Consider the following 56,227-nt stretch of genomic DNA (forward strand, 5'->3'; position numbering starts at 1 on the left):
CCGGGTTGCACGGTGAACATGCCATCCGCCGTGGTCTCGCCGACTTCAATGCCCAAGGTCTTGACCAAGTGCATCAAAGCGCCCTGCCCGTTGCGCAATTGGCAAGGCAGATTGGTACACACGTTGATCTTGAACTTGCCAACCGGTTGCTGGTTGTACATGTTGTAGAAGGTGGTCACTTCGTGCACTGCCATAGGGGCCATGCAGAGCAACTCAGCAATCACGCGCTCGCTATCAGCGCTGACATAACCCTGCTCTTGCTGGGCAATCGCCAAACAAGCCATGACGGCAGATTGCTTCTGGTCGTCTGGGTATTTGGCAACCTCATGCGTAAAGCGCTCGAGGGCTTGGGCCGACAGCGGTGCGCCGTGGTGGGTGTTTACAGAACTCATCGGTCAATTTCCCCGAACACAATGTCCATGGTGCCAATCACCGCGACGGTGTCAGCAATCATGTGGCCACGCGCCATTTCATCCATGGCTGCCAGATGGGCAAAACCAGGAGCGCGAATCTTCATACGGTAAGGCTTGTTGGCACCATCGCTCACGAGATAGATACCAAACTCACCCTTGGGATGCTCGACGGCAGCATAAGCTTCGCCTTCGGGCACATGGAAACCTTCGGTGAAAAGTTTGAAATGGTGGATCAACTCCTCCATGTTCGACTTCATACCTTCGCGGCTTGGCGCGGCCACTTTGTGGTTGTCAGTGATAACAGGGCCTGGGTTGACGCGCAACCAGTCCACGCACTGTTTGATGATGCGGTTGGACTGACGCATTTCTTCGACGCGCACCAAATAGCGGTCGTAGCAGTCGCCGGTTTTACCCACAGGAATATCGAAGTCCATGCGGTCATAAACGTCATAAGGCTGGTGCTTGCGCAAGTCCCAGGCAATGCCTGAGCCACGCAACATCGCGCCTGAGAAACCGAGGTTTTTTGCGCGCTCTGGCGTGACCACGCCGATACCCACGGTACGTTGTTTCCAAATGCGGTTGTCAGTCAGGAGCGTTTCATACTCGTCGACCAATTTAGGGAAACGCTGCGTGAAATCGTCAATGAAGTCGAGCAACGAGCCTGAACGACCTTCGTTCAAACGCGCCACCGATTTGGCATTGCGCACTTTGCTAGCCTTGTATTGAGGCATGCTGTCTGGCAAATCGCGGTACACGCCGCCTGGACGAAAGTAAGCCGCGTGCATACGTGCACCCGACACCGCCTCGTACATATCGAACAAATCTTCGCGCTCGCGGAAGCAGTAAATCAAGATGTTCATCGCACCGCAGTCGAAACCATGGCAACCCAACCACAACAAGTGGTTGAGCAAACGGGTGATTTCGGAATACATCACGCGGATGTATTGCGCACGCTCTGGCACTTCAATGCCCATCATTTTTTCGATGGCCAAGCAGTAGGCGTGCTCGTTACACATCATGGACACGTAGTCGAGGCGGTCCATGTAGGGCAAGGATTGGATGTAGGTTTTGCTCTCGGCCAACTTTTCAGTGGCACGGTGCAACAAGCCGATGTGTGGATCGGCACGTTGGACCACTTCGCCGTCGAGTTCCAAAACCAAACGCAGCACGCCATGTGCAGCAGGATGTTGAGGGCCCAAATTCAGGGTGTAGTTCTTGATATCAGCCATGGTCAGTGCGTACCGCCGTAGTTGTCTTCACGAATGATGCGCGGTGTGATTTCGCGCGGCTCGATGGTGACGGGTTGGTACACCACACGTTTTTGCTCGGCGTCGTAACGCATTTCCACGTGACCCGAGGTTGGAAAATCTTTACGGAAGGGGTGACCTACAAAGCCGTAGTCGGTCAACAAACGACGCAAGTCGAGGTGACCTTCAAACACGATGCCGAACAAGTCAAACGCTTCACGTTCGAACCAGTTGGCAGAGTTCCACAAATCGTTGACCGAAGCGACCACAGGCACGTCTTCGCTCACAGCAAACACGCGCACACGCAGACGCCAGTTATGACTGACCGACAACAAATGATTTATCACGGCATAGCGCGGACCATCGGTGAATTTGGAATGTGCACCGTCTTTGTAGCTGGAGTAATCCAAACCACACAGATCCATCAACTGTTCAAAACCGAGTCGCGAGTCGTCGCGCAAGGTTTGGCACACATCGTGGTAATCGGCTGCAGAGACCGTCAAGGTCAATTCACCCAAAGCGGATTCGAGGAGCTTGACTTTGCTGCCCAGCACATCGTGCAAGGCCGCTTCAAGCGTTTGAATGGAATGGCTCATTTGTCTTTCCTACGCAATGTGCAATTAGCGTGCGATGGTGTTTTCGCGACGAATCTTGCTTTGCAGCTGCAAGATGCCGTACATCAAGGCCTCAGCCGTGGGGGGGCAACCTGGCACGTACACGTCTACTGGCACCACGCGGTCGCAACCGCGCACCACCGAGTAGCTGTAGTGGTAGTAACCGCCACCATTGGCGCATGAGCCCATGGACAACACCCAACGTGGCTCAGACATCTGGTCGTACACCTTACGCAAAGCGGGGGCCATCTTGTTGCACAAGGTGCCAGCCACAATCATCAAATCAGACTGACGTGGACTTGGACGGAACAACATGCCAAAACGGTCGATGTCATAGCGCGCTGCACCCGCATGCATCATTTCGACCGCACAACAAGCCAAGCCGAATGTCATAGGCCACAACGAGCCTGTTTTGGCCCAATTCACCACCGAGTCGTAGGACGTGGTGATGAAGCCTTCTTTGAAAACGCCTTCAAGTGACATAGTTCTTCCTTTTGGGTTATTCCCAATCGATGGCACCCTTGATCCACATGTAGGCAAAGCCTGCAACGAGGATGGCAAGGAAAATCATCATGTCGATGAAGCCGATGAAACCAATTTCCTTGAGCGCGACAGCCCAAGGGAACAAAAATGCGATTTCCAAATCGAACAAGATGAAGAGGATGGCGATCAAGTAGTAGCGCACATCAAACTTCATGCGGGCATCTTCAAACGCTTCGAAGCCGCATTCGTAGGGAGAGTTTTTAGCCGGATCTGGGCGGCGTGGGCCCAAGAAAAAGCCGATCGCTTGAGGAGCAACCCCCACGCCAAGGCCCACAAGGATAAATAAGAGGACGGGAAGGTATTGTTCTAAGCTCATCTCAATCTCGCTGTATGACTATCTGGTTTTTAGTCTGCGAAGTCTGCCGTAACTGGTTGACACCAGAGTTACAGCAGACTTTTTGGATGGTGCCGTCGGCGAGACTCGAACTCGCACAGCTTTCGCCACTACCACCTCAAGATAGCGTGTCTACCAATTTCACCACGACGGCTTTGGGTTGTTTGTTCTACAAAAGCGAAGAGGAATAACGCTCCTTGAACAGCCTCAGAGTTTACCCTGAAAAGGGCCCCAATCGCTCTGAAGCGTGAAGGTTTTGCGATTACTTTGTGGGAATTTGCGCTGCACCCGAGGCTGGCTCTTCGGCTACAGAGGCAGGCGCCAACACAGCGCCTTCAAGCACGCTACCAGAGCTGACAGGACGCAGATTGCCGAAGTAGGCCAAGGCCAATGTGCAGACAAAGAAAACAGCAGCCAACACACCCGTGGTGCGCGACATGAAGTTGGCACCACCGCTGGCACCAAACAAACTACCCGAACTGCCGCTACCAAAGGCCGCACCCATGTCCGCACCTTTGCCGTGCTGAACCAAGATCAAACCAATCATGCCCAAAGCAGCCAACAACTGAACCACTTGAACGATATTCAAAATCAAACTCATAAAAACTCCGAAAAAATAATTACTTTCAACGCGCTGCAGCCGCGATGATGGTTAAGAAATCTGCCGCCTTGAGGGCTGCGCCACCAATGAGGCCACCGTCAATGTCTGGCTGCGCCAGCAATTCAACCGCATTCGCCGCATTCATGCTGCCACCGTACAAGATGTGCACACGCTCTGAGTGCTCGGTCGCTGCTTGCAACTGACCACGCAACACCGCATGCACCGCTTGCGCTTGCGCTGGCGAGGCCGTTTGGCCCGTACCAATAGCCCAGACTGGCTCATAAGCCACCACGATTTCGCTGATGCAATGGCCGTTGGTGTGAATCACAGCAGCCAATTGTCGCTTGACCACCTCTTCGGTTTTCCCTGCCTCACGCTCAGCCAAGGTTTCACCCACACACACGATAGGCGTGATACCGGCCGACAAGGCATGTTGCGCTTTGTGCGCCACTTGCTCATCGGTTTCACCGTGGTACTGACGACGCTCTGAATGACCGACGATGGCATACCGCACTGCAAAGTCTTTCAACATCGCAGCAGAAATTTCGCCGGTATAAGCGCCCTGTTCGTGCGCCGACACATCTTGCGAACCCAAGGCTACGCCTGAGCCCTTGACGAGCTGCTGCACTTGCGACAAATACGCCGCAGGCACACAGACCGCCACTTGCGCGTGTCTACCGCCCAAGGCTTGCGCCAAGCCCTGTTGCACTTCGTGCACCAGGGCTTCGTTGGCAGCCAAGCTGCCATTCATCTTCCAATTGCCTGCAATAAGTTTTTGCTTCATCACTTACTCCAAGTCAAAACAATCTTGCCAATGTGCTGATTGGACTCCATCAAACGGTGCGCGTTCGCTGCACCGTCGGCTGAAGCCGCATCAAACGTGGCATGAATCACAGGCTTGATAAGCCCGGACTCAATCAATGGCCACACATGCTCATGCAAATTGCGCGCAATCGCCGCTTTGAATGCCACAGGTCTTGGACGCAAAGTCGAGCCCGTGATGTGCAAACGACGACGCAGCACCTTGCTTGCATCAAAGCTGGCCTTAGTGCCACCTTGCAAAGCAATGATGACCAAGCGGCCATCTTCGGCCAAACAATCCACCTCACGCGCCACATAGTCGCCAGCAACCATGTCGAGCACCACATCCACACCTTTGCCGTTGGTCAGGCGCATAGCCTCGGCGGCAAAGTCATGGGTTTTGTAGTTGATGGCGTGATCTGCGCCCAGCACCAAACAAGCTGCACATTTGGCGTCACTGCCCGCAGTCACGATGACGGTTGCGCCCATGGCCTTGGCCATTTGAATCGCCGTCACGCCAATACCGCTAGAGCCGCCTTGCACCAGCAATGTCTCGCCCGTTTGCAAGTGCGCACGGTCAAACACATTGCTCCACACGGTAAAAAATGTCTCGGGCAACGAAGCTGCCTCGACATCACTCAACCCTGCGGGCACTGGCAAACACTGAGCCACTGGCGCCACACAGTACTGTGCATAGCCACCACCGGCTACCAAGGCACACACACGGTCACCCACCTTCAGGCCCGCAGCAGCCAAAGCCGCTGCATCACCTGACTCGATGACACCTGCCACCTCGAGGCCAGGCACATCCGATGCGCCAGCAGGCACGGGGTAGTTACCGATTCGCTGCAACACGTCAGGGCGATTCACGCCACTGGCGCTGACACGAATCAGCAACTCACCCTCACCCGCCTGGGGCACAGGCCGTTGGCCAACGCGCAGCACCTCGGGGGCGCCAGGCGTGGTGATTTCAACGATGTGCATCATGTGCGCAACCGCCTCTCAAGCCCAATTAGGCTTGAGGAGCTGCGTCGTGTGCGTGGTCAGCTTGAGGACGATCCATCAACGCTTTCATCGACAACTTCACGCGACCTTTTTCGTCTGTCTCGAGCACTTTCACGCGCACGATTTGACCTTCGCTGAGGTAGTCAGTGACCTTCTCGACACGCTCGTGTGCGATCTGGCTGATGTGCAACAAACCGTCTTTGCCTGGCAACAAGTTGACCAAAGCACCGAAGTCCAAAATCTTGGTAATCGGGCCTTCGTAGATCTTGCCAATTTCGACTTCAGCGGTGATTTGTTCGATGCGTTTTTTAGCCTCTTCAGCCTTTGACGCATCGGTCGCGGCGATGGTGATCGTGCCGTCTTCTTCGATGTTGATCTGGCAACCGGTTTCTTCGGTCAACGCACGGATGGTGGCGCCGCCTTTACCGATCACGTCACGGATCTTCTCTGGGTTGATCTTCATCGTGAACAACTTCGGTGCAAAGTCAGACACTTCGGTTTTGGCTTCGCCCATGGCGGCTTGCATCTTGTCCAAGATGTGCATGCGTGCTTCTTTGGCTTGAGCCAATGCCACTTGCATGATTTCTTTGGTGATGCCTTGGATCTTGATGTCCATTTGCAAAGCAGTAATACCGTTGGTTGTACCGGCCACTTTGAAGTCCATATCGCCCAAGTGATCTTCGTCACCCAAGATGTCGGTCAACACAGCAAAACGGTTGCCGTCTTTGATCAGGCCCATGGCGATACCGGCCACGTGTGCTTTCATGGGCACGCCTGCGTCCATCATGGACAAGCAGCCACCGCAGACCGAAGCCATCGATGAAGAACCGTTGGATTCGGTGATTTCAGACACCACGCGCATGGTGTATGGGAACTCTTCTTTGGTTGGCAACACAGCTACCAAAGCACGCTTGGCCAAACGGCCGTGGCCGATTTCGCGGCGCTTGGTTGAACCCATGCGGCCCACTTCGCCAGTAGCGAAGGGAGGCATGTTGTAGTGCATCATGAAACGGTCTTCGTACTCCCCGGCCAATGCGTCGATGCGTTGTGCATCGCGCTCTGTACCCAAAGTGGTGACCACCAAAGCTTGGGTTTCGCCGCGTGTGAACAAGGCAGAACCGTGGGTGCGTGGCAACACGCTGTTGCGAATTTCGATGGGGCGCACCGTGCGTGTGTCACGGCCATCGATACGTGGCTCGCCTGCCAAGATTTGGCTGCGAACGATGTGGGCTTCGACGTCGAACAACATGTTTTCGACTTTGACCGAATCAAACTCAACGCCGTCGGCCTTGAGGGCTTCCATCACAGCAGCGTAGGCTTGGCGGCAAGCCAAAGTGCGTGATTGCTTGTTGCGGATTTGGTAGGCAGCGCGCAGTTTTTCTTCGGCGTGTGCTTGAACCTTGGCGATCAGTGGCTCGTCCTTGGCAGGTGCTGACCAATCCCAAGCTGGTTTGCCAGCGTCACGCACCAAGTCGTGGATGGCGTTGATCGCGATGTTGCCTTGCTCGTGGCCAAACACCACAGCACCCAACATGATTTCTTCTGACAGCTGTTGGGCTTCAGATTCCACCATCAACACAGCCGCTTCGGTACCAGCGACCACGAGGTCCATCTGGCTGTCTTTGCGTTGTGTTTGGCCTGGGTTCAAGACGTATTCGCCGTTGATGTAACCCACGCGCGCGGCACCAATGGGGCCATTGAAAGGAATACCAGAAATGCTCAACGCAGCAGACACAGCGATCAGAGCAGCAATGTCAGCATCGACTTCTGGGTTCAACGACACGGTGTGAATCACCACGTGCACGTCGTTGTAGAAACCCTCTGGAAACAAAGGACGGATGGGGCGGTCGATCAGACGGCTGGTCAATGTCTCGTGCTCGCTAGGCTTGGCTTCGCGCTTGAAGAAGCTGCCGGGGATCTTGCCTGCAGCGTATGTTTTCTCGATGTAGTCAACGGTCAAGGGGAAGAAGTCTTGGCCAGCTTTGGCGATCTTCGAACCCACGACAGTGGCCAACACCACGGTGTCGTCCATGTTGACGAGCACAGCGCCGCCAGCTTGGCGAGCAACTTCACCGGTTTCCATGGTGACCGTGTGTTGGCCCCATTGGAATGTCTTGGTAACTTTGTTGAAAATTGACATGTGTTTTCCTTATGAAATTTGGCATGACACAGTGCAGCACACGATGCCATTCCAGAAAAGTTGGGGCTTTTTTGGAATGACACAGCTTTCGAATCTGCGCCTTGATGTCTACCGTTTGTAAAAAATGAGTTGTTAAAAGTGCAAAACGCCTGAGCTTCTTGAAAACTCAGGCGTTTGTCGCTAGAAATTTAACGATTACTTGCGCAGGCCAAGTTTGGCGATCAGAGCAGCGTAACGGTCAAAGTTTTTAGACTTGAGGTAGTCGAGCAATTTGCGACGACGGCTCACCATGCGCAACAAACCGCGACGACCGTGGTGGTCTTTGGCGTGTTGTTTGAAGTGAGGTGTGAGTTCGTTGATACGAGCGGTCAACAAAGCCACTTGGACTTCGGGACTACCTGTATCGCCTGCGGCACGTGCGTTGTCTTTGACGACTTCGGCAATTTTTGCTGTCAACATGGTTTTTTCCTTAAATATTTGACTTGCGTTGCACCGTGGAAGTTGGTGCAACGTGCTTTGCTTACCCCGAAAGATAAAGCCCGCAGAGTATAGCAGGCGCCGTCGCCTTGGGCTAAGAGGCTTAAATCAGACCAACTCAGCCAGCGGCCAGCGCGGCTTGACATCAAAGCTGTAGCGCGGTTGGGCTTGGGCCATGCCGCCCTCACCGCTTTGCAGCCGCATGGCGGCTGCCATGGCAATCATGGCGCCGTTGTCGGTGCACAAATGCAGCTCGGGGTAATGCACCCGCACGCCTTGACGCTTGCAGCCAGCGTTGAGCTGCTCGCGCAAATGCCGATTGGCCCCCACCCCGCCGGCCACCACCAAGCGTTTCAGGCCGGTTTCGCGCAGCGCGGTGAGCGACTTCTTCAGCAGCACCTCAACGATGGCTGCCTCGGTAGAGGCTGCCAGATCGGCATTTCGGGCTTCTAAATCATCGCCCAGCTTTTTGGCTTGGGTCATCACCGCCGTTTTAAGACCAGCAAATGAGAAATCTAAATTACCGCTGTGCAACAAAGGACGCGGCAGCTTGAAGGCTGCAGGGTCGCCCTGCTCGGCGAGTTTTGACAGCGCAGGGCCACCGGGGTAGCCCAAGCCCATGAGTTTGGCTGATTTGTCAAACGCCTCACCCGCTGCGTCGTCAATGGTTTCGCCCAGTAATTCGTAGCGCCCCACGCCATCCACGCGCATCAGCTGCGTGTGGCCGCCAGACACCAACAAAGCCACAAAGGGAAACTCAGGCGGATCTTCGCTCAAAAATGGCGACAACAAATGGCCTTCTAAGTGATGCACGCCCAGCACAGGCTTGTTCAAAGCCGCCCCCAATGCACAGGCTACGCCCGCACCCACCAGTAAAGCGCCCGCCAAGCCGGGGCCTCGGGTGTAAGCCACCACATCGACGTCTTGCAGAGTTTGCTTGGCCTCGGCCATCACCTCACGCGCCAGCGGAATGACACGGCGAATGTGGTCGCGACTGGCCAACTCAGGCACCACGCCGCCATAGGCCACATGCATGGCCACTTGGCTGTAAAGGGCGTGCGATAGCAGCGTGGGCAAGGTTTGGCCATCTGAACGGACCAAAGCCACACCAGTTTCATCGCAAGAAGATTCAATACCAAGGATCAACATAAGCGGCAGAGTTTATGCGCTCTGCGACTGACCCCGCCTTCACACACCACTAGCGCAATTGCTGCGCATCGGCCATCCCTGACTCTAGCGCTTGTCGATGTTCAAACAGTTCGGGCACGAGTTGATGCATCATGACCAAGGGGCCTACAGATGCTCTGCTCTTCGTAGACTGCGTGTAAATCGGTGAAGCGAATACAAGGGTTGCGAGGGCTACGGCGATTTGTTTGTAAGCAATATTAAAACTCCGCTGCATCAACGAAGCATGACCGCGGTACAACCTTAAACCAGCCGGTTGTGATGCAGGAAATAAGCTGCCCTGACTCAAAGAAGCGTTGGGATTGGGATTAGCACTGAGATTAGTACTTGTGCCTGCGTGATCGCTGGCCGCGGTCTTGGCATGCGTGTTTGTGGTCGCTGGTGTGGCACCCTCTGCTTGCACCAAGTTGGAAGCAAACACCCCGCCTCCCATCCGGGCAAATGAGGCATCCACCAGCAGACGATTGATGCCTGATGTTTCTTCTGGGATCGGCACAAAATCATCGGTGATTTTTTGTGCGCGACCGATTGCAAGAAAGCTCAAATTTGAGCGCTCAAAGTGGTCTAATTTTTTATGGACCTGGCCGACCACTTCATGGATGTTTTGCGCACGGACTTCAGGATCGATGGTCTCTCTGTGCTCGCCGATTGCTTCCACATCCAGCTGTTGTCTGTTCGCATCTGCGCCATCGCCTTCAATCAGTTGTTTATTTTGGGAAAGTGCTGAACCCTCAATTTTTTGTCGGTTGAGGTCTTCGGCTGCGACGTCAATGGTTTGAAGGTTCAACCCATCCGTCGCGTTGCTCTCAACTTTCGCAATATTGGCCTGCCCATTGAAGTCCTTATTTAGGTTTTGTCTGTTCTCCATCATTTGGCGCGAAATGAACTGGCTCATCTCTAGCTCTGCCGCGCTGGCCCCTAAAAATCCTTCTTTCACCGCATCGCGCAATTCATCGGCTGCTTTGGCCAGCTTCGGATCGCTGAGCTTGTTGTCAAACACCTCGCCCTCAGCTTCGTCATTGCCGGTCATTCGATCGTGCTTGACGCGGTTTTTAAAATCATTCGTGCTGAAAGGCTTGACGTTCTTCGTTTCTATGACTTGATGGAAACGCGCGAACGTGGCTTCGTTGAAATCAAACGCGCGCAGCATAGACATGAACAACTTGTCTTCAATGCTCGCAACATCACCATCTGCCAACATAGAGTCGCACACATTGGTCAGGATAAAAAGCTTTTGCTCTGGCTGAAGAGCGGCGGATGCTTCGTCCAAAAATGCATTCATCTTGACCGATCGCACATAAGTCAAAGCTGCTTTTTGCAAGCCCTCAAACTCGCCCAAGACCGTTTCCAATTGGCCCACTTCCTGCGCACCGATTGAGCCATCGGATGTGAGCATGTAAAGCAACGCACACGCCAAAGCCAAATGTGGCGTCATGGGCTGGCGTTCGTCACGCACCCCTGTGTAGCGCCCCAAAACAGACTTGTCGTTTTTGAGCGCCAAGATTTTGAAGAAGGGCTCGAACTGCTTGTCAGTAACGCCAAAGGCTTGCTTCAAACGTGAAAACTGTGCCAGCTCAGCAGAGTCCGCTTGGCCATCGGACAACAAGGCATCACACACATTGGCCAAGATGCACCACTTGTCCTTCATGCTCAGCAGTTCAGGGGCGTCCATCAAAAACCCATCAAACGACAGGGTTTGCACATAGTGAACGCCATAACGAAGCACCTCGGCATCTCCCCCCAATACCGATTGGAGGTGGCTGCTTTCTGCTGCGTCTAATTCACCATCAGACGCCACCATGTAAAGCAAGGCACACGCAAGCGTCAGGTAGGGTGTAAGGTGAATTTTTTCGCCACCCACGTCCGCCATCCCGGCCTCATACTTGAGGTCGTTGAGCAAATTGACTTGAAGTGCGTTGGTGGCCATGTGGCCACGTTATTCACACCACAAATGAGATGGGTGACAACTCCGTCATAGATGTTGAAAGTGACGCACTTGTCACGCAGTCAAGCCTAAACAGAGGCGTTCATGGGCGCTGTGAGGGTCACAAGCACCGTGTTTTTGTCTGTCGCGGTCAACGACAAAGTGGCCTGATGCAATTTGGCGATTTCTAAACAAATGCTCAGCCCAAGGCCCAAGCCATCGACGCTTCGGGCGTGTGCAGCATCACCACGGTAAAACCGCTCAAACGCATGCTCGCTCAAATTGGATGGCAATGACACCACGGGGTTTTCTATCGTCAAGGTCAACATGCCTTGCGCCTGCGTCAACGCCACATGAATCCAACCCTTGGGCTGGTTGTAGTTCACCGCGTTGATATAGAGGTTGTGAATGAGCTGACTCACCAAAGTTTTATCGCAGTGCCACACCACACCACGGGCAACATGGCTGGTAATTTGAAGACTAGGGTTAAACGTCTGCGCACTTTTGATGACTTGAGACAACAATTCACTGAGCTCAACATCGGCTAAATTTTGAATCAAGCTGTTGGCATCGGCCCGCGATAACAAGAGCAGCTTTTCTGTGATTTCAATCAGGCGTTCCACCTCATCGCCCATGTTTCTCACGCGAATTTGCTGCTCGCTACCAACAGGCAGTTCATGTAGCAAGCGCTCGGCACTGCCGCGCAAAATCGTCAGTGGCGTGCGTAACTCGTGCGAAGCATCAGCAGTGAACCGTCGTGCTTTGGTAAAACTGTCGTTCAACCGACGCCGCAAGTCTTCAAACACACTGACCAGCTTTTCAAACTCTCGGTAAGGCGCCTCTAAAACAATCGATGCATGCAAATTGGAAGCATCCAGCTTCGAGATGCTGGACTCTATGGCCAGGACCGGCTTCATCAGAACGCGCGTCATGTAAAGGTTCAACAATAAAACCATCAGAATGACCACGGGCAAAACACGAGCCAAGTTACGGTCGCGAAGCTCCCACATCTGATCAACGATGGTGTCTGCGTTGCTTTGCTTGATCCAAAGCTCTAAGCCATCTCGTTTTTGTGCAAACCGCACAGCCAACCAAGGCTCACCTGCAAGTTGGCCTGTGGAGAACTGAAGTTTTTCTTGCGTGACTACATTGCTGCTGCGCCAAAAATCTGCGGTAGCGGCGGTGTTGCACACATCCGTCTGCAGCAAGTCTGGTGCTTCTTGTGACTTTTGGCAGAACACATAAAAATCAGCCACATTGCTCAACAAGCTGCCAGGTTCAAGTGCCTTGAAACAAGCCAAAAACTGTTGACGATCCGCAAAATCATTTGCACATGTGTTGAGAGCGACGCCCATGTCGTGATGAATCTTCTCTCGCAGCTGATCCGTCAAAAAATATTGCGCCAGTATGCGGTTCGCACCAATGATGACAAAAATCATCACGAACATTTGAATGAATAAAGTGACCTTGAATGACTTGCGCATCCCTTAATCCTCCACTCGCAACCGATATCCCACACCCCGAACCGACTCAATCGGCGACCCTTGCTCCCCAGGACCTCTGGCAAGCTTTCGCTTAATACGCAGCACACAGACATCGACCACATTGGTCTCTGGATCAAAGCCGATGTCCCACACGTGTTTGAGAATTTGTTGCCGCGAAAAAATATGCCCTGGTGAACGTGCCAAAAAAGCCAACAAGCTGAATTCACGTTGACTCATCAGCGCTGTGGTGCCAAACCATTGCACCTTGCGACTCACCACATCCAAGCTCAAATGGTTCACCGAAATTTGCTGAATTTGCTCTGGTGTTTTGCGGTGCAGCAAGGCTTTGATGCGTGCCACCAGTTCTTCCACAAAAAACGGCTTGGGCAAATAGTCATCCGCCCCTTTGTCAAAGCCCATCAAACGATCGGGCAAATCTACCTTGGCGCTCAAAATGATGACCGGCACTGTGTTTCCCGTTGCACGCGCTTGCTGCAACACCTCAAAGCCATTGAGCTTGGGCAGCATCAGATCCAAAATCACCAAATCGTGTGTGGATTCAAGAATCGAGGCCAAGCCTTTTGCACCATCGTCCGCATGCGTCACCTCGTAACCCGCCAAGGCCAAGCCCTTGATGACGAATTCCGCGATCTTTGGCTCATCTTCAATTAGCAAAATTTTCAATTTGAGCCACCTTTGTGTTTTATGCCATTTCATTTTCAATGGGCTGATCGCCCCATGACAACACAAAAAATGACATATGCGTCATCAAGCTGTGAGTGACCATCTTGTCACTCATTTTTAGAGCGGGTGCGCCGATCCTTAGATCATCGCTCACTGTCGAAAGTTTTTATGTCCTCGCCACTCTCTCTGCCAACGATTGCCCCTGCGCATCAGGATGATGCAGTGAGCAAGCTGACACAAAGCAAACTCAAAACACAGACCAGCCCTGCACCCACCATCGAACCTAACTATTCGAGCAATACGGTGACACTGTCTTTCGCATTTGACATCGCCACCCAATCATTGAATGTGGTGATGACAGACAAAATCTCAGGCGAAGTAGTTAGAAAGATGTCGTACACGCGCCTGCCCACGGACGTGCATCAATCCAACAAACTCCATGGGCTTTTGTTGGACCAGCTCGCCTAAGACATTGGCGGGCCTGATTGGCCTTATAGCTATAAGTTATCTAGGCTGCGAGACAATCGCAGCATGAGTATCAGCCACTACATCAAAGACATCGGACGCGGACGTGATGGCGCGCGCGCCTTGGATCGCGCCAAAGCAGCCGACCTGATGGGTCAAATTTTGGATGGCCATGTGAGCGACTTAGAGTTAGGCGCTTTTTGCATTGCCATGCGCATCAAGGGTGAAACCGACCAAGAGATGGCGGGTTTTCTAGATGCCGCACATGCTCGCCTTCAACACATCAGCGCTTGCGGCCCTGTCGTGGTGCTGCCCAGCTACAACGGTGCACGCAAACTGCCAGTGCTCACCCCCTTGCTGGCCCACCTGCTGGCCCGCGAGGGTTTGGCCGTGGTCATGCACGGCACAGCAACCGAATCCAGCCGCATCACCAGCCAAGAGGTGCTGAGCGCCATGGGCGTGTCAGCCTTAGCCCAAGCAGGTGCGGTGCAAGCCGGTGAAGTGGTGTTTACCCCCACCGAAGTGCTGTGCCCCGGCTTGAAACGCTTGCTCGATGTGCGCCGCGTGGTCGGCCTGCGCAACCCCGCTCACAGCTTGGTCAAGCTGATGAACCCCACCACCGCAGCCGATGCCCTTTTAGTGAGCAGCTACACCCACCCAGAATACGCCGTCTCGATGGCTGCCACGTTTGAGCTGACCGGCGCACGCGCCCTGCTGCTGCGCGGCACCGAAGGCGAAGTGGTGGCCGATGCTCGCCGCACACCGCAGATGGACGCCTTTGTACACGGCACGCGCACACCCTTGGTGGAGACCCAAGCGGGCTCACTCGTCAAACTGCCCGAGCTCCCCACCGACATAGACGCAGCCACCACCGCGCGCTACACACAAGCCGTACTGAGTGTCGAACTGCCCGTGCCAACCCCACTGGCTGCGCAAGTGCAAGCGGCGCTAAAAGCCTTGAGCCTTTGACCATGACGAATCCACTTCAACCCCACGTCACCTTGGTCGGCGCCGGCCCAGGCGACCCTGAGTTACTCACACTCAAAGCCGTCAAAGCCATTGACTCGGCCACCGTGCTGTTGGTCGATGACTTGGTGAGCGATGCCATCACCGCCCACGCTGCACCCACCGCACGCATCATCCATGTCGGCAAGCGCGGCGGCTGCAAATCAACCCCACAAGCCTTCATTGAAAAGCTCATGGCGCAAGAAGCGCTGGCTGGCGAAACCGTGGTGCGCCTCAAAGGTGGCGACCCCTTCATCTTTGGCCGAGGTGGTGAAGAGGTCGAACACCTGCAATCGCAAGGCATTGCTGTCACAGTCATCAACGGCATCACCTCTGGCTTGGCTGGGGTCACATCACTCGGCATTCCCCTCACCCACCGCGAACACGCGCATGGCGTGGTGTTCATCACCGGCCATGCAAAACAAGGCACGGCAAATGGTTTGGACTGGGTGGCACTCGGCCAAACCGCACAACAAGCCAAACTCACACTGGTGATTTACATGGGCGTGAGCGGTGCGGCGCATCTGCAAGATGCGCTGCTGCAAAGCATGCGCCCCCATACGCCCGTGGCGGTGATTCACCAAGTCAGCCTGCCCACACAGCGCCATGTGGTGTGCGAGCTGCAACAGCTGCACGACACCATCGTGCGTGAAGAATTGGCCAGCCCATCGGTCATCGTGATTGGTGATGTGTTCAAAGGCATGCTGGCCGTGCAAAGCGGCGCTGAATTACAAGTCTTTGCAGGCTAAGTGCTCAGCGCCAAAGCGCAGCACCACTAAACTCGTCGCATGAAAACTTTTGACGTTGTGATCGTGGGCGCCGGTGCCGCCGGTTTGTTTTGCGCAGGCGTGGCCGCACAACAAGGTTTGCAAGTGCTGGTGCTCGACCACAGCGAAAAGGTGGCCGAAAAAATTCGCATCTCAGGCGGTGGACGCAGCAACTTCACCAACCGCGAAATCGATGTGCGCGCACCCCACAAACACTTCTTGGGCGACAACCCGCAGTTTTGCCGCAGCGCCCTGTCGCGCTACACGCCACAAGACTTTGTGGCGCTCATGCAAAAGCACAACATCCCATTTCACGAAAAACACAAAGGCCAGCTGTTTTGCGACCGCTCAGCAGAAGACCTGATTCAAATGCTGCTGGCCGAATGCAACGGCTCAGCCAATGGCGGCAGCGTCACCCGTTGGCAGCCGTGCAGCCTTAAAGCCATTCGCTACTCAGATGCCGCGCCTGAGGCACAACGTTACGAGGTCGACACGAGCCAAGGCACCGTGCACGCAACGGCAGTGGTCATTGCCACGGGCGGTTTGTCCATCCCCAAAATTGGCGCCACCGACATTGGTTATCGACTGGCCAAGCAATTCAACCTACGCATGGTCGAACCACGTCCAGGCCTTGTGCCACTGACGTTTGATGACAAAGCTTGGGCGCCATATGCACAACTCTCTGGCCTCTCACTGCCCGTGCGCATTGAGACAGGCGGCAAGAAAACCCTGCAAAGCTTTGACGAAGATTTGCTCTTCACCCACCGTGGTTTGTCGGGCCCGGGTGTGCTGCAAATTTCTAGCTACTGGCAAGCAGGCACTGACTTGCGCATCAACCTCGCCCCCGAGGTGGACTTGGCCGAAGCCTTGATGACCGCCAAGCAGCAGTCTAAAAAACTCATTGCCAATGAGCTCAACGCTTGGGTGCCCTCGCGCTTGGCCGACACTTGGGCTAGCCAAGACGCAGCGTGGCAACGGCCCGTGATTGAGGCCAGCGACAAAGCACTGAACCTTTTGGCGCAGCGACTGAGCGCATGGCCCCTCACCCCCACAGGCACCGAGGGCTACAAAAAAGCCGAAGTCACCGTGGGCGGCGTCGATACGCGGGATTTGTCGCAGCAAACCATGGAATCCAAGCAGCCCGGCCTGTATTTCATTGGCGAAGTGGTGGACATCACGGGCTGGCTGGGCGGCTATAACTTCCAATGGGCTTGGTCCAGCGCCCACGCATGCGCAAAAGCCTTGGGTGCTCGTTTGAAACCGGTGGTTTAGTCGCTATAATTTCGGTCTTTGCTGGCAAACCCCCAACGGCCTGATCAACTTAATGTTGGGGAACACCGCAGGCATGGCGCTCAGGCACGATCTTCCTAGGCACCCTCTGACTGCAAATAATTGGAAATTTTGGTAATGACCACCATCCGTGTAAAAGAAAACGAACCGTTTGACGTCGCTCTGCGTCGCTTCAAGCGCACCATTGAAAAATTGGGTCTGTTGACCGACTTGCGCGCTCGCGAGTTTTACGAGAAGCCAACCGCTGAACGTAAACGCAAAAAAGCAGCAGCCGTGAAACGCAACTACAAGCGCATCCGCAGCATGCAGTTGCCCAAGAAGCTGTACTAATCAGCCTCTGCCCCAAAAAAGCTCGCTAGGGACGCCTCAGCGGGCTTTTTTTTCGAATTACTTTTCTCCGTAGGAATGCACCATGAGCCTCAAAGCACACATCACCGAAGACATGAAAACCGCCATGCGCGCCAAAGACAGCGTGCGCTTGGGCACCATCCGCTTGCTGCAAGCCGCGATGAAACAAAAAGAAGTCGACGAGCGCGTTGAGCTGGACGACGTCATGGTGATCGCCATCGTGGACAAGCTGATCAAGCAACGCAAAGACTCTGTGGCGGCCTATGTGTCCGCTCAGCGCCAAGACTTGGCTGACATCGAAAGCGCTGAGATCAAAGTGCTCGAGGTGTATCTGCCTCAGCGTTTGAGCGCAGAAGAAATCACAGCGGCTGTGAAGGCCATCGTGGCTGAAGTGGGTGCCACTGGTGCTGGCGACATGGGCAAGGTCATGGGCGCTGTGAAGGCGCAGTTGGCTGGCAAGGCAGATATGGGACTGGTGTCTGCTGCTGTCAAGGCTGCGTTGGCGGGTTGATTTTCGCTGAGGGGTGGGGTTGTTGGGTAACTCCCCTTCTCTCACTGTTGACGGTGCTAGGCCCCACTACCCTAGGCTCCTCTTCGCTGCGCTCAGAATGTCGCTACGGGTTGCGGGGCCTAGCACCGTCAACAGCAGCCTTGTGCTGCGAACTTCTTCAAGCCAGAAAAGTACTTTCAAAGTAACAGCTTTGAGCGCAGCGATAAAGTTTATGCAGAGCGCCTGAAGCGAATGCGGTGTGGCGTGACTGCCCGTAGCGACATTCTGAGCGCAGCGAAGAGGAGCCTAGGGCAGTGACGCCACACCGCATTCGCGCAGAGACAAAGTACAAAGCCAAAACGCAACGATCAAAGAAGATCAGCTACCCGCCACCTTCATGCGATTGATCAACACAGAACCAATCGTCTTGGCACCCATGTTGTAAACGTCTGCACCAATGGCTTCAATGCCTTGGAACATGTCTTTCATATTGCCCGCGATGGTGATCTCTTGCACGGGGTAAGCAATGCGCCCATTCTCCACCCAAAAGCCGCTGGCACCGCGTGAGTAGTCGCCAGTCACGTAGTTCACGCCTTGGCCCATCAGCTCAATCACAAACAAACCGGTGCCTAGTTTTTTCAACATGGCGTCGAGGTCATCTGAGCTTTGCGTCAGGCGTGAGGACATGACCAAGTTGTGCGAGCCGCCCGAGTTACCCGTGGTGGGCATACCCAATTTGCGGGCGGTGTAGCTGCTCAGGAAATAACCTTCCACGCGACCTGCGTCCACCACACGACGTGCGCGAGTGGTCACGCCTTCGTCGTCAAACGGCGAGCTGCCCTTGCCGCGCATGACAAAAGGATCTTCTGAAATATCGATGTGTTTGGGAAACACGGTTGTACCCAATGAATCGAGCAAGAAGGTGCTCTTGCGGTACAGCGCACCACCGCTGACGGCTTGCACAAAACCACCCAACAGGCCTGCGGCCACGGGGGATTCAAACAAAACAGGACATTCGACGGTGGCAATCTTGCGTGACTTCAAACGGCTCAAGGCACGCTCAGCGGCGTAGCGGCCGACCGACTCAGGTGAAGCCAGCTCATCGGCGCTGCGCATGGAGCTGTACCACGCGTCGCGTTGCATACCGTCGCCCTTACCGGCAATAGGCGCCACCGAAATGGTGTGGCGAGAGCTGGCGTAGCCACCTCGGAAACCGTGGGTGTGGGCACTGAAAAAATGACTTTGCTGTGCTGACACCGCAGCACCTTCACTGTTGGTGATGCGCTTGTCAGTTTGCATGGCTGCGGCTTCGCAACGCAAGGCGAGGGTGGCCGCGTCGGCACTGGTGATAGGCCAAGGGTGGAACAAATCCAAATCGGGATGGTGCGTGGCGATGTCTTTTTCATCGGGCAAGCCAGCCACGGGATCTTCGGCTGTGAAGCGGGCAATGTCATAAGCCGCTTGCACAGTGCGCTCAATCGCGGCTTGTGAAAAGTCGGAAGTGCTGGCGTTGCCGCGGCGATGGCCTAAGTACACCGTCACACCCAGCGATTTGTCGCGATTGCGCTCCACGTTTTCTAACTCGCCTTTGCGCACCGACACGCTCAGACCGCAGCCTTCAGAGGCATCGGCCCCCGCATCGGTGGCCCCTAGCTTTTTAGCGTGCTTCAAGGCCGCATCGACCAGAGACGCAAAGTGTTCGCGGCTGTAGCTGAAACCTTGGGCAGGCGTGTGGGAAGAGGCTTGGGTTTTAGAGGCTTTGGTCATATCGGCGGCTATGATACTGGTCACTGAGTTTGCCCTTTGCGTTAAAAGGCAAACCGACCTATTAAAGCTCCCCATTTATGTCACGTAAACCCAAAAAAGGTTACTTTGTCCGCGGCCAGTTTGTGGCTGAAGGCAGCGAACTCGACCTCGAACTCAAAGCCGAACTCAAAGGCACCGAAGGCCTGAGCCGCACCGACCGCAAAAAAGACAGCGATGACCGCCAAGACTTAGGCGTCGACTTGCTTACCCTGCGCAACGAACTGATCGTGCGCCTGAATACCCAAGGCCACATGACCGACCAGCTGCGCGAAGCACTGGCCGAAGCACGTCGCATCACCAACTTTGAAGGCAAGCGCCGTCAAATGCAGTACGTGGGCAAACTCATGCGCAAGCTCAGCGAGGAATCGATTGCAGCGGTGAAAGACGCGCTCAACGAGCAACGCATGGGCAGCACCAAAGACACCTTAGCCCTGCACTTAGCCGAAAGCTGGCGTGACCGCCTGCTGGCCGAAGACACCGCCGTGCAAGAGTGGATGAACGAGCACCCCAGCACCGACAGCCAACAGCTGCGCGCCCTGGTGCGACAAGCCCGCAAAGACGATGTGACGTCCAAAGCCGATATTGCCAAGGGCTTGTTACCGCGTCAGAGCCGTTCGTACCGCGAGATTTTCCAACTCATCAAAGAACAGATGAACTTGGCTGAAGACGCAGCGCACACGCCCGAAGAAGACGAAGATTCATACAAGCCATAAGACCAGCCATGACCGACAGCACCTTAGCCAGCCCCGATGCCCGTTGCGACACCATCAAGGTCGGCATCGTGTCCATCAGTGATCGCGCCTCCAGCGGCACCTACGAAGACAAAGGCTTGCCCGCCCTGCGCGATTGGTTGGGTCATGCTTTGTACAACCCAATTGACTATGTTGAACGCCTCATTCCCGACGAGCAAGCCACCATCAGCCAAACGCTGATTGAGTTGGTGGATGCGGGTTGCAACTTGCTGCTCACCACCGGTGGCACAGGCCCCGCCAAGCGCGATGTCACACCCGAAGCCACGCTGGCCGTGGCCCACAAAGAAATGCCTGGGTTTGGCGAGCAAATGCGCCAAGTGAGTTTGAAGTTTGTGCCCACCGCCATCCTGTCACGCCAAGTGGCGGTGATTCGAGATGCATGTTTGATCATCAACTTGCCAGGTCAGCCCAAATCCATCCAAGAAACTTTGGGTGGTTTGAAAGATGCTGATGGCAAGCAAATTGTTGATGGTGTGTTTGCAGCCGTGCCCTACTGCATCGACTTGATTGGCGGCCCGTACATGGAAACGCGCGATGAGTTTTGCAAAGGCTGGCGTCCTAAAACGGCGTTGAAATCAAAGCGCGTTTAGAGCCGATCTGCGCCAATCTTTTGCACCACGGGCTGATCGCCCGACATGTCGAAGTAAATGCCATCGAAAAACAACTTCACCATGGGCAAGTCTTTGCCTGGGGCGCTGCGACTAGGTGTGTATTGCAGCACTTCAAACACATAGTGGTTGAGGGTGTCCACAAACTTATCGAAGTGCGGCATGTCCACGTCAAACATGGGCTTTACCCAAATCTTCCATTGGCCGGCCATGATCGGATCTTCAAACACTTTCACATCGCACACGGTGTCGCTCAGTAGCAAGCCGTATTGCTCGACGTTAAACGTGAACTGACCGTCAAACGCACCGTCAGCATTCAGCGTTGCAAACAAGCGCTTGGGATACACGTTCAAAAACCGCATCGTCAATCCAACAGTTGGTTGATACGCGCCGCCTCAAAGTGCTCTTGGCGAGCGGCATCGGTAGGCACGCAATCGGGTTTAGCTTGCCCCGTAGACAGCTGCTCAATGGCTTTCCACAACAAAGCAATTTGGTGTTCTTGTGACGTGGCGTTGTCGATCAAGCCACGCATGGCTTGGCTCACAGGGTCGTCGTTTTGCGTCACGCCGTAGGCTGAGAAGCCCATCTTCGAAGCGGCTTCTTCACGCTTGGCGTCGGTTTCTGCTTGGATGATGCGTGCAGGGTTGCCCACGGCAGTGGCGCCAGCAGGCACGGGCTTGGTCACCACGGCGTTGCTGCCAACTTTGGCGCCGTCGCCCACCGTGAAGCCACCCAACACTTTGGCGCCTGCGCCAATCACCACATCCTTGCCCAGCGTGGGGTGGCGTTTTTCGCCTTTGTAAAGAGAGGTGCCACCCAAGGTCACGCCTTGGTAAATGGTGCAGCCGTCGCCAATCTCAGCGGTTTCGCCCACCACCACGCCCATGGCGTGGTCGAAAAATACGCGGTCGCCAATCTTGGCTGCGGGGTGAATTTCAATGCCGGTGAACCAGCGCGAGAGGTGCGAAACGAAGCGACCCAACCACTTGAGCCCCAAATTCCAGCAGCCGTGCGCCAAGCGGTGCAGCAGCACCGCGTGCAAACCGGGGTAGCAAGTCAGCACTTCCCAGCGGCTTCGAGCAGCGGGGTCGCGGTCCAAAATGCATTGAACGTCAGAGCGTAGGCGTGAAAACATAGTGGCTTGATTATCGTTGCCTCAATGGCTATTTTTAATCTTGCTTTTGGCCCGCAGCTTTGGCAACTTGCGACATGGTTTTGGCGATGCCACGCAAGATGTGAATTTCCTCTTGCGTCACTTGGGCGCGGTTGAACAGCTGGTTCAAACGGGGCATGAGCTTCTTAGGCGCTTCTGGGTCTAAAAAACCAATGTCGGTGAGCGACTGTTGCCAGTGGTCTAGCAAGCCTGCGAGTTGTTGGGCATCGGCCAAAGGGGTGGGCTCTTGCGCTGCTGACTTATCAACTACCGCCATATCAACAGCGGGCAACATGGTTGCCAAGCCACCCAGAGCTTGCCGCCAGTCATAAGCCAACACCTGCACCGCCGCACCCAAGTTCAACGAGCCAAACTTCGGATCGGTCGGGATGCTCAAGCATGTGTGGCAGCGGTACACATCTTCGTTGCGCATGCCAAAGCGCTCTGATCCAAACAAAAAGCCCACGCCAAAGTCGGCGTTCTGTTTGTGCTCCGCAGCCAAGCCCGCAAAGTGCGGGCGCGGCTCAAGCGTAGGCGGGCCAAAGTCGCGGGGCGTCATGGCGGTGGCGCACAGGTGGTGCAGGCCATCAATCGCTTCATCCAAGGTGGCGACCACACGGGCATTGGCCAGCACGTCAAGGGCTCCACTGGAACGCTGAATGGTTTCTTCGCGACGCAGCACGTTGTTCCAACGAGGCGCAACCAGCACCAAATCGGTGAACCCCATCACCTTCATGGCGCGGGCTGCTGAGCCCACATTACCGGCGTGGCTGGTGTTTATTAGGATGAAGCGGGTTTTCATGGGTGTTTTGTCAGTCTTAGCGCGTAAAATCTGCGCCATTGTCGCCGCCCGCATCGCCAGGCGTTTCTTTTCGGCCCGCTCGGGTCAGCTCTTCACAAAATCTATGTTGTCCTCTTCTTCTATACACCCCATGCTCAACGTGGCCATCAAGGCCGCACGCGCCGCCGGCGCCATCATCAACCGCGCCGCGCTCGACGTGGAAGCTGTACGCATTTCTCAGAAGCAAGTGAACGACTTTGTGACCGAAGTTGACCAAAACAGCGAACGCATCATCATCGAAACCCTACTCACCGCCTACCCCGACCACGGCATCTTGGCCGAAGAGTCAGGCAGCACGCACGGCAACCATCACGCAGACCACATCTGGATCATCGACCCGCTCGATGGCACCACCAACTTCATCCACGGCTTCCCCTACTACTGCGTGAGCATTGCTTTGCAAGTGCAAGGCCGCTTAGAGCAAGCCGTCATTTACGACCCCACCCGCAACGACCTGTTCACAGCCACCAAAGGCCGTGGCGCCTACATGAACGACCGCCGTATGCGCGTGAGCAAGCGCACACGCTTGGAAGAATGTTTGCTGGCCACAGGCTTTCCCTTCCGTCCCGGTGACGACTTCAACAAATACCTCAGCCTGATGGGCGACATCATGCAGCGCACCGCTGGCCTGCGCCGCCCAGGTGCTGCCGCGCTTGATTTGGCCTATGTCGCCGCAGGTTTCAGCGATGGCTTTTTTGAACTCGGCTTGAAGCCTTGGGACATGGCTGCAGGCGCATTGCTGATCACCGAAGCCGGTGGTTTGGTGAGCAACTTCACAGGCGAAGGCCCTTATCTTGAGCACGAAGAGTGCTTGGCCGCCCCACCCCGCATTTATGCGCAACTGGTGCCGCTCACGCAAAAGTACTCCAAATTCGCAGGTGCTGACGACAAGCGTGCGGCCAGCACAGCAGCCAAGACCTTGAGCATCTCACGCCAAGCGCCAGACGCGCCGCTGTAACTCATTCAACACTTTCTGGCAGGCACTGCGATGCGTGATTTGTCTGGGCACACCCCCATGATGCAGCAGTACTTGGGGCTCAAAGCTGACCACCCCGAGACGCTGTTGTTCTATCGCATGGGTGACTTTTATGAGTTGTTCTTTGCGGACGCTGAAAAGGTCACGCGCCTGCTCGACATCACGCTCACGCAACGCGGCCAATCCAACGGCGAGCCTGTGGTGATGGCAGGTGTGCCATTTCATTCACTCGAAACCTACCTCTCACGCCTGATCAAGCTCGGCGAATCCGTGGCGATTTGCGAGCAAGTGGGCGATGTGGGCGCCAGCAAAGGCCCCGTCGAGCGCAAAGTGGTGCGTGTGGTCACGCCGGGCACGCTGACCGACAGCGCCTTACTCAGCGACAAAACCGAAGCCTATGTGCTGGCGATTCACCAAAGCGACCGCCATGGTTGCGGCTTGGCGTGGCTCAGCGTCACACAAGGTTTAGTGCATTTGGCCGAGTGCGACACGGCAGAGTTGCCCAACTGGATTGCACGCGTAGCCCCCAGCGAAATCATCTACAGCGCCGAGGTCAGCCCTGCGTTTGAACAACAGCTGAAAAACTTCTGCAGCCATTTGGGCCTGCCCGCCCAAGTGCGCCCCGCGTTTCAGTTTGATGCCGCTTTGGGTGGCCGCAAGTTGCTGGAGCATTTGCAAGCGGCATCGCTCAATGCGTGGAACGCGCAAGACGTGGTGCAAGCCCACGCTGCTGCCGCTGCACTGCTGGCCTACGCTGAACACACCCAAGGTCGCGCCCTCACCCACGTGCACGGCGTGTACGTGGCGCGCAACGATGCGTTGATCGACCTGCCGCTCACCACCCGCCGCAACCTTGAGCTGACCCAAACACTGCGCGGCGAAGACTCGCCCACCCTGTTCTCGTTGCTCGACAGCTGCATGACGGGCATGGGCAGCCGCCAGCTAAAACACTGGCTGCTCTCGCCCGAACGCGATCGCACACAAGCCGAGCACCGTTTGGCCGCCATCGAAGCGCTGCAAGACAACCGCACGCAAAGCTACAAAGTGCTGCGCGACGCCCTCAAAGGCTCGGGCGATGTGCAGCGGATCAGCGCACGCGTGTCGCTGCGCCAAGTGCGTCCGCGTGAATTGGTATCGTTGGGCCAAGCGCTGCAAAAGGCGCTGCGCATTCAGCCGCTCATTCCCACCTTCTCGGCCTCGGCAAAGAGGGAGACAGAGCACTCTGCTGCGTGTCCCCCGCTGGCTTCGCCAGCTCCTCCTTTACCTCCGCAGAGCGCTCTGTCTCCCTCTTTGCTGGTGCAGATCGCCCAACATATGTGCGTACCGCCCGAATGCGGTGCATTGCTAGAACGCGCTTTGCTGCCCGAGCCCGCCGTCTTGGTGCGCGATGGTGGCGTCATCGGCCACGGCTATGACGCCGACTTGGACGAACTGCGCGCCATCCAAAACAACTGCGACGGCTTTTTGCTGGAGCTTGAAGCCCGCGAGCGCGAGCGCACAGGTATTGCCAATTTGCGTGTGCAGTTCAACAAGGTGCATGGCTTCTACATTGAAGTCACGCAAGGCCAGATCGACAAAGTGCCGGCCGACTACACGCGCCGCCAAACCTTGAAGAACGCCGAGCGCTTCATCACGCCGGAGCTGAAAGCCTTTGAGGACAAAGCCCTCAGTGCCCAAGAGCGCGCCTTGGCCCGCGAGAAGTTTTTGTTCGAGCAACTGCTCGACACCTTGCAGCCCTTTGTGCCCGCCCTCACTCGCTTGGCCCAAGCCGTGGCCACGCTCGACGCACTGTGCGCCTTGGCCGAACGCTCGCTCACGCTGGGCTGGTGTGCGCCTGAGTTTGTCAAAACACCATGCATCGAAATTGAGCAAGGCCGCCACCCCGTGGTGGAAGCTCGCTTGGCCGAAACGCATGGCGTGGTGGCTGGCGGCGCTGCCAAAACCTTCATTGCCAACGACACGCGTCTGGGCCATCTGCACCGCATGCAAGTCATCACCGGCCCCAACATGGGCGGTAAGTCGACCTACATGCGCCAAGTGGCCATCATCGTGTTGCTCGCCAGCATGGGTAGCCATGTGCCCGCCACGGCCTGCCGCTTAGGCCCGATTGACGCCATTCACACCCGGATTGGCGCGGCCGATGATTTGGCCAACGCGCAATCCACCTTCATGCTGGAAATGACCGAGGCCGCGCAAATCTTGCACGCCGCCACGCCGCACAGCTTGGTGTTGATGGATGAGATTGGCCGCGGCACGTCCACCTTCGACGGCTTGGCTTTGGCCAGCGGCATTGCCACGCACTTGCATGACAAGACCCAAGCTTTCACTCTGTTTGCCACGCACTACTTTGAACTCACCGAGTTCCCCGCCAAGCATCGCGCTGCGGTGAACGTGCATGTGAGCGCGGCCGAGAGTGGCGCAAGTATTGTGTTCTTGCACGAAATTCAGCCTGGCCCTGCCAGCCGCAGCTACGGTATCCAAGTAGCCCGCTTGGCTGGCATGCCTGGCGCGGTACTCAACCACGCCCGCCATGCCTTGGCCTCGCTCGAAGCGGGGGCCGATGCATCGAAGGTTCAAGTCGACCTCTTTGCGCCACCTCCGTTGCAAGACGATATGGGCCCCAGTCCGCTGCAAGCCAAGCTGGCCGAGATCGACCCCGACAAACTCAGTCCACGCGATGCGTTGGACGCCCTGTATCAACTGAAGAAACTCTTATGACCTACTGCGTCGGCATCAAACTCAAAGCGGGCCTCGTGTTCTTGTCTGACTCGCGTACCAACGCGGGTCTCGACCAAATCAGCACCTTCCGCAAAATGATCGTTTACGAGAAGCCGGGCGACCGCTTCATGGTGTTGTTGTCGGCGGGCAATTTGTCCATCTCGCAATCGGTGCGTGAGATCTTGCAAGTCGAGCAACTCAAAGACACGCCCGAGAGCGAACCCATCACCATCTGGAACGCCAAGAGCATGTTTGATGCCGTGCGCGTGTTGGGCGCAGCCATTCGCCGTGTGCATGAGCGTGATGCTGCCGCCCTCAAAGCCTCGGGCGTCGACTTCAATGTGTCGCTCATCTTTGGTGGACAAATTGCAGGCGAAGGCATGCGTTTGTTCCAGGTGTACTCACCCGGCAACTTCATCGAAGCCACGGCTGAAACGCCCTACTTCCAAATTGGCGAATCCAAATACGGCAAGCCCGTGCTCGATCGTGTGCTGCACCCCGACACCCCGCTAGACGAAGCCGCCAAGTGCGCGCTGGTGTCGATGGACTCCACCCTCAAATCCAACCTCTCGGTGGGTCTGCCGCTCGACATGGTGGTGTACGAAGCCGACAAGTTTGAAAGCGACAAAGTCGTGTGCATCGATGAGAACAATCCGTACTTCCAAATGATGCACAACACCTGGGGTGTCAAACTGCGCGAAGTGTTTGATGGCATTGACGACCCCGTTTGGGACGGCGCTGCCACCGCCACACCGCTATTGCAACCCGCACAACGCGTGCAAGCTTTGAAGAAAATTCAAACCCCAGACGACAAACTCATCTGAACGGCATGACACAACCGCTCATCGTTTTTTCGCACGGCAACAGCTTCCCCGCTTGCACCTACCGCGTCATGTTGGACGCGGTGCGTGCACGCGGCTTTCAGGTGGAAGCCGTGGACAAATTTGGCCATGACCCGCGCTACCCCGTCACCGACAACTGGCCGCACTTGGTGCAGCAACTGACCGACTTTGCCACGCCCTTGACGGCGCAAAACGGCCCCGTGTTTTTGGTGGGCCATTCATTGGGCGGCATCCTCAGCATGATGGTGGCCGCTAAGCACCCTGAGCTGGTGCGCGGCGTGGTGCTGCTGGACTCGCCCATGCTGGGTGGCTGGAAAGCCAAACTACTCAAAGTGGGCAAGCGCGTGCCCGGTGCAGAGGCCTTTTCGCCCGCGGCCATCAGCCGCAAACGCCGCACCACTTGGGCCAGCGAGGCCGAAGTGCTGGTCCACTTTCAAAGCAAAAAAGCCTTTGCCAAATGGGACCCACAAGTGCTGCAAGACTATGTGACCTACGGCACGCACGACGAGCAAACCACCCAAGGCAAACGCCGCGTGCTGAGCTTTGACCGCGACATCGAGAGCGCTATTTACAACAGCCTGCCCGACCATTTGGAAACCTACTTCAAACGCCACCCGCTCAAATGCAAAGCCGCCCTTATAGGCGGCCTGCAATCGCGTGAATTGAAACAAGTGGGCTTAGATTTCAGCCGTCGCGTCACGCATGGGCGCGTGATGAAAATTGATGGCACGCATCTGTTTCCGATGGAGCATCCGTTGGTGGCGGCGGCGGCTGTGGAAACGGCGCTGTTGAATTTGATGGGCTAAGCCGCCCAAGTCACCGTGCCGGTCCACGCGGTGGCCAACACCACCACGCCAAACACGATGCGATACCAAGCAAATGGAATGAAACTGTGGCTGGCGATGTAACGCAGCAACCAACGCACACAAATCCACGCGCTGATGAATGAGAACACCAAGCCCACGGCAAACACGGGCGCATCGGCCATGCTCAGCAGCTCGCGTTCTTTGTAAAGGCTATACGCACCCGCGCCAATGAGCGTCGGAATCGCCAAGTAAAACGAAAAGTCTGTGGCTGCTTTGCGCGACAAGCCGAGCAACATGCCGCCAATGATGGTGGCACCGCTGCGGCTGGTGCCGGGAATCATGGCCAAGCACTGCACCAAGCCGACTTTCAAAGCGTCGATGGGCGACATGGCTTCCACCGTTTCAATGCGCGCAGGCTCAACGACTGGTTCTTCTTCGCCCGCAGACTTGGCACGGCCCCAGCCTTCGGCCCACAAGATGATGAAGCCACCAATAATGAAAGTGCTGGCCACCACCGTGGGCGTGAACAAATGTGCTTTGATGAACTTACCAAACAACAAGCCAAGCACAACCGCGGGCACAAAGGCGATAAACACATTCAAAGCAAAGCGCCGCGCGTCGACTTGCGTGGGCAAGGCCACCACGGTGCTGGAAATCTTTTGCCAGTAAACAATGATCACGGCAAAGATCGCGCCGGTCTGGATGGCGATGTCAAACACCTTGGCCTTGTCATCATCCATGCCTAGCAACGCGCCAGCCAAGATCAGGTGACCTGTCGATGAAATGGGCAAAAACTCGGTCAATCCTTCGACCACGCCCATCACGGCGGCTTTGAGCAACAAAACGATGTCCATACAACTCCTTAAACTTACTCAATTATCGAGGGTATGCCCGCCTAAAATCACCGCATGACGAAACCCGCCACCCCCGCGACAGAACAAGACAACAAGCCCAGCAACTTTTTGCGCCAAATCATCGAGAACGATTTGGCCCAAGGCACTTACGCCAGCCGCCGCTGGGCGGGTAGCCCCGGTGACGCAGCGCACCACGCCAAAGGCCAACCAGACCCCGCCAAGATTCGCACGCGTTTTCCGCCAGAGCCCAACGGCTACTTGCATGTGGGCCATGCCAAAAGCATTTGCATCAACTTCGGTTTGGCGCGTGACTACGGTGGCGTGTGCCACCTGCGCTTTGACGACACCAACCCCGAAAAAGAAGACACCGAATACGTCAACAGCATCATCGATGCAGTGCAGTGGCTGGGTTTTAGCTGGAGCCAACCGGGCAACGACAAAGCCTACCAAGCAAGCGACTACTTCGATTTCATGTACCGCGCAGCCGAGGCCTTGATTGAAGTTGGCCATGCCTACGTGGACGAACAAACGCCAGAAGAAATGCGCGTCAACCGTGGCGACTTTTCTAAGCCCGGCGTGAACAGCCCTTTCCGCGCGCGTACCACCGCTGAAAACCTTGCACGGTTTCGCGACATGCGCGATGGCAAGCTGGCCGATGGTGCAGCCGTGCTGCGCGCCAAGATTGACATGGCCTCGCCCAACATCAACCTGCGCGACCCGGCCATCTACCGCATTCGCCGCGCCACACACCACAACACGGGCGACACCTGGTGCATTTACCCGATGTACACCTTTGCCCACCCCATCGAAGACGCGCTGGAGCAAATCACCCACAGCATTTGCACGCTGGAGTTTGAAGACCAACGCCCGTTTTACGACTGGTTGATGGACCGCCTATGCGAATGCAAGCTGCTGGCCGCACCATCGCCTAAGCAATACGAGTTCTCGCGCCTCAACCTCACCTACGTCATCACCAGCAAACGCAAGCTCGCGCAACTGGTGAATGAGGGAAAGGTCAACGGCTGGGACGACCCCCGCATGCCCACCATCGTGGGCCTACGCCGCCGTGGGTACACACCTGAAAGTCTGCAACTGTTTGCCGAACGCATTGGCGTGACCAAGAGCGACAGCTGGATTGACTATCAAACCCTTGAAGGCTGCCTGCGCGAAAGCCTAGAAAACACCGCACACCGCGCCATGGCTGTGCTTGACCCCGTCAAACTCGTGCTCACCAACTGGGACGAAGTGATGGGTGCGGGCCACCTAGAGCCCTGCACACAACCTGCGCTGCCACCAGCACCGCAAGGTGCTGCTACTGATGCCCAGGATGAAGGCCCTGTGCCCACACGCCATTTCAAAATTGGCAAAGAAGTGTGGATTGAGCGTGACGACTTTTCAGAGGAACCACCCAAAGGCTACAAACGCCTTTATCCGCCCCGGCCAGGCGCGGATGGCCAACTGCTTCCCGGCAACAAAGTGCGCCTCAAAGGCGGCTACGTCATCGAGTGCACGGGTTGCACCAAAGATGCAAATGGTGTGATCACCGAAGTACAAGCCACTGTCATCCCCGACACCAAGAGCGGCACACCTGGTAGCGCCACCGTCAAAGCGAGCGCCGCCATCACCTGGGTGGGTGTGAACGACGGCTTGCAGGCTGAAGTGCGCCTGTATGACCGCTTGTTCACTGACGCACAACCCGATGCAGGTGGCAAAGACTTCCTTGCCGCCCTCAACCCCGACAGCCTGAAAGTGGTGACCGCGTATGTGGAGCCGACACTGGCCCACGTGCCCGCAGGTGCGCACTTTCAGTTTGAACGCCACGGCTACTTTGTGACCGACCGTGTGGAACATGCGGGGGGTAAGTTGGTGTTTAACAAGATCACGGGACTGAAAGACACTTGGGCTAAATAAAGGTCGTCCATGAATATCAGCACCCTTTCTGAACTGCGCAAACTCTATGGCCACGCCAACGAACGCTCGGTCAAGAAAGAGATACCTGAACTCGACCAACATGCGATTCATTTCATTGGCCTATCGCCTTTCGTGGTGTTGGCAAGTGGTGGTGCTGATGGTCGGATGGATTCATCACCCAGAGGTGGTGACGCTGGTTTCGTGAAAGTTCGTGATGCGCACACGCTGCTCATTCCAGATGCACCGGGCAACAACCGACTCGACACACTTGAAAACATTGTTGCCACTGGCCATTTGGGCTTGCTATTTTTAGTGCCCGGATTTGACGAAACTTTGCGAATCAATGGCCGTGCCGTGCTGTCAACTGCTCCAGAAGATTTAGCCTTTTGCGCAAATGAAAGACGCACACCTGTGTTGGCGATTCGCGTCAGCGTGGATTCGGTCTATCTTCATTGCGCCAAGGCCTTGATGCGCTCAAAACTCTGGGACACCGAGCAACGTATCGAGAGAAGTCAAATGCCCACGATGGGTGAAATGCTGCGCGACCAAGTGCGCCAATTCAAAAACGAAGACATCGATGTGGAGCCACAAGCCCAAATGTTGGCACGTTATCGACAATCGCTATAAGACTTCAAGTTGTGCCAGTGCTTCTATCCATGAAGCGGTCAACAACATCTTGGATATCCCGCCAAGCCTTACTTTTTCTCAACGGGATTGGCCGTCAACAAATTAGCCGCATAAGCCCGCATAAACTCTCGCGCTTTCTCGGGGCGCGTGTTGAGCCATGCGTCATATGCGCCTTCGCCCAAGATGACGGGCATGCGTTTTTCGTTGCCGTTTTGTTGGTAGCGGTGCAGCAAGGCGTGGCTATTAGCATTCACCGTCAGCAGCGTGAAGCTGATGATTTCTGTACCGTCTTTGGCCCACCGCTCCCAAATGCCCGCCACGCCCATGGGCTTGCCGTCCACTCGTGTGATGCGCGTGGGCACAGCTTTGCCACTGCGCCAGTCGTCTTCAAAAAACGCCATCATGGGCACGATGCAGCGCTGACCTGCCAGCCACGCATCGCGAAAGTTGTTCGACGTGGTGACGGTTTCCGAACGGGCATTGACCATCTTGGTCGAGCGCAGCTTGGCGTCGGATGCCGACTTGACCCACTGGGGCACAAAACCAAACTGGCCTACGGCTAGTTCGCGCACCGGCGCTGTAAGCGCATTTTCATCAGGCTTTGCAGCAGAGGCCGCGCCTTCAGACGCAGACGCAGGCACATTGCGCACAAACACGCCCAACTTGCGCGGCCACAGGTCGCGCTCAAAGGCAATTTCGGGGGCTGCCACATCAAAGGCATCGGGGTACATCGCGGCGTTTTGCACGCTTTCAAAATGGGCAGTCATGCAGCCATGGTAGCCGCGTGAGCCAAAGCCCAGCCCCGAGGCTGATACGCTCTAGCCTTCGTTCGCTTTTCATGTGCCATGCTGATTCGTTTTAACAAGCCCTACGGCGTACTAAGCCAGTTCACCCCCGAGGGGAAATGGCGCGGCCTGAAAGACTTCATCGCCCTGCCCGGCGTGTACGTGGCGGGCCGTTTAGACGCCGACAGCGAAGGCCTGCTGCTGCTCACCGACGACGGCCAGCTGCAAGCCCGCATTGCCGACCCGCGCTACAAGATGGAAAAAACTTACCTCGCGCAAGTCGAAGGCATCGCCGATGAGGCCGCACTGCAAGCCCTGTGCAACGGCGTGATGCTCAACGACGGCATGACCCTGCCAGCCCGCGCCCGCGCCGCAGAAGCCCCCGCTTACCTGTGGGAGCGCGACCCGCCCATTCGTGTGCGACAAGCCTTGCCCACCTCGTGGATAGAGCTCACCATCCGCGAAGGTCGCAACCGCCAAGTGCGCCGCATGACCGCCGCTGTGGGCCTGCCGACGCTACGTCTGATACGCACCCACATCGGCCCCTACAACGTGATGGACTTGCCTTTGGGAACTTGGCAACAGACTGAACTACCATTCCCCCATCTCACTCCGAGATAACTACAAAGAAGGTGATATGGCCAAAGGCGAACAACACAGCAAAAAAATGACAAAGAAGCCTAAAAAGGACACGTCACCTCCCAAGACTTCCGTCTCGGACCGCCCCAACCCACCCACGACTTACGTCGCACCACGCGGCAAAATTAAGCCCAAGTAATGCCTGCTGCCGCTCTCGCTGCTGTTGCCCTTTTACGCACTGCACTCGCCGACTTGCGCAGCAATCCCAGCGGCGACCGTGCATTTATTCAAGCTGCGCGTTCGCAACAAGTTTTGTTCAAAGCCCTGCCGCCTAAGTTTGAACAGGTGTGGCTTGAGCTGGTGGACCGGCTGGAATCAAGTGCTTTGTTCAGCGAAGAAAGCTGCTCTTTCAGCCAAACCGATTTGCTAGACAACCTTGCGCTGGTGCTGGACAAAGCTGAAACGACATTGACTGCCTTGAATCAAACACCTAAGCATGACTGCACCTGATCACTTTCAAATCTTCACCGTCAAGGTGGAGCCTGCTGACCTGCAATACGACGTCGAGGGTGATCTCACCCTGCTAGAGGCCGCTGAAATGTCGCGCATCGAGCTGCCCAGCTCTTGCCGCAATGGCACCTGCCGCACCTGCGTGTGCCGCCTCGTGAGTGGTGAGGTGACTTACACCATCGACTGGCCAGGCCTGAGCGCCGAAGAAAAAACCGAAGGCTATGTGTTGCCTTGCGTGGCTCGCCCCACTTCAAATGTGGTGCTGGAGCAAACACAGGCTCGCGCCACATAAACACACCGTGACATGAATCCGATTTACGAAGACGAACACCTGCTGGTGTTTGAAAAACCCAGCGGTCTGCTCTCTGTACCAGGCCGTGGGCCTGAGAAACAAGACTGCTTGTCCAAACGCGTGCAAGACATTTACACCGACGCACTGGTGGTGCACCGCCTCGACCAAGACACCTCGGGCCTGATCGTGATGGCGCGTGGCATCGAGGCGCAGCGCCGGATCAGCCGATTGTTTGAAACGCGTCAGGTCAGCAAACGCTACATGGCTGTGGTGGCGAGCAACCCGTTGCTCACCCAGGCGCACGTGCCCACCAACGAAGAAGGTTGGCGAGCCATTGAGGGCAACATCCTGCTCGACTGGGAGCGTCGCCCCATTCACATCATTCACCCAGACGGCAAGCCCAGCCTCAGCCTGTGGCGCATGGTGGAAGCAGGCGACACCGCCAGCTTGATTGAGCTAGAGCCCTTCACCGGCCGCACCCACCAGCTGCGCGTGCACATGCAAAGCTTGGGGCACCCCATGCTGGGCGATTCACTCTATGCACCGCCCGATATCAAAGCGCTCACCCCGCGTCTGATGCTGCACGCGCAAGACATTGGGTTTCCACACCCGTTCACAGAAATACCCATGGCTTTCAGCGCTCCCGTGGCGTGGTCTGCGGCAAACCCCTATGTTTTAGGATCTGCGGCGTAAGACATCTGTAGCCCAAACGACGCAAACTCATTGGGTTCTAACTTTTATAACTGGAGACAAAAAATGCGTGAAGTAGTTGTGGTTAGCGGTGTTCGTACGGCAATTGGCACCTACGGCGGCAGCCTGAAAGACATTCCCCCCACCGAACTGGCCGCGCAAGTGGTGCGCGAGTCTTTGGCACGTGCCCACGTCGAAGGCAAAGACGTGGGCCATGTGGTGTTTGGCCATGTGGTGAACACCGAACCCAAAGACATGTACCTGTCTCGCGTGGCCGCCATCCAGGGTGGTTGCGCCGAAGGCACGCCTGCATTCAACGTGAATCGTTTGTGCGGTTCTGGCTTGCAAGCCATCGTGAGCGCCAGCCAAGCCATCATGCTGGGCGACTGCGACATCGCCATTGGCGGCGGCGCTGAAAACATGAGCCGTGGTCCTTATGCCTCTTTAAGCGCCCGCTGGGGTGCTCGTATGGGCGACACCAAGATGGTCGACATGGTGGTGGGCGCTTTGCACGACCCCTTCCAAAACATCCACATGGGCGTCACCGCTGAAAACGTGGCCGCCAAATTCGGCATCACCCGCGACATGCAAGACGCGGCAGCCGTTGAAAGCCACAACCGCGCCCAACGCGCCACCGAAGCGGGCTACTTCAAAGACCAAATCGTGCCCGTCATGCTCAAAAGCAAAAAAGGTGACGTGGCTTACGCCATCGACGAGCACATCCGTCACAACTGCAAGCTCGAAGACATGACCAAGTTGAAGCCCGTGTTCATCAAAGAAAACGGCACGGTCACTGCGGGTAACGCATCAGGCATCAACGACGCGGCTGCCGCTGTGGTGTTGATGGATGCCAAAACTGCGCAAGCACGCGGCGCAAAGCCATTGGCACGTTTGGTGTCGTATGCCCACACCGGCCTCGACCCAAAAATCATGGGCATGGGCCCTGTGTCGGCTTCTCGCCTCGCTTTGCAAAAGGCCGGCCTCACCACCAATGACATGGATGTGATTGAAGCCAACGAAGCCTTTGCTGCACAAGCTTGCGCCGTGAGCAAAGAGCTGGGCCTCGACCCCGCCAAAGTGAACCCCAACGGTTCTGGCATTTCTTTGGGTCACCCCATTGGTGCGACCGGCGCTTTGATTACAGTGAAGGCTCTGTACGAACTGCAACGCATCAACGGCAAGTACGCTTTGGTCACCATGTGTATTGGTGGCGGCCAAGGTATTGCAGCCATTTTTGAGCGTCTTTAAACCTCTATGACCAGCCCAACCGACGACAGCTTTATCCAACGCGAAGCCAACCAGTTCGCACTGTTAAAACAACGTCGGTTTGGGCCGTTTTTCTGGACGCAGTTTTGCGGCGCGGCGAACGACAACCTGTTCAAGTTCGCTTTCACCGTGATGGTGACCTACCAGCTCAGCGTGAGCTGGTTGCCCGTCTCTCTGGCGGGCTTGGTGATTGGGGCCTTGTTCATCCTCCCCTATTTGTTGTTCTCAGCCACCAGTGGGCAGTTGGCCGAGAAGTATTCAGACACGACCATCATGAGATGGGTCAAGAACTGTGAAATTGCCATCATGGGGCTCGCAGCTGTGGGCTTTATGACGCAGCAAGCTGCTGTGCTGCTGGCGTGCACTTTCTTGATGGGCCTGCACTCCACCGTGTTTGGGCCAGCCAAATATTCGTACTTGCCTCGCGTGCTGGATGAGCACGAACTCACAGGCGGCAATGGCATGACCGAGATGGGCACCTTTGTGGCCATCTTGCTGGGCAACGTGACAGGCGGTTTGTTGGTGGCGATTCCTGACATTGGCCACGCCTCAGTGGCTGTGGCTTGCGTGGCTGTGGCTTTGTTTGGCCGCTGGATGAGTGGCCATATGCCTGCGCTCACAGCAACCCACCCTGATGAGCCCATCAACTGGAACCCCATCACCGAAACCATCCGCAACCTGCGCTTGGCACGTGCCAACGCCAAGGTGTTTCAAACCCTGCTGGGCATCAGCTGGATGTGGTTTTTTGGCGCGGTGTTTTTAAGCCAGTTCCCCAGCTTTGCCAAAGAGGTGTTGCATGGCGATGCACAAGTGGCCTCGCTGTTGTTGGTGTTGTTTTCGGTCGGCATTGGCGCAGGCTCGCTCTTGTGCGAGTACCTCAGCCGTGGGCGTGTGGAAATTGGCTTGAGCCCTTTGGGCGCCATTGGCATGACGCTGTTTGCCGTGGACTTGTATCTGGCCGCTAGCAATTTGCCCGCGTCTGAGCTATTGGGCATCAGCGCCTTTGTGGCAGACAGCGCGCATTGGCGCATCATGACCGACTTGTTGCTACTCAGCCTATTCACCGGCATTTACAGCGTACCCATGTATGCGCTCATCCAAATCGAGAGCAAAGCCCACGAAGTGGCCCGCATCATTGCGGCCAACAACATCATCAATGCCATCTTCATGATTGCCAGCTCGCTCATTGCAGGTGTCATGCTGAGCGCAGGGCTGTCCATCCCCGACATCTTCTTGTGGACCGGCGTAGCCAACGCGGTGGTGACCTTGGCCATCTTTGTGGCCGAGCCCAGTTATTTACACCGATTTGCAGCGTGGCTGCGCGGGGTTTGACCCAGCGCAAAGGCGCAGCAGGTTCTTACAATTAAGCTCTGCGCACGCAATCAAGCCTTCTTAGAAAGTCCTCCATGTCCGACACGCTCATCGCCACACTGCCCACCCGCGAAGTCACCCTTGCTTGGTCTGACGCCTTGTCACTCGAGCTGGACTTCATGGACGACACGCACCGCGAGTTTGTAGATTTGTTGGCCGCCACCGAACTGGCAGATGACGAAACCTTGACCGAGCGATTTGCTGCGCTGATTGAGCACACCGAAGACCACTTTGGCGGCGAAGACAAGTGGATGAAAGACACCAAGTTTTCGTCCAGCAACTGCCACACCATGCAGCACAACGTCATCCTCGAAGTGATGCGCGAAGGCTTGCGCCGTGGCCGTGAAAAAGGCGACATGGCCGTGATGCGCCAAATGGCACACGAGCTAGGTATTTGGTTCCCCCAACACGCGCAAACCATGGATGCCGCTTTGGCCCTGCACTTGCGCCGTGTGGGCTACGACGCTGAGACTGGCATCGTCTCAGCACCTCAGGCTTTGCCTGAAGACGAGATTCACGGCAGCGGTAGCTGTGGTGATAGTGGCTGCGCTTAAGTAGCTTCTTTTACTTCGTTGGCATGTGACGGCCCATGCAACTTGGGCGCCTTGTTACGCTCATGTCCCCCGAGAGGCGCTGCGCACCTCTCTCCTCCTTGACTTCGCTCCACAAGACACTCAAGCTGCATGAGCCTGTGGGTTTGCAAGCGACAAGAGGGGTTTGGGTATCTGTTGTAGCGAAATCAAGGAGGAGATTCAGGCTCCGCCTGAATCGGGGGACATGAGCGTAAACAGATGCCCAAACCCCTCGCCTCCCGAACAACAAAAAAGGAGCTCAAGCGTACCGAGTACGCGCCAACGCAGCCCCAGCAGCCAACGCTTCCAATTTCTTCACCGCAACTTCACGGCTCATCGGCGCCAAACCGCAATTCGTGCAAGCGATCAAACGGTTCTTTGGCACATATTTCAACGCCATGCCAATCGTATCGGCCACTTGCTCAGCGGTTTCAATCACATCGCTGGCCACGTCGATCACACCCACCATCACGTCTTTGCCTTCCAGCAACGCCATCATTTCGGGTGGAACGTGTGAGTGGTAGCACTCCAGACTCACTTGCTGAATGCTGCTCTTGGCCAAAGCCGGCAGTACTTTCTCGTATTGACGCCACTCGTCGCCCAAGGTCTTCTTCCAGTTGTTGTTGGCCTCAATGCCATAGCCATAACAAATGTGAACGGCGGTGGTGCAAGTCAAGCCTTGTGCGGCGCGCTCCAACGCTTTGACGCCCCAATCGGCGGCTTCTTCTAGATAGACGTTGAACGCGGGTTCGTCAAACTGGATGATGTCCACGCCATCGGCTTGTAAGGCCAGGGCTTCTTGGTTCAGCAACTCTGCAAACGCAAACGCCATGTCAATGCGGCCTTGCACCGCGTCTTTGCCCTTGCCGTAGAAACGGTCGGCCACGGTGTCGACGATGGTCATGGGGCCGGGCAAGGTGAACTTGAGTTTCTTCTTTGTGTGAGCACGAGCGAGCTGCGCTTCAAACGCGTGCACACGGCCCTTGAGGCGCAAGGGTGCGATAACTTGCGGCACTTGCGCGTCGTAGCGGTTGTTGCGAATGCCCATGGTGACTTTGTTTTCAAAGTCGATGCCTTCCACCTGCTCTAAGAAACCGTGCACAAAGTGTTGGCGCGATTGCTCGCCGTCCCCAATCACATCGAGGCCGGCGTCTTCTTGGGCTTTGATCCACAACAGCGTGGCATCGGCCTTGGCTTGCAACAGCGCATCGCCTTCGGCCTGCCACTTGGGCCAAAGTTTGTTGGTCTCGGCCAACCATTCGGGTTTGGGCAAGCTGCCTGCGATTGCGGTTGAAAACATAGTTGGGTCTCCGGTGGTGATGTTGAGAATGAGAAAGAAATTAAAACGGTTTCGGGTAATGTAAATTGTTAAGCCAGCGCAAACTCTTTGGCCAACAACTCATACGAGCGGGCCTGCGCCGCTGCTTCGTGCGTCCACGTGATGATGACCACCTCGTCCAGCTGCAAGCGTTCAGCGAGCTTGCGGAGTTTATCGGCTACTTGGGGGGCGCTGCCCACCAAAGCGCCAGCACGCAACTCGGCCAAGGCCACTTGCTCTGATGCGTTGTAGGCGCGCACGGCTTGGTCGGGTGGCAGCAAGGCGCCGATGCGGCCCGTGTTGCGGTCCATCTTCCAGCGGGCGCGGCTTTGAAACAACCGCCACGCCTCGTCTTCGGTGTCAGCCGCCAAGGCCCACACACACACGGTGGCTTGATGCTTTGGGTTTCGCGTGGTGGGCCGGTAATTGGCACGGTACAAGTTGAAAGCATTGTCCACGCCCTGCCCTTCGGTGATGAAGTAAGCAAAAGCATAGGGCAAGCCCAAATGCGCGGCGAGCTGTGCGCCGTATTCTGAGCTGCCCAACATCCACACATCGGGCGATGTGGGACCGCTGGGGTAGGCATGCACGCCGTGGCCGGGGTGACCTGCGGGAATGGGCTCGCCCGTGACCCAAGCCTGCAGCTCCATCACTTGCCGTGGAAAGTTGTCAGAAGCATGGCGGTCGGGGTTGAGCAACTGCGCGGTGCGGCCATCACTGCCAGGCGCGCGTCCCACACCCAAGTCGATACGCCCGGGAGCCAGGGCATCGAGCACACGGAATTGTTCAGCCACTTTGAGAGGTGCATAGTGCGGCAGCATGACGCCTGCACTGCCCAGCCGAATGCGGTTGGTGTGTGCGGCAATGGCGGCCATCAACACTTCGGGGGCGGTGCCCACAATGCTGGGGTGGCTGTGATGCTCACTCACCCAAAAGCGGTGGTAGCCCCATGCCTCGCACTGAGGGGCAAGGGCCAAGGTTTGGCGAATGGCTGCGTCTTGGCTTCGGCCAGAGGCAGCTGCAGATTGATCGAGGACAGAAAGTTTAAGCACAGGGCAAAGCTTAACTGGCTCTGCCATCCTTAGCTGTCACGCAGGCACAAGGCCTGGGGATTAAGCGGGTTGCGTGCGCGAACGGCGGTTGATTTGGCGCACCGACATCAACGCGTCAAAGAAGCCATGCAACCAGTCCAGGTCGATAGGCTTTTGCAGCAACTGCACGCCATCGGGCAAACCGCCCTTGGCACGCACATCTTCAGGGCTCATGCCAGTCATGACGACCACTGCCAAATTGCTGAATAAGTTGTGTGCGCTGAGAGTTTTCAAAAACTCAAAGCCGTCCACATTGGGCATTTTCAAATCGGTCAACAGCACTTGCGGCTGCAAGCTGGGCATATCCAGCAAAGCTTCCATGGCCGATGCATACATGACTGCATCCAAGGGCAAACCCCATTGGTCGAAGTTGGTTTGCAACATCAAACGGGTGGTTTCGTCGTCCTCCACCACCAAGACACGCAAACGGTCTTCACCTTGCATCATGGATGCGGGGGCCAAATTGTGACGACGTTGGTAGTCTTGGATGGACTGCAATGAAATGCGACGGTGACCACCTTGGGTCTTCCATGCTTTGAGATCACCCTTTTCGACCAAGCCTTGGACAGTACCCACAGAAATGCCCAACATTTTGGCGGCGTAGCTGGTGCCGCAGTAGCCGTCGTACGGTTCTTTGGAAGGTGGCATATTCATTACATTTTCCTGTTGTCTTAACTAATTTGATTAAAGCCACATATAAATACATAACCTTTTAAACGCATTGTATAAACAATAAAAACATTAAAGTATTAAAAATGATGAAGTGAAGCTTTGCCAATAAAAGTTCACGCCGCTAAAGCAAAAAGCCCAACCACCAGAGAGTGATTGGGCTTTCGCTGCAAAAGTAAAAATTACTTCAGGGCTTTGAAGCGCACGCGCTTGGGCTTGGCACCCTCTTCACCTAAACGTTTCTTCTTGTCGGCTTCGTATTCTTGATAGTTGCCATCGAAGAACACCCATTGGCTATCACCTTCAGCGGCCAAGATGTGGGTGGCAATACGGTCGAGGAACCAGCGGTCATGGCTAATGACCATCACCGAGCCAGCGAATTCCAAGAGCGCATCTTCCAGGGCACGCAAGGTTTCCACGTCCAAGTCGTTGGATGGCTCATCGAGCAGCAACACGTTGCCGCCTTCGATCAGGGTTTTGGCCAAGTGCAAACGACCCCGCTCACCGCCTGACAACATGCCGACTTTCTTTTGCTGGTCGCCACCGTTGAAGTTGAAGCGGCCGCAGTAGGCACGGCTTGGCATTTGGAACTTGCCCACGTTCATGATGTCCAAACCACCTGAGATGTCTTCCCACACGGTTTTGTCATCGTTCAGGTCGTCGCGCGTCTGGTCCACAAATGCCATCTTGACGGTTTGGCCAATCTTGACTTCACCGCTGTCAGGCTGCTCTTTGCCAGCAATCAGCTTGAACAAAGTTGACTTACCCGCACCGTTGGGGCCGATGATGCCGACAATGGCGCCTGCAGGCACTTGGAAACTCAGGTTGTCAATCAACACGCGATCGCCAAAGGACTTACTGACGTTCTTGAACTCAAACACTTCATGGCCCAAGCGCTCTGCCACTGGAATGAAAATTTCTTGGGTTTCGTTGCGCTTTTGGTATTCGTGATCGGACAACTCTTCAAAGCGGGCCAAACGGGCCTTGCTCTTGGCTTGTCGGCCTTTGGGGTTTTGACGCGCCCACTCCAACTCCTTTTTCATGGCCTTGGAGCGTGCGTCTTCGGTACGCTGTTCAGTCGCCAAACGGGCTTCTTTTTGCTCCAACCAATTGGAGTAGTTACCTTTGTAGGGAATGCCATGACCACGGTCGAGTTCCAAAATCCACTCTGCCGCGTTGTCCAAGAAGTAACGATCGTGGGTGATCGCCACCACAGTGCCTGAGAAGCGGGCCAAGAACTGCTCCAGCCAGTCCACCGACTCAGCGTCCAAGTGGTTGGTGGGTTCGTCAAGCAGCAACATGTCGGGCTTAGACAGCAGCAAGCGGCACAAAGCGACGCGACGCTTTTCACCACCCGAGAGCTTGCCAATGATGGCGTCCCAGGGTGCTAAACGCAGGGCGTCCGCAGCGATGTCCATCAAATGCTCAGAACCATCACCTGCGCCTGAGGCAGCGATGATGGCTTCGAGCTGCGCTTGTTCAGCGGCCAAGGCGTCGAAATCGGCGTCTTCTTCGGCGTAGGCGGCATACACCTCTTCGAGACGCGCTTGGGCGCCTTTGACTTCGCCCATACCGCTTTCAACGGCTTGACGCACAGTGTGCTCAGGGTCCAACTGAGGCTCTTGGGGCAAATACCCAATCTTCAGGCCCGCCATCGGAATGGCTTCGCCTTCAATCTCTGTATCGATACCTGCCATGATTTTCAGCAAGGTGGACTTGCCTGAGCCGTTGGTACCCAAAACGCCAATCTTGGCTCCAGGGAAGAAAGACAGAGAAATGTCTTTCAAAATTTGACGCTTGGGCGGCACGATTTTGCCGACGCGGTTCATACTAAAAACGTACTGAGCCATTTGTTTTCTTTCGGGTAACTATGTCAATAAGCCTCATATTATCCCTGTCAAGTGCTTTCCAAATGGCACTAATGCCGATGGATAAATAAATGATTATTTTTTTAAAAACTATTTATGAATATTTTTATCATTATCGATTAATATTAAATGCTAAATAAATTGAAGCTCTGATGACACTAAAAATCAAAAATCTTATCGCTGTAAGCTTTGGCCTAATGATGTCAATAAGCGTTGGACTTGCGGCAACCGCTGCTGAGAAATCAGACAAAACACTACCACTCCAGACGGTTGGTGAATGGAAAATTTTCAAATCAGACGAGACGAACTACAACAGCTGCATCGCGCGTCACAGAAAACATACGGGAATCACACTGAACGATTCGAAACTGGTCATTTCCATCCCAGAGAGCAAAGATTTGAAGTCCTACCAAATCTCTGTCAACGATCAAAGCGTTATACCTGCGAGCCGTGCAAATTTGGTAGATACAACTTGCAACTGTGTTCGTGTGCGAAATATAAGCAGCCTCAATGTAGACACAGCAGCAGTTCGTCTCCAAGGACAAACTAACAAAGACAAATCAGTGGATGCATACGTGACTTTAAAAGACATTCCAGAAGTTTTGAGAACATTTAAAACACCCGCCTGCTCCCGATGAACCATGCTAGATCATTCCGTGCGACAATATTATTCGTTGCCGCCGCCAGTTGCCGCAACATCAGCACTTCTGCTGGAGCTGGTTCCAAACACTTCTGTTTGTGATTTTTGAGCTCACCTGTAAATATTGCCAACCTTTGACTGGGTGGCCTTCGGGCCAAGCGGGTTGGTGTCACGCGCTGACATAAAGCGCTCCATCATGAAATTTGAAGATTTAAATTTGGCTCCGGCCATCCAAAAAGCTGTGGCCGAACAGGGCTACGAAACCCCAACGCCTATCCAAGCCCAAGCCATTCCAGCAGTTCTCGCCGGACACGACTTGTTGGCAGGTGCCCAAACCGGCACGGGTAAAACAGCGGCATTCACATTGCCCATGTTGCACAAGCTCACCATGAGCCGCAGCAAAGAAAACAAGTTTGGCGTGTACGGCGTGCGCGCCCTCGTCCTGACCCCCACCCGCGAACTCGCGGCCCAAGTGGAAGAGTCGGTGCGCAATTACGGCAAATACTTGCAACTCACCTCCACTGTCATTTTTGGCGGCGTGGGCATGAACCCGCAAGTGGCCCGCATCAAAAAAGGCGTGGACATTTTGGTGGCCACCCCTGGTCGCTTGCTCGACTTGCAACAGCAAGGCTTGCTCGATTTGTCCACCGTGGAAATCTTGGTGCTCGACGAAGCCGACCGCATGTTGGACATGGGCTTCATCCACGACGTCAAGAAAATCTTGGCCTTGGTGCCCAAAGACAAACAAAGCTTGTTGTTCTCAGCCACCTTCAGCGACGAAATTCGCGAACTGGCCAACAACCTGCTCAAAGACCCACAAAGCATCCAAGTCACGCCTAGCAACACCACTGTGCAACGCATCACGCAAGTGGTGCACCCTGTGGGCCGCGGCAAGAAAAAGGCGTTGCTCGCGCACATCATCAACGAGCACAACTGGAGCCAAGTGCTGGTGTTCACACGCACCAAATTTGGTGCCAACAACGTGGCCGAGTTCTTGACCAAGAACGGCATCAGCGCCATGGCGCTGCACGGCAATAAGAGCCAAACTGCACGTACCCAAGCTTTGTCAGGTTTCAAGACCGGCGAAATCCGCGCCTTGGTAGCCACCGACATTGCCGCACGCGGCATTGACATTGACGAGTTGCCACACGTGGTCAACTACGAAATCCCCAACATCAGCGAAGACTATGTGCACCGCATTGGACGCACAGGCCGCGCGGGCTCGAGCGGCGAAGCCGTGAGCTTGGTGTCGTTGGATGAACAAGGTTTCATGCGCGACATCGAAATCTTCACCAAACAACAAGTGCCCGTGGTGCCTGTGGCCGACTTTGGCCCTGACGCTGACGAAAAAGCCGAACCCATTGCCATGGGCCGTCAAACCTTGTGGGGCGGCATTGGCAAGCCCCCAGGCCGTGACGTGATGGCTGCGGCAGCCAAAGCTGCACGCGGCGAAATGATGCAACGCATTCGCGACACCAAAGCCACAGGCGGCGGTCGCAATGGCGGTGGCGGTCGTGGTGGTCAAGGTGGTGCCGAAGGCAGAAATTCAGAGGGCCGCGCACCTCGCCCCAGCGGCCATGTGGGTCGTGACCGTGTGGGCGATCGCCCTGCACGCGATGGCGAACGCGCCCAGTTTGGTGACCGTCCACCACGCAGCGGTGAACGTCCAGCGCGCGATGGCAATCGCCAGCCTGGAAATGGACAAGGCCAAGGCGCTCGTGCGCCTCGCCAGTTTGACAACCGTGGCCCGCGCAGCGATGCACCACGTCCACCGCGTGACTTTGACGCACCTCGCGCCCCACGCCGTGACGACGATGACTTCCAGCCCCGCGCCAACGCGCACTTGGGCACCCAAAGCGGCGTGAACGCCTTTGGCCACAAAACACAAGGTGGCGGTCAGCGCCAGCCTGACCCCACACGCACCAGCGTGGACCTCATGACCGAACGCAAACGCGGCGGTGGTGGTGGCTATGGCCGCCGTTCTGGCGGCGGTGGTGGTGGTGGCAATCGCTCCGGCGGTGGAGGCGGTGGCCGTTCAGGCGGTGGTTTCGGTGGTGGTGGCGGCGGTTACGGCCGCTAAACCTCAAAGATCCAGCATCAACACTGCAGTTTTGCTGCGTGAACAACAAGGCGTGAACTGATCGTTCGCGTCTTGCTCTTCACCATCTAGATACATGTCGCGGTGATCCGGCACACCACCCACCACACGGGTCAGGCACGTGCCGCAAATGCCTTGCCCACAGGACATGGGCACATCAATACCGGCAGCTTCCAGTACTTGCAAAGCCGTTTGATCAGGGCCCACTTTCAGTCTTTGGCCTGACTTCACGAGTTCAAGGGTGAACACCCCGTCGCTGCCTACGGGCGTGTCGATGCCCCCATTCAAGTTGTCGCTCATGCTGCGGCTCCTGTATTTTCTTTGGCCAAAAGACGCTCAATCACTCGGCGCGATTGCACGCCACCAGCATCGATGTTGAGCATCAGCAATTTGCGCTCGAGATACTTGCTCAAGTTGCGTTGCTGCGACTCCAACATCTCTAAATCTTCCGAAAAGATCTTGCCTTGGCCTTCGCGAATCTTGGCGGTCAATTCAGCGTTCTCAGGCTGGAACTGGCGGGCCATGCCCCAGAAATAAAGAATCGAGGTTTCAGTTTCTGGCGTGATGAAATCCACCACCACACTCGATGCTTTGTATTCTTGTGGCGCGTCGTAACCGCCCTTGCCCGCATGCGCCACGCCCACTTCAATCATCACATGGCTAGGTGGCGTGAAGTGGCAAATCTGCCAGCGGTCCACAGGCACGTCATCTGCCAAGTTGTTACCACGCAAAGCCATTTTCCAAAATGGCGGTGCTTCTATGTTTTCCATGAACCGACTGGTGATGACGTGATCGCCCTCAACCTTGGTGGTGCACGGCACTTCGTCAATTTCTTTCTGCCCGATGCTGGTCGAGTGCACATAGGTTTCGTGCGTCAAGTCCATCAGGTTGTCGATCATCAGCTGGTAGTTGCACTGGATGTGATACAGCCCACCGCCATAGGCCCAGGCCGGGTTGTCGAAGAAATCAAACACGGGCATGGCAGCTTCGTCGGCCACAGCCACATCGCCCGGCCACACCCAAATGAAGCCATAACGCTCCACCACCGCAAAGCTGCGGATGGCTGGAAAGCCACGCACACGTTGCCCGGGCATGGCCACCGTCTTGCCATCGCAACCCATTTCTAAGCCGTGATAACCGCATACCAAGTTGCCATTGCACACCTTGCCAAGCGACAGAGGTGCGCCACGGTGGGGACAAAAGTCCTCGAGCGCAGACACCTTGCCGCCATCGCCACGGTAGAACACCATGGCCTCGCCGCAAATCATGCGGCCCAAGGGCTTTTCTTGCACATCGGCTGAGGTCGCAGCCACATACCAAGTGTTTTTCAAAAACATACGTTGCTTCTTTCTTGCAATTCAGTCCACACGGGCGACACCCAAGAGGTGGTCCAGCAGTTCGGGTTGATCCAACAGCGCTTGTGCGTGGCCGCTGTGCACAACCGTGCCGTGGTCAAGCACCACGGCTTGATGGCTGATTTTCAAAATGGCTTGCGGGTGCTGCTCGACGATGATGGCGCTCAAGCCCTCTTCGCGGGTGATGCGTGCAATGGCGCGCAACAGCTCTTCCACAATGATGGGGGCCAAGCCTTCCAAAGGCTCGTCCAGCAAGAGCAAGCGTGGGTTGAGCACCAAGGCGCGGCCCACCGCCAACATTTGCTGCTCACCGCCCGAGAGTTGGGTGCCCAAGTTGTCTTGGCGCTCAGCCAAACGGGGGAACATCTCGTACACACGTTCGGGCGTCCAAGCACGGTGCTTGGCGTCGCGCACTTCACGCGCCACAGCCGTGAGGTTTTCATGCACGGTGAGTGATTTGAAAATGTTGCGCTCTTGCGGCACCCAGCCAATACCCGCAGCTGCACGGTCGTGCGGGGCCATGCGCTGCAAAGGCACGCCGCCTAAGGAGATGCTGCCGCCATGCTGCGTGGTCACGCCCACCAAGGTGTCCATCAGCGTGGTTTTACCTGTGCCGTTGCGGCCCAGTAAAGCCAAGGTTTCGCCCTCGTTCACGCGGAGTGAAATGTCGTGCAGCACCACAGCTTCGCCATAGCCTGCGCTCAAGCCGTCGATGCGCAACAGTTCGGTGGCCTTAGTCATGGCTGGTCCCCAAATACACGGCTTTGACTTGCGGGTCATGCGCAATCTCTTGCGGCGTGCCCTCGGTCAACACCGCGCCGTTGACCAACACGGTGATGCGGTCAGCAAAGTTAAACACCAAGTCCATGTCGTGCTCAATCAGCACGACGGACACATCGCTGGGCAGTGCCGCCACAGTTTGCAGCAACTCGTCGCGTTCGCCACCAGGCACACCGGCAGCAGGCTCATCGAGCAACAGCACACGGGGCTCGCAAGCCAAGGCGATCGCCATTTCTAATAAGCGGCGTTTGCCGTAAGCCAGATGTTCGGTGCGTTGCTGCATCACATCGGTGAGGTGAAATTGTTCTAGCAGTTGCTCAGCCCGCTCAGTGATGGCCACGCTGTGACCCAGCGGTTGCCACCAACGGGCGCCCTCGCCGCGGTGCTGCGTGACCACCATGGCCAACGTTTCCAATGGCGTGAGCGAGTTGAACAGTTGGTTGATTTGAAACGTGCGCACCATGCCGCGTGCCACACGCTGGTGCGGGGCCAAGCCAGAAATATCTTCGCCCTGCAACACGATGCGGCCTTCCGTCGCAGGAAGCACGCCGGTCATCAAGTTGATGAGCGTGGTTTTACCAGCGCCGTTGGGGCCAATGAGCGCGTGACGCGCACCATGTGCAATGTTGAGGGTGACATGGTCCGTGGCCGTGATGCCGCCAAAGCGTTTCACCAAGCCTTGCGTTTGCAAGGCATAGCCACGGAGGTTGGCGTTATAGCTGTCGCTATCGCTATGTTTCATCGATGGCTTCGCGCTCATGGCTGTCCCTCTTTGCGGGACGCCGCAGAAAACCAAGTCCAAGGGCGAATCAATCGTTCACGCCCCACCAGCACCAACACCACCAAGAACAGCCCCATCCAAAACGTCCAGTACTGTGGCGTGATGTTGGCAATCACGTCATACATCAGCTTGAACGCCACCGCGCCAGCGATGCCGCCATACAACCAACCCACACCGCCAATGGCCAGCATCAGCATCACATCGGCAGAGCGCTCGAGCGCAAATACATCCAGCGACGCAAAGCCTGTGGTCTGCGCCATCAAAGCGCCAGCGGCACCCGCAATGCCTGCGGCCACGGTGTAAACCACCGCCAAGCGCGCAGTAACTGGAATGCCAATGGCCATGGCCCGCAAACGGTTGTCACGCACGGCTTTCAAAGTAGCCCCCAAAGGCGCATGTACCAATCGACGCGCCAGCACAAACAACACCAACAGCACGACCAAGGAATACCAAGCCGAGGTTTGGCCCATCAGGTCAAACTCAAACTGGCCCAACAGCGGTCCCATGATGACGCCTTGCAAACCGTCGGCCCCACCTGTCAAGTCGCTGAACTTGTTGGCCAACTCCAGCAAGATGAGCGCAGTGCCCAAGGTGACCATCAAACGCGTCAAATCACTGCCACGCATGATGGACAGCGAACAGACAGCGCCCAGCACGGTGGCCGCCGCCATACCCACCATCAAGCCCAACACAGGATCTGGGTGGATGTGCTTGGCAAACAAGGCCGCCGAGTACGCGCCAAAGCCCAAAAATGCCGCATGCCCCAACGACACAATGCCGGTGTAACCCAACACCAAGTCCAGCGACACCGCAAACAAGGCCACGATGGCAATCTCGTTGATGATGAGCGCGTGCTGCGCCAACGCCCAAGGCGAGGCAAATGCCAGCGCCCAAAACACCAGCTCCAAAGGCTGCCAACGCGCCGCACGCAACAAAGAAGTCTGTGCGTTCATGACTTGCCTCCTTGGCGCACGAAGAGGCCTTGCGGACGCCAAATCAAAATCGCAATCATCAGCGCGTACACAATGAACGCGCCCAATTTAGGGATGTAGTACTTGCCCGCCACATCGGCAATGCCCAGCAGCAACGCCGCCAGCAAAGGCCCGGTGATGGAGGTGGTGCCGCCCACGGCCACCACGATCAAAAAGTACACCATGAATTTCAAGGGAAAGGTCGGGTCCAAGCCCAGCACCTCAGCACCCAAAGCCCCGCCCAAACCGGCCAAGCCCGAGCCCACGGCAAAGGTGGCGGCAAACACCACGTTGACGTTGATGCCCAAGCCCGACGCCGCACGTGGGTCGTCCACACTGGCGCGCAAGCGGCTGCCAAAACGCGTGGCCGACAACACATATTGCAGCGCCACCGTCAACGCCGCGCACACCGCGATGATGAACAAACGGTAGTGGCCCATGCCCAACACAAACGGCGTGTTGGCAAACAACTCGGTGCGGCCACGCAACCAATCGGGCAGCTGCATGATTTGCTGCTGCGAGCCCATCAAGTAGTCCGCCGAGGCCACGGCCATGAAGGCCAAACCAATCGAGAACAGCACTTGGTCTAAGTGCGGCTTTTTATACATAGGCCGGTACAGCGTGCGCTCCAGCAGCACGCCCACCGCCGCCGAGGCCAAAAAGGCCAACGGCAAACACACCAAAAACGGCACGCCGTGACGCTGCATCAGCGCCACGGTGACGTACCCGCCCAGCATGGCAAACGCGCCATGCGCGAGGTTGATGAAGTTCATCAACCCCATGGTCACGCACAAGCCCACTGCCAGAATAAACAGCAGCATGCCGTACGCAACCCCGTCAAACAACAGTGTGAGCATTACTTGGTCTTGCCTGGGTCTTTGACGTCTGGAATGGTGCTGAACTCTTGGTTATAGAGTTGACCGCCCACCTTCTCCACCTTGCGGATGTAGATGTTGTGAACCACATCGCGAGTTTGCGCATCGATAAACATGGGGCCGCGTGGGCTCTCGAACAACTGGCCTTTCATGGCGCTGAGCAAGGCATCGCCGCTGCCACCCTTGGTGATTTTGGCGGCTTCGTAAATCACGCGCATGCCGTCGTAGCCACCCACGGCCATGAAGTTAGGGCGCAAGCCCGCATTGGCTTTTTCAAACGCGGCCACGAATTTTTTGTTGAGTGGCGAGTTGTGCGACGCAGAGTAGTGGTGCGAGGTGACCACACCATTGGCCACATCACCCATGCTGTTCAAAATATCGTCATCGGTGATATCGCCCGTGCCAATCAGTTTGATACCTGCCTTGTCCATGCCACGCTCGGCAAACTGTTTCATCAACGCTGCACCTGCGCCCGATGGCACAAACACAAACACGGCATCTGGTTTTAAGTCACGCACTTTTTGCAAGAACGGGGAAAAGTCAGGGTTGCGCATGGGCACGCGCAAGGTGTCCAACACTTGGCCACCGTTAAACAACATGCGGTCTTTGAAAAACTTTTCAGCATCAATGCCAGGGCCGTAATCGGACACCAAGGTCACCACTTTTTTGATGCCGTTGTTAGGCGCCCAATCGGCCATGGCCACGGCAGCTTGGGGCAGTGCGAAGCTGGTGCGCACCACATAAGGCGAGGCTTGCGTGATGCTGGAGGTGGCGGCCGCCATCACCACCATCGGCGTTTTAGATTGTGTGGCCAACGGTGCTGTTGCCAAAGCCAGAGGCGTCAAACCAAAACCGGCCAACACGTTGACCTTCTCGTTCACCACCAATTCTTGAGCGATGCGCTTGGTCACATCGGGCGCGCTGGTATCGTCTTTGACGATCAGCTCCACTTTTTTGCCGCCCACGGAGTCACCGTTTTGCGCCATGTAAAGGCGGGCTGCGGCTTCAATTTGTTTACCGGTTGAAGCGAACGGCCCGGTCATGGGCAAGATCAAACCGATCTTGAATTTCTCTTGAGCCAAGGCTGTGCCCGCATGCGCAGCCAGTAAGCCAAGCGCCACGGCGCTGAGGAAAAAACGTTTTTGCATGAACTGTCTCCTTTGAAATAATCGTCGTCAAGAACTGGTGGAAATCAAATGTGCACCCGGCAAATGAAGCGGGCTTCGCACCGCTTCGCGTAAATTTCTTTGCGCCAAACGCGAGTGTTCTCGCATGACAGCCTCAGCCCTTGCGCCTTCGCGCTGGCCGATGGCTTGCATCACTTGTCGGTGTTGGTCCTGTGCCACGATCAGCATGTCGCGGGCTTTGGGCGAATTGGCTTGCACGCCCACAAAGCCAGACGGCGAGGCAAAGGGCAAACTGCCCACGCGCTCTAACTCACGCTGAATCACGGGTGATGCGGCCAGTGCACCTAGCAAGCTGTGGAATTGGGCATTCAAATCGACATAACGAGAGAACGCTTCTTCGTTGAGCACGGGCTCTTGCAACAAAAGATCAATGCCATCCAAGCACTCATTGGCGCGAGCCTGCTCTTCGCTGGACGCTCCACGCTCTGCGGCCACGCGCGCGGCCAAACCCTCCACAGTACCCCTGAGCTCAATGGCATCAGCCACATCTGCTTCTGAAAACTTTCGGACGGCAAACCCACCACTGGCCATTTGCTGAAGCAAGCCCTCTTGCTCGAGGCGAATCAAGGCGGCACGAATGGGGGTGCGCGACACGCCTAGTTTTTCAACCAAGGCCAACTCCGTGATGCGTGACCCAGCTTGAAGCTCACCCGCCAAAATCATCTCGCGCAAACGCAGTTGCACCTTCACTGCCTGCGAACCACCTTCTTCAGATGGATCACCGCTCAATACTGGGGTTGAAGTTACAAAATCAGCTCGCATTGCCAAAATTGTATACATTGAGGCTTTATTTAGATCAAAAAATAGGCGCTTAAAGGGTTAATCCTAGTTTTTTGTATCCAGCCATCGCAGCATTTCAGCTGCCACTGCCTCGGGCCGTTCCATCGGCGCCATGTGGCCAGCCTCCTCAATCACGGCCAAAGTGGCGTGGGGGGAGAGTTGATGCATGGCCTCATGCTGCGAAGGAGGAGACCAAAAATCTTGTCGGCCACACAGGATCAAAGTGGGCACTCGCAGGGACGACAGCACGTCACTGGCATCGGGTCTGTGAATCAAAGCATGGAGTTGGCGGGCAAAAACCGTGGCGTCTTTGCGTTCAAACATGGTCAAGATGCGTTCAATCAACTCGTCGTCCTTCAAGCGATCGGGGTGCACCATGCCTTGCACCCATTCAAGCGCCATGGCCCGCACACCTTGGTCTTGAGCAATGTGGAGCAGCGCCATTCGTTTGCGCACTTCGTCGTCTCCCGCAGGGCCCGACAACTTAGGCAAATAGCCCGTGTCCAAGAGCGCCGTCCCCGCCACGCGCTCAGGTGCGATGCGCAACACCTCCAGAGCCACGCGCGCGCCCATGGAGTGGCCTGCCATAAAAAACCGAGGCGGCGCATCTTGCAGCAACTGAACTGCCATTTGCGACAGCGAGTCGGCATCGCCATGATCGACCACCGAGCAGGCGTGTAAAGGCGACAGCTGAGGCAAGAGCGGATTCCACACCGTGTGGTCACACATCAAACCGGGCACCAGCAAGAGCGGCAAATTATTCATTCGTATCACTTCGTCATCAAGGCGTGAGGCAAGTCTCACTCGGAGTTTTTAACGCAATTACTGAGAACACCATGGCAAGTTCGCGACAGGCTTGAACGTGGGGTCACGTAACAATATGTTTTTTCGAAACGACTTCACATGACAGACAACACCCCCACTCCGCTTGAAACAGATGTCATGATCATCGGCGGTGGCCCCGTAGGTCTTGGCTTGGCCATTGAACTGGGGCAACGCGGCATTCACTGCATCTTGGCTGAGCGCCACACGCAAACCCAACCTATTCCAAGGGGTCAGAACCTGACGCAGCGCACGATGGAGCACTTTCATTTTTGGGGTGCAGAACCGCAGTTGCGTGCAGCTCGCACCATCCCCCCTGAATACGGCATTGGTGGCTTGACGGCCTATGGCTCACTGCTGAGCAACCACCACTACGACTGGCTGCAGCGTGAACTGGTGAAACCGTATTACTTCAAAGACAACGAACGCCTGCCGCAGTACGAGACCGAAAAGGTATTGCGTCAACGCTTGGCTCAGCTGCCTACCGTGAAGACGCTGTTTGGCTGGGATTCAGAGCACATCACGCAAGACGATACAGGTGCCACCGTCACGCTGACTGAGCGCAGCAGTCAACAAAAACAAACCATCCGTTCATCTTACGTCGTGGGCTGTGATGGCAGCCGGTCGCCAACCCGTGAGCAAGCAGGCATCACGCAAACCTTGTCCGACCATGACCGTTGCATGGTGCTGCTGGTTTTCAAATCGCAAGAGCTTCACACACTGCTCGCGCGTTTTCCTGGCAAATCGTTTTACAACGTGCTGCACCCTGAACTCAAAGGGTATTGGAAGTTTTTTGGCCGCGTTGACCTTGGCAACACCTGGTTCTTTCATGCGCCAGTGCCTATGGGCACCACAGCAGACAACTATGATTTCAAGAAATACCTCCACGAATCTGTGGGGGCTGAGTTTGAAATTGAGTTCCAACACATTGGCTTTTGGGATTTGCGCTTTGCCTTGGCCGACCAGTACCGCGCAGGCAGGGTCTTTATTGCAGGTGACGCCGCCCACAGCCACCCGCCTTATGGCGGCTACGGCGTTAACTCAGGATTTGAGGATGCACGCAACCTAGGCTGGAAATTGGCCGCAGCCTTGCAAGGCTGGGGGGATGATGCGCTGCTCGACTCTTACGACTTGGAACGCCGCCCCGTGTTTGCCTCCACGATCGATGACTTCATTGCCAAATCGATCGAAACAGACCGTGACTTTTTAGAAGACTTTGACCCACTTCGCGACCCAGACACATTCAATACCGCGTGGGCAGAAAGATCGCAAGGCGCAGTAGGTGAGGTGCATGCGTTTGAACCCAACTACGAAGGCTCGCCTGTCGTATGGCAAAACCACGTTGCATCACATGTTTGCAGTGCCAAAGGCTCGCACCAGTTCAAAGCGCGCGCAGGGCATCACTTGGCGCCTGCCGTTCTGTCCAACGGGAAAAATGTTTTTGAGGAACTGGGCAATGGCTTCACCCTGCTCGCCTTAGGGGGCGCCTCGACAGATACGCAAGTGTTAATCGATTCCGCCGCAGCTGCGGGCGTGCCGTTGACCGTAATTCACGAACACGGCGGCTCAGAGACCGACCGTTATGAAGCCCATTGGATTTTGGTGCGCCCAGATCAGTTCGTGGCGTGGGTCAGTGAAGAAAAAGCCATTGATCCAAACTTGGCCCATCAGTTGTTCAAGCGTCTACGCGGTCAAAGCGACCACGCAGCGCATTGACAACAAAGCGGATTAATCTGCTGTGATTTGCTTGGTGCGAATCACAGCACCCCAACGCGGGTAGTCTTTGGCCACGATCGCAGCCAATTCGGCAGAGGTCGAAGCTGAAGCATCCAGCCCCGCCTTGCCCAGGATTTCTTTGACTTCAGGTTGGCGCAAGATCGCGGCCATCTCTGTGTTCAAGCGTGTGACCACAGCGGCAGGTGTCTTGCTAGGCGCAAAGAAGGCATACCAAAGATCGACATCAATGCGCTTGACCCCCATCTCTTCAAACGTTGGCACATCAGGCGCCACAGGGTGACGCTTAGGGCTACCCGTCGCCAAAGCATTCAAACGCCCACCCTTCACAAAACCTTGCGCAATGTGCACGGGCAAGAAGCCCACATTGAGCTCACCACCCAGCAGATCTTGCGTGTAACCTGCCGTGCCGCGATAAGGCACGTGCAGCATGAAGGTGTTGGACTCGAGTTTGAACAACTCCATCGCCATGTGATGCGGCGTTCCCACGCCAGGTGAACCAAAACTAATTGCCCCTGGCTTGGCTTTCGCCTCCTTGATCAAGTCGGCCAACGACTTGATGCCCGTTTTCGGATTGGCCACCAGCATCAACGAACCATAAGCAGCCATCGAGACAGGCGCAAAGTCCTTCACGGGATCAAAGCCTACGTTCTTGTACAACTGGGACGCGATCAACATCGTGTTGGCGCCCATCAAAAGCGTATAGCCATCAGGGTTAGATTTGGCCACTGCATCTGCCCCGATGTTGCCGCTGGCACCCGGCTGGTTTTGCACCACCACGGGTTGCCCCAATCGCTCACTCAAACGTGGTCCGACCACACGCGCAATGGTGTCCATACCCGTACCAGGTGTGAAAGGCACGACGATTTTGATGGCCTGATTCGGATAAGTGCCTTGTGCAGATGCACCCAGGCTCAATAAGCCAACCGCAGCCAATACAAGTGCTGCGATTTGTCGACGATTAACGTTCATCATTCAAATTTCTCCAATAGAAGTGCAACTCAGGCGGTCTTGGACACGGGCGGAATTTTGAACAAACGTTCTGCGTTGTCTTGGAAGAAGGCTTTGCGAACCTGCGGTGCCATGTCGAGGTTCTCCAACATCGCCACTTCTTCTGGCACATATTGGTAGGGGTAGTCCATGGCGTAAAGCACGCGATCGGGCCCCATGAAGTCTTGTGTGAATTTGAGCGCTGCGCCCCATGCCACGCCACTGTTGGTGATGTGGAAGTTCTCACGCAGATAGTCGCTGGGTTTCTTCTTGGTGGGCAGCACGCTGGGGTAGCGCTTGGACTTGACGGTGGCTGCATGCATGTAGTCCAGGCGGTAGGCCCAAAACGGCAAAGCCTCACCCATGTGACCCAAAATAATTTGCAACTTAGGAAAGCGATCAAACACACCCGAGGTGATCAGGCGCAGCGCATGCAAGCCTGTCTCCACACCAAAGCCGTAAATCGCACCATCCAACCCCGCTTCAATGAAG

58 protein-coding genes, 1 tRNA gene and 1 pseudogene (1 of these 60 cut by a window edge) are annotated in these 56,227 nt (G+C 56.1%); 24 read left to right on the top strand and 36 right to left on the bottom strand.

All coding sequences use genetic code 11. The annotated features are described in order from the left end of the window. From RMR24_RS00075 to RMR24_RS00145, 15 genes are all read right to left on the bottom strand, one after another. Positions 1–392: NAD(P)H-dependent oxidoreductase subunit E (locus RMR24_RS00075; RefSeq protein ID WP_310613055.1), on the bottom strand; the 392-nt coding region annotated here is incomplete at its 3' end. Continuing rightward, complete coding sequence (locus tag RMR24_RS00080; RefSeq protein ID WP_310613056.1) at positions 389–1,642, bottom strand: NADH-quinone oxidoreductase subunit D; 1,254 nt, start codon at positions 1,640–1,642, stop codon at positions 389–391. The genes RMR24_RS00080 and RMR24_RS00075, both read right to left, overlap by 4 nt. A gap of 2 nt (positions 1,643–1,644) precedes the next feature. Beyond that, complete coding sequence (locus tag RMR24_RS00085) at positions 1,645–2,256, bottom strand: NADH-quinone oxidoreductase subunit C (RefSeq protein WP_310613057.1); 612 nt, start codon at positions 2,254–2,256, stop codon at positions 1,645–1,647. Between the two features lie 24 nt (positions 2,257–2,280). Beyond that, positions 2,281–2,757 carry an NADH-quinone oxidoreductase subunit B family protein gene (locus tag RMR24_RS00090; RefSeq protein WP_310613058.1) on the bottom strand — a complete coding sequence of 159 codons (477 nt, stop codon included), beginning with the start codon at positions 2,755–2,757 and terminating at the stop codon, positions 2,281–2,283. Positions 2,758–2,773: 16 nt separating this feature from the next. After that, the gene (locus RMR24_RS00095) at positions 2,774–3,133 is read right to left on the bottom strand and encodes an NADH-quinone oxidoreductase subunit A (protein WP_108359119.1); all 360 of its coding nucleotides are present in this window, start codon (positions 3,131–3,133) and stop codon (positions 2,774–2,776) included. Positions 3,134–3,220: 87 nt separating this feature from the next. Continuing rightward, a tRNA-Leu gene (locus RMR24_RS00100) sits at positions 3,221–3,305 on the bottom strand. A gap of 108 nt (positions 3,306–3,413) precedes the next feature. After that, positions 3,414–3,752, bottom strand: a complete 339-nt coding sequence (secG, locus tag RMR24_RS00105; protein WP_310613059.1) for a preprotein translocase subunit SecG — start codon at positions 3,750–3,752, stop codon at positions 3,414–3,416. A gap of 25 nt (positions 3,753–3,777) precedes the next feature. After that, positions 3,778–4,536, bottom strand: coding sequence for a triose-phosphate isomerase (gene tpiA, locus RMR24_RS00110; protein ID WP_310613060.1), 759 nt, complete (start codon positions 4,534–4,536; stop codon positions 3,778–3,780). Beyond that, positions 4,536–5,537: an NAD(P)H-quinone oxidoreductase gene (locus tag RMR24_RS00115; protein WP_310613139.1), complete on the bottom strand. Its 1,002-nt coding sequence runs from the start codon at positions 5,535–5,537 to the stop codon at positions 4,536–4,538. Before RMR24_RS00115 ends, tpiA begins: the two co-directional genes overlap by 1 nt. Before the next feature lie 28 nt (positions 5,538–5,565). Continuing rightward, on the bottom strand, positions 5,566–7,698 hold the full coding sequence (gene pnp / locus RMR24_RS00120) for a polyribonucleotide nucleotidyltransferase (RefSeq protein WP_310613061.1): 2,133 nt from the start codon (positions 7,696–7,698) through the stop codon (positions 5,566–5,568). Positions 7,699–7,893: 195 nt separating this feature from the next. Continuing rightward, the gene (gene rpsO / locus RMR24_RS00125) at positions 7,894–8,157 is read right to left on the bottom strand and encodes a 30S ribosomal protein S15 (RefSeq protein WP_104799150.1); all 264 of its coding nucleotides are present in this window, start codon (positions 8,155–8,157) and stop codon (positions 7,894–7,896) included. 126 nt (positions 8,158–8,283) lie between these two features. Further along, entirely contained in the window at positions 8,284–9,324 is a 1,041-nt protein-coding gene (gene tsaD / locus RMR24_RS00130; protein WP_310613062.1) for a tRNA (adenosine(37)-N6)-threonylcarbamoyltransferase complex transferase subunit TsaD, read from the bottom strand. A 49-nt stretch (positions 9,325–9,373) separates the two neighbouring features. Beyond that, complete coding sequence (locus RMR24_RS00135; protein WP_310613063.1) at positions 9,374–11,287, bottom strand: hypothetical protein; 1,914 nt, start codon at positions 11,285–11,287, stop codon at positions 9,374–9,376. 86 nt (positions 11,288–11,373) lie between these two features. Beyond that, a complete protein-coding gene (locus RMR24_RS00140) occupies positions 11,374–12,768 on the bottom strand; it encodes a HAMP domain-containing sensor histidine kinase (RefSeq protein ID WP_310613064.1) in 1,395 nt (464 codons plus the stop codon). 3 nt (positions 12,769–12,771) lie between these two features. After that, on the bottom strand, positions 12,772–13,452 hold the full coding sequence (locus tag RMR24_RS00145; protein ID WP_310613065.1) for a response regulator transcription factor: 681 nt from the start codon (positions 13,450–13,452) through the stop codon (positions 12,772–12,774). A 168-nt stretch (positions 13,453–13,620) separates the two neighbouring features. On the opposite strand from RMR24_RS00145, the gene RMR24_RS00150 reads away from it, so the two are divergent. From RMR24_RS00150 to RMR24_RS00175, 6 genes are all read left to right on the top strand, one after another. Then, complete coding sequence (locus RMR24_RS00150) at positions 13,621–13,920, top strand: hypothetical protein (RefSeq protein WP_310613066.1); 300 nt, start codon at positions 13,621–13,623, stop codon at positions 13,918–13,920. A gap of 63 nt (positions 13,921–13,983) precedes the next feature. Next, entirely contained in the window at positions 13,984–14,886 is a 903-nt protein-coding gene (gene ybiB / locus RMR24_RS00155) for a DNA-binding protein YbiB (RefSeq protein WP_310613067.1), read from the top strand. A gap of 2 nt (positions 14,887–14,888) precedes the next feature. Then, complete coding sequence (cobA, locus tag RMR24_RS00160) at positions 14,889–15,671, top strand: uroporphyrinogen-III C-methyltransferase (protein WP_310613068.1); 783 nt, start codon at positions 14,889–14,891, stop codon at positions 15,669–15,671. A gap of 39 nt (positions 15,672–15,710) precedes the next feature. After that, complete coding sequence (locus tag RMR24_RS00165) at positions 15,711–16,961, top strand: NAD(P)/FAD-dependent oxidoreductase (protein WP_310613069.1); 1,251 nt, start codon at positions 15,711–15,713, stop codon at positions 16,959–16,961. A 135-nt stretch (positions 16,962–17,096) separates the two neighbouring features. Beyond that, positions 17,097–17,309, top strand: coding sequence for a 30S ribosomal protein S21 (rpsU, locus tag RMR24_RS00170; protein WP_006296472.1), 213 nt, complete (start codon positions 17,097–17,099; stop codon positions 17,307–17,309). An 82-nt stretch (positions 17,310–17,391) separates the two neighbouring features. Next, positions 17,392–17,838 carry a GatB/YqeY domain-containing protein gene (locus RMR24_RS00175; protein ID WP_310613070.1) on the top strand — a complete coding sequence of 149 codons (447 nt, stop codon included), beginning with the start codon at positions 17,392–17,394 and terminating at the stop codon, positions 17,836–17,838. A 357-nt stretch (positions 17,839–18,195) separates the two neighbouring features. On the opposite strand, the gene pmbA is transcribed toward RMR24_RS00175, so the two are convergent. Then, positions 18,196–19,584 carry a metalloprotease PmbA gene (pmbA, locus tag RMR24_RS00180; protein ID WP_310613140.1) on the bottom strand — a complete coding sequence of 463 codons (1,389 nt, stop codon included), beginning with the start codon at positions 19,582–19,584 and terminating at the stop codon, positions 18,196–18,198. Between the two features lie 77 nt (positions 19,585–19,661). Here pmbA and yjgA point away from each other — a divergent pair, with 77 nt between their 5' ends. After that, entirely contained in the window at positions 19,662–20,336 is a 675-nt protein-coding gene (gene yjgA / locus RMR24_RS00185) for a ribosome biogenesis factor YjgA (RefSeq protein ID WP_310613071.1), read from the top strand. Positions 20,337–20,344: 8 nt separating this feature from the next. Further along, positions 20,345–20,965, top strand: coding sequence for a molybdopterin adenylyltransferase (mog, locus tag RMR24_RS00190; RefSeq protein WP_310613072.1), 621 nt, complete (start codon positions 20,345–20,347; stop codon positions 20,963–20,965). Here the strand turns inward: mog and RMR24_RS00195 are convergent. From RMR24_RS00195 to RMR24_RS00205, 3 genes are read right to left on the bottom strand one after another with little or no spacing between them, the layout of a single operon-like run. After that, positions 20,962–21,345, bottom strand: coding sequence for a hypothetical protein (locus RMR24_RS00195; protein WP_310613073.1), 384 nt, complete (start codon positions 21,343–21,345; stop codon positions 20,962–20,964). The genes mog and RMR24_RS00195 overlap by 4 nt on opposite strands. A gap of 2 nt (positions 21,346–21,347) precedes the next feature. Then, positions 21,348–22,118, bottom strand: a complete 771-nt coding sequence (gene cysE, locus RMR24_RS00200) for a serine O-acetyltransferase (protein ID WP_310613074.1) — start codon at positions 22,116–22,118, stop codon at positions 21,348–21,350. Between the two features lie 34 nt (positions 22,119–22,152). Further along, complete coding sequence (locus RMR24_RS00205; RefSeq protein ID WP_310613075.1) at positions 22,153–22,938, bottom strand: RNA methyltransferase; 786 nt, start codon at positions 22,936–22,938, stop codon at positions 22,153–22,155. Positions 22,939–23,041: 103 nt separating this feature from the next. Here RMR24_RS00205 and RMR24_RS00210 point away from each other — a divergent pair, with 103 nt between their 5' ends. Genes RMR24_RS00210 through RMR24_RS00225 form a run of 4 tightly spaced genes read left to right on the top strand, consistent with a single transcriptional unit; the run spans position 23,042 to position 28,319 of the window. Then, positions 23,042–23,935 carry an inositol monophosphatase family protein gene (locus RMR24_RS00210; protein ID WP_310613076.1) on the top strand — a complete coding sequence of 298 codons (894 nt, stop codon included), beginning with the start codon at positions 23,042–23,044 and terminating at the stop codon, positions 23,933–23,935. 30 nt (positions 23,936–23,965) lie between these two features. Beyond that, positions 23,966–26,671 carry a DNA mismatch repair protein MutS gene (gene mutS / locus RMR24_RS00215; protein ID WP_310613077.1) on the top strand — a complete coding sequence of 902 codons (2,706 nt, stop codon included), beginning with the start codon at positions 23,966–23,968 and terminating at the stop codon, positions 26,669–26,671. After that, positions 26,668–27,495, top strand: a complete 828-nt coding sequence (locus RMR24_RS00220) for a proteasome-type protease (protein ID WP_310613078.1) — start codon at positions 26,668–26,670, stop codon at positions 27,493–27,495. Before mutS ends, RMR24_RS00220 begins: the two co-directional genes overlap by 4 nt. Positions 27,496–27,500: 5 nt before the next feature. Beyond that, on the top strand, positions 27,501–28,319 hold the full coding sequence (locus RMR24_RS00225) for an alpha/beta hydrolase (protein WP_310613079.1): 819 nt from the start codon (positions 27,501–27,503) through the stop codon (positions 28,317–28,319). Here the strand turns inward: RMR24_RS00225 and RMR24_RS00230 are convergent. Further along, positions 28,316–29,173 (bottom strand): undecaprenyl-diphosphate phosphatase, encoded by an 858-nt coding sequence (locus tag RMR24_RS00230; RefSeq protein ID WP_310613080.1) that lies wholly within the window; start codon positions 29,171–29,173, stop codon positions 28,316–28,318. The genes RMR24_RS00225 and RMR24_RS00230 overlap by 4 nt on opposite strands. Positions 29,174–29,227: 54 nt before the next feature. Here RMR24_RS00230 and RMR24_RS00235 point away from each other — a divergent pair, with 54 nt between their 5' ends. Further along, on the top strand, positions 29,228–31,084 hold the full coding sequence (locus RMR24_RS00235) for a glutamine--tRNA ligase/YqeY domain fusion protein (RefSeq protein WP_310613081.1): 1,857 nt from the start codon (positions 29,228–29,230) through the stop codon (positions 31,082–31,084). A gap of 9 nt (positions 31,085–31,093) precedes the next feature. Then, positions 31,094–31,711, top strand: a complete 618-nt coding sequence (locus RMR24_RS00240; RefSeq protein WP_310613082.1) for a pyridoxamine 5'-phosphate oxidase family protein — start codon at positions 31,094–31,096, stop codon at positions 31,709–31,711. A gap of 68 nt (positions 31,712–31,779) precedes the next feature. Here the strand turns inward: RMR24_RS00240 and RMR24_RS00245 are convergent, their stop codons facing one another. Beyond that, positions 31,780–32,478 (bottom strand): SOS response-associated peptidase family protein, encoded by a 699-nt coding sequence (locus RMR24_RS00245; RefSeq protein ID WP_310613083.1) that lies wholly within the window; start codon positions 32,476–32,478, stop codon positions 31,780–31,782. 78 nt (positions 32,479–32,556) lie between these two features. Between RMR24_RS00245 and RMR24_RS00250 the strand changes: the two genes are divergently transcribed. The 7 genes and pseudogenes from RMR24_RS00250 (at position 32,557) to RMR24_RS00280 (ending at position 37,758) form a co-directional block, all read left to right on the top strand. After that, positions 32,557–33,117 carry a pseudouridine synthase gene (locus RMR24_RS00250; protein ID WP_310613084.1) on the top strand — a complete coding sequence of 187 codons (561 nt, stop codon included), beginning with the start codon at positions 32,557–32,559 and terminating at the stop codon, positions 33,115–33,117. 156 nt (positions 33,118–33,273) lie between these two features. Continuing rightward, the gene (locus tag RMR24_RS00255) at positions 33,274–33,585 is read left to right on the top strand and encodes a hypothetical protein (RefSeq protein WP_310613085.1); all 312 of its coding nucleotides are present in this window, start codon (positions 33,274–33,276) and stop codon (positions 33,583–33,585) included. Continuing rightward, a complete protein-coding gene (locus tag RMR24_RS00260; protein ID WP_310613086.1) occupies positions 33,572–33,877 on the top strand; it encodes a 2Fe-2S iron-sulfur cluster-binding protein in 306 nt (101 codons plus the stop codon). The genes RMR24_RS00255 and RMR24_RS00260 overlap by 14 nt, the downstream gene beginning before the upstream one ends. Before the next feature lie 12 nt (positions 33,878–33,889). Beyond that, the gene (locus RMR24_RS00265; RefSeq protein WP_310613087.1) at positions 33,890–34,570 is read left to right on the top strand and encodes an RluA family pseudouridine synthase; all 681 of its coding nucleotides are present in this window, start codon (positions 33,890–33,892) and stop codon (positions 34,568–34,570) included. Between the two features lie 63 nt (positions 34,571–34,633). Then, on the top strand, positions 34,634–35,815 hold the full coding sequence (gene bktB, locus RMR24_RS00270; protein ID WP_310613088.1) for a beta-ketothiolase BktB: 1,182 nt from the start codon (positions 34,634–34,636) through the stop codon (positions 35,813–35,815). Between the two features lie 6 nt (positions 35,816–35,821). Beyond that, positions 35,822–37,153: pseudogene (locus tag RMR24_RS00275) on the top strand (MFS transporter); the annotation flags it as partial. A gap of 86 nt (positions 37,154–37,239) precedes the next feature. Further along, the gene (locus tag RMR24_RS00280) at positions 37,240–37,758 is read left to right on the top strand and encodes a hemerythrin domain-containing protein (protein WP_310613089.1); all 519 of its coding nucleotides are present in this window, start codon (positions 37,240–37,242) and stop codon (positions 37,756–37,758) included. Positions 37,759–38,035: 277 nt separating this feature from the next. Here RMR24_RS00280 and RMR24_RS00285 read toward each other — a convergent pair whose 3' ends face one another. The 4 genes from RMR24_RS00285 to ettA form a co-directional block, all read right to left on the bottom strand. Then, positions 38,036–39,076 (bottom strand): methionine synthase, encoded by a 1,041-nt coding sequence (locus tag RMR24_RS00285; protein WP_310613090.1) that lies wholly within the window; start codon positions 39,074–39,076, stop codon positions 38,036–38,038. A 68-nt stretch (positions 39,077–39,144) separates the two neighbouring features. After that, positions 39,145–40,173 carry an LLM class flavin-dependent oxidoreductase gene (locus RMR24_RS00290; RefSeq protein ID WP_310613091.1) on the bottom strand — a complete coding sequence of 343 codons (1,029 nt, stop codon included), beginning with the start codon at positions 40,171–40,173 and terminating at the stop codon, positions 39,145–39,147. Between the two features lie 33 nt (positions 40,174–40,206). After that, on the bottom strand, positions 40,207–40,839 hold the full coding sequence (locus tag RMR24_RS00295; protein WP_310613092.1) for a response regulator: 633 nt from the start codon (positions 40,837–40,839) through the stop codon (positions 40,207–40,209). 197 nt (positions 40,840–41,036) lie between these two features. After that, complete coding sequence (ettA, locus tag RMR24_RS00300) at positions 41,037–42,704, bottom strand: energy-dependent translational throttle protein EttA (protein WP_310613093.1); 1,668 nt, start codon at positions 42,702–42,704, stop codon at positions 41,037–41,039. A gap of 170 nt (positions 42,705–42,874) precedes the next feature. Between ettA and RMR24_RS00305 the strand changes: the two genes are divergently transcribed. Then, positions 42,875–43,360 (top strand): hypothetical protein, encoded by a 486-nt coding sequence (locus RMR24_RS00305; RefSeq protein WP_310613094.1) that lies wholly within the window; start codon positions 42,875–42,877, stop codon positions 43,358–43,360. Positions 43,361–43,558: 198 nt separating this feature from the next. Continuing rightward, positions 43,559–45,442 carry a DEAD/DEAH box helicase gene (locus RMR24_RS00310; RefSeq protein WP_310613095.1) on the top strand — a complete coding sequence of 628 codons (1,884 nt, stop codon included), beginning with the start codon at positions 43,559–43,561 and terminating at the stop codon, positions 45,440–45,442. Between the two features lie 3 nt (positions 45,443–45,445). Here RMR24_RS00310 and RMR24_RS00315 read toward each other — a convergent pair whose 3' ends face one another. The 9 genes from RMR24_RS00315 to RMR24_RS00355 all read right to left on the bottom strand — a co-directional run bounded on the left by RMR24_RS00315 (position 45,446) and on the right by RMR24_RS00355 (position 52,954). Next, entirely contained in the window at positions 45,446–45,760 is a 315-nt protein-coding gene (locus tag RMR24_RS00315) for a 2Fe-2S iron-sulfur cluster binding domain-containing protein (RefSeq protein WP_310613096.1), read from the bottom strand. Then, positions 45,757–46,797, bottom strand: a complete 1,041-nt coding sequence (locus tag RMR24_RS00320) for an aromatic ring-hydroxylating dioxygenase subunit alpha (protein WP_310613097.1) — start codon at positions 46,795–46,797, stop codon at positions 45,757–45,759. The genes RMR24_RS00315 and RMR24_RS00320 overlap by 4 nt, the downstream gene beginning before the upstream one ends. Before the next feature lie 21 nt (positions 46,798–46,818). Beyond that, positions 46,819–47,556: an ABC transporter ATP-binding protein gene (locus RMR24_RS00325; RefSeq protein ID WP_310613098.1), complete on the bottom strand. Its 738-nt coding sequence runs from the start codon at positions 47,554–47,556 to the stop codon at positions 46,819–46,821. Further along, on the bottom strand, positions 47,549–48,337 hold the full coding sequence (locus tag RMR24_RS00330) for an ABC transporter ATP-binding protein (RefSeq protein WP_310613141.1): 789 nt from the start codon (positions 48,335–48,337) through the stop codon (positions 47,549–47,551). The genes RMR24_RS00325 and RMR24_RS00330 overlap by 8 nt, the downstream gene beginning before the upstream one ends. A gap of 14 nt (positions 48,338–48,351) precedes the next feature. Further along, entirely contained in the window at positions 48,352–49,329 is a 978-nt protein-coding gene (locus tag RMR24_RS00335; RefSeq protein WP_310613099.1) for a branched-chain amino acid ABC transporter permease, read from the bottom strand. Beyond that, entirely contained in the window at positions 49,326–50,204 is an 879-nt protein-coding gene (locus RMR24_RS00340; RefSeq protein ID WP_310613100.1) for a branched-chain amino acid ABC transporter permease, read from the bottom strand. The genes RMR24_RS00335 and RMR24_RS00340 overlap by 4 nt, the downstream gene beginning before the upstream one ends. After that, positions 50,204–51,370, bottom strand: a complete 1,167-nt coding sequence (locus RMR24_RS00345) for an ABC transporter substrate-binding protein (protein WP_310613101.1) — start codon at positions 51,368–51,370, stop codon at positions 50,204–50,206. The genes RMR24_RS00340 and RMR24_RS00345 overlap by 1 nt, the downstream gene beginning before the upstream one ends. A gap of 27 nt (positions 51,371–51,397) precedes the next feature. After that, positions 51,398–52,171 (bottom strand): GntR family transcriptional regulator, encoded by a 774-nt coding sequence (locus tag RMR24_RS00350; RefSeq protein ID WP_310613142.1) that lies wholly within the window; start codon positions 52,169–52,171, stop codon positions 51,398–51,400. 63 nt (positions 52,172–52,234) lie between these two features. After that, on the bottom strand, positions 52,235–52,954 hold the full coding sequence (locus tag RMR24_RS00355; RefSeq protein WP_310613102.1) for an alpha/beta hydrolase: 720 nt from the start codon (positions 52,952–52,954) through the stop codon (positions 52,235–52,237). Positions 52,955–53,092: 138 nt separating this feature from the next. Here RMR24_RS00355 and RMR24_RS00360 point away from each other — a divergent pair, with 138 nt between their 5' ends. After that, positions 53,093–54,727, top strand: a complete 1,635-nt coding sequence (locus RMR24_RS00360) for an FAD-dependent monooxygenase (protein WP_310613103.1) — start codon at positions 53,093–53,095, stop codon at positions 54,725–54,727. 12 nt (positions 54,728–54,739) lie between these two features. On the opposite strand, the gene RMR24_RS00365 is transcribed toward RMR24_RS00360, so the two are convergent. Together RMR24_RS00365 and RMR24_RS00370 are read right to left on the bottom strand one after the other, a co-directional pair. After that, positions 54,740–55,720: a tripartite tricarboxylate transporter substrate binding protein gene (locus tag RMR24_RS00365; protein WP_310613104.1), complete on the bottom strand. Its 981-nt coding sequence runs from the start codon at positions 55,718–55,720 to the stop codon at positions 54,740–54,742. A gap of 26 nt (positions 55,721–55,746) precedes the next feature. Beyond that, positions 55,747–56,227, bottom strand: partial view of an amidohydrolase family protein gene (locus tag RMR24_RS00370; RefSeq protein WP_310613105.1) — the 3' portion only. Its footprint extends 593 nt past the window's final position; the window shows 481 of its 1,074 coding nt (coding positions 594–1,074); its start codon lies beyond the right edge, outside the window — the gene reads right to left on this strand; the stop codon is at positions 55,747–55,749.

The sequence above is a fragment of the Limnohabitans sp. genome, from assembly GCF_031539105.1.
Taxonomy (GTDB): domain Bacteria; phylum Pseudomonadota; class Gammaproteobacteria; order Burkholderiales; family Burkholderiaceae_C; genus Limnohabitans.

Coding starts and splice junctions, on each gene's coding strand:
- RMR24_RS00080 (WP_310613056.1), bottom strand. CDS start 1,642: ATGGCTGATATCAAGAACTACACCCTGAATTTGGGCCCTCAACATCCT.
- RMR24_RS00085 (WP_310613057.1), bottom strand. CDS start 2,256: ATGAGCCATTCCATTCAAACGCTTGAAGCGGCCTTGCACGATGTGCTG.
- RMR24_RS00090 (WP_310613058.1), bottom strand. CDS start 2,757: ATGTCACTTGAAGGCGTTTTCAAAGAAGGCTTCATCACCACGTCCTAC.
- RMR24_RS00095 (WP_108359119.1), bottom strand. CDS start 3,133: ATGAGCTTAGAACAATACCTTCCCGTCCTCTTATTTATCCTTGTGGGC.
- secG (WP_310613059.1), bottom strand. CDS start 3,752: ATGAGTTTGATTTTGAATATCGTTCAAGTGGTTCAGTTGTTGGCTGCT.
- tpiA (WP_310613060.1), bottom strand. CDS start 4,536: ATGAAGCAAAAACTTATTGCAGGCAATTGGAAGATGAATGGCAGCTTG.
- RMR24_RS00115 (WP_310613139.1), bottom strand. CDS start 5,537: ATGCACATCGTTGAAATCACCACGCCTGGCGCCCCCGAGGTGCTGCGC.
- pnp (WP_310613061.1), bottom strand. CDS start 7,698: ATGTCAATTTTCAACAAAGTTACCAAGACATTCCAATGGGGCCAACAC.
- rpsO (WP_104799150.1), bottom strand. CDS start 8,157: ATGTTGACAGCAAAAATTGCCGAAGTCGTCAAAGACAACGCACGTGCC.
- tsaD (WP_310613062.1), bottom strand. CDS start 9,324: ATGTTGATCCTTGGTATTGAATCTTCTTGCGATGAAACTGGTGTGGCT.
- RMR24_RS00135 (WP_310613063.1), bottom strand. CDS start 11,287: ATGGCCACCAACGCACTTCAAGTCAATTTGCTCAACGACCTCAAGTAT.
- RMR24_RS00140 (WP_310613064.1), bottom strand. CDS start 12,768: ATGCGCAAGTCATTCAAGGTCACTTTATTCATTCAAATGTTCGTGATG.
- RMR24_RS00150 (WP_310613066.1), top strand. CDS start 13,621: ATGTCCTCGCCACTCTCTCTGCCAACGATTGCCCCTGCGCATCAGGAT.
- ybiB (WP_310613067.1), top strand. CDS start 13,984: ATGAGTATCAGCCACTACATCAAAGACATCGGACGCGGACGTGATGGC.
- cobA (WP_310613068.1), top strand. CDS start 14,889: ATGACGAATCCACTTCAACCCCACGTCACCTTGGTCGGCGCCGGCCCA.
- RMR24_RS00165 (WP_310613069.1), top strand. CDS start 15,711: ATGAAAACTTTTGACGTTGTGATCGTGGGCGCCGGTGCCGCCGGTTTG.
- rpsU (WP_006296472.1), top strand. CDS start 17,097: ATGACCACCATCCGTGTAAAAGAAAACGAACCGTTTGACGTCGCTCTG.
- RMR24_RS00175 (WP_310613070.1), top strand. CDS start 17,392: ATGAGCCTCAAAGCACACATCACCGAAGACATGAAAACCGCCATGCGC.
- pmbA (WP_310613140.1), bottom strand. CDS start 19,584: ATGACCAAAGCCTCTAAAACCCAAGCCTCTTCCCACACGCCTGCCCAA.
- yjgA (WP_310613071.1), top strand. CDS start 19,662: ATGTCACGTAAACCCAAAAAAGGTTACTTTGTCCGCGGCCAGTTTGTG.
- mog (WP_310613072.1), top strand. CDS start 20,345: ATGACCGACAGCACCTTAGCCAGCCCCGATGCCCGTTGCGACACCATC.
- RMR24_RS00195 (WP_310613073.1), bottom strand. CDS start 21,345: ATGCGGTTTTTGAACGTGTATCCCAAGCGCTTGTTTGCAACGCTGAAT.
- cysE (WP_310613074.1), bottom strand. CDS start 22,118: ATGTTTTCACGCCTACGCTCTGACGTTCAATGCATTTTGGACCGCGAC.
- RMR24_RS00205 (WP_310613075.1), bottom strand. CDS start 22,938: ATGAAAACCCGCTTCATCCTAATAAACACCAGCCACGCCGGTAATGTG.
- RMR24_RS00210 (WP_310613076.1), top strand. CDS start 23,042: ATGTTGTCCTCTTCTTCTATACACCCCATGCTCAACGTGGCCATCAAG.
- mutS (WP_310613077.1), top strand. CDS start 23,966: ATGCGTGATTTGTCTGGGCACACCCCCATGATGCAGCAGTACTTGGGG.
- RMR24_RS00220 (WP_310613078.1), top strand. CDS start 26,668: ATGACCTACTGCGTCGGCATCAAACTCAAAGCGGGCCTCGTGTTCTTG.
- RMR24_RS00225 (WP_310613079.1), top strand. CDS start 27,501: ATGACACAACCGCTCATCGTTTTTTCGCACGGCAACAGCTTCCCCGCT.
- RMR24_RS00230 (WP_310613080.1), bottom strand. CDS start 29,173: ATGGACATCGTTTTGTTGCTCAAAGCCGCCGTGATGGGCGTGGTCGAA.
- RMR24_RS00235 (WP_310613081.1), top strand. CDS start 29,228: ATGACGAAACCCGCCACCCCCGCGACAGAACAAGACAACAAGCCCAGC.
- RMR24_RS00240 (WP_310613082.1), top strand. CDS start 31,094: ATGAATATCAGCACCCTTTCTGAACTGCGCAAACTCTATGGCCACGCC.
- RMR24_RS00245 (WP_310613083.1), bottom strand. CDS start 32,478: ATGACTGCCCATTTTGAAAGCGTGCAAAACGCCGCGATGTACCCCGAT.
- RMR24_RS00250 (WP_310613084.1), top strand. CDS start 32,557: ATGCTGATTCGTTTTAACAAGCCCTACGGCGTACTAAGCCAGTTCACC.
- RMR24_RS00255 (WP_310613085.1), top strand. CDS start 33,274: ATGCCTGCTGCCGCTCTCGCTGCTGTTGCCCTTTTACGCACTGCACTC.
- RMR24_RS00260 (WP_310613086.1), top strand. CDS start 33,572: ATGACTGCACCTGATCACTTTCAAATCTTCACCGTCAAGGTGGAGCCT.
- RMR24_RS00265 (WP_310613087.1), top strand. CDS start 33,890: ATGAATCCGATTTACGAAGACGAACACCTGCTGGTGTTTGAAAAACCC.
- bktB (WP_310613088.1), top strand. CDS start 34,634: ATGCGTGAAGTAGTTGTGGTTAGCGGTGTTCGTACGGCAATTGGCACC.
- RMR24_RS00280 (WP_310613089.1), top strand. CDS start 37,240: ATGTCCGACACGCTCATCGCCACACTGCCCACCCGCGAAGTCACCCTT.
- RMR24_RS00285 (WP_310613090.1), bottom strand. CDS start 39,076: ATGTTTTCAACCGCAATCGCAGGCAGCTTGCCCAAACCCGAATGGTTG.
- RMR24_RS00290 (WP_310613091.1), bottom strand. CDS start 40,173: ATGGCAGAGCCAGTTAAGCTTTGCCCTGTGCTTAAACTTTCTGTCCTC.
- RMR24_RS00295 (WP_310613092.1), bottom strand. CDS start 40,839: ATGAATATGCCACCTTCCAAAGAACCGTACGACGGCTACTGCGGCACC.
- ettA (WP_310613093.1), bottom strand. CDS start 42,704: ATGGCTCAGTACGTTTTTAGTATGAACCGCGTCGGCAAAATCGTGCCG.
- RMR24_RS00305 (WP_310613094.1), top strand. CDS start 42,875: ATGACACTAAAAATCAAAAATCTTATCGCTGTAAGCTTTGGCCTAATG.
- RMR24_RS00310 (WP_310613095.1), top strand. CDS start 43,559: ATGAAATTTGAAGATTTAAATTTGGCTCCGGCCATCCAAAAAGCTGTG.
- RMR24_RS00315 (WP_310613096.1), bottom strand. CDS start 45,760: ATGAGCGACAACTTGAATGGGGGCATCGACACGCCCGTAGGCAGCGAC.
- RMR24_RS00320 (WP_310613097.1), bottom strand. CDS start 46,797: ATGTTTTTGAAAAACACTTGGTATGTGGCTGCGACCTCAGCCGATGTG.
- RMR24_RS00325 (WP_310613098.1), bottom strand. CDS start 47,556: ATGACTAAGGCCACCGAACTGTTGCGCATCGACGGCTTGAGCGCAGGC.
- RMR24_RS00330 (WP_310613141.1), bottom strand. CDS start 48,337: ATGAAACATAGCGATAGCGACAGCTATAACGCCAACCTCCGTGGCTAT.
- RMR24_RS00335 (WP_310613099.1), bottom strand. CDS start 49,329: ATGAACGCACAGACTTCTTTGTTGCGTGCGGCGCGTTGGCAGCCTTTG.
- RMR24_RS00340 (WP_310613100.1), bottom strand. CDS start 50,204: ATGCTCACACTGTTGTTTGACGGGGTTGCGTACGGCATGCTGCTGTTT.
- RMR24_RS00345 (WP_310613101.1), bottom strand. CDS start 51,370: ATGCAAAAACGTTTTTTCCTCAGCGCCGTGGCGCTTGGCTTACTGGCT.
- RMR24_RS00350 (WP_310613142.1), bottom strand. CDS start 52,171: ATGCGAGCTGATTTTGTAACTTCAACCCCAGTATTGAGCGGTGATCCA.
- RMR24_RS00355 (WP_310613102.1), bottom strand. CDS start 52,954: ATGAATAATTTGCCGCTCTTGCTGGTGCCCGGTTTGATGTGTGACCAC.
- RMR24_RS00360 (WP_310613103.1), top strand. CDS start 53,093: ATGACAGACAACACCCCCACTCCGCTTGAAACAGATGTCATGATCATC.
- RMR24_RS00365 (WP_310613104.1), bottom strand. CDS start 55,720: ATGATGAACGTTAATCGTCGACAAATCGCAGCACTTGTATTGGCTGCG.